Here is a 57,671-nt window from a genome sequence, read left to right as displayed (position 1 = left end):
AAAGCGATGCAGTAGACAAAGCGATCGCTTTTAGTAATTTAAAGGCGATCGCTTTTGAGGAAATTTATCAAAGCAGCTATTATCCAACGTTAAAACTACACATTTGGCTTACAATTGCCATCACAACTGCTGCTCTTCTTCATCCAACCAAATTTCTATCAAAAGACTGAAACCAATTAGCCAACTAAAGCAGAAAACCAACAACCAAATTATTTCCATCATTGGTATTTACTCCTTGAAATTTAGCAAAGAGGTATCTTTAATTTATCAGGAGTTGATGCATTTAAAAGTACTTTGAAACAAAGCGTAAAGTAATAACTTCATTTCCTCACGCTCCTGAGATAATAAAATCGGTATAAAAAAGCTTTATGCAGAAGCAAGAATAAGAAAAAAATTTTAACTTTTTTATTTAATTCTACTAAACCTTAAATTTAGTGGGGTTATTAAACCAAAATTGAGTTGAGCAAAAATTTGAATCATTCAACTTCTGCATTCTGCCCAAGGCGATTATGAATCTGAGAAAACAATGCCATTAAATATAACTTCCGCACCTCAAGGTTTTAGTGCATTTATTACTAACTTGGGAATTCGAGATAACACAGATGATTTTGTTTTTATTAAATCGGAAGTTCCCAGCGTTGCTGATGGAGTATTCACTCAAAGTCTCTTCGCCGGGCCAAGTGTAACTATTAGTCGTCGCAACTTAGCAGGTTCTCAAGCACAAGGTATTGTTGTTATTTCTAAGAATGCAAATGTAGCTAACGGTGCTGTTGGCATTGCTGATGCAGAAGAGATTTTGCAACTAGTAGCCGCTGAAACTGGCATTACCGCCCACAATCTTGTCATAGCTTCTACTGGCGTAATTGGCAGACGCTACCCTATTGAAAAAATTCGGGCAGGTTTATCAGGATTAGGAAAAAAATTAACTCCCGCCGATTTTCATGCCGCAGCCCGTGGAATTATGACTACCGATACAGTCGCAAAGCTGGCTACACGGAAAATTGGCAATGCTACACTGGTAGGAATTGCCAAAGGTGTCGGCATGATTGAGCCTAATATGGCTACTCTCCTCACCTTCTTTTTTACTGATGCGGCGATTCCTGCAAATACGCTTCGCTCTATTTTTCGTCCGACTATAGATAAAACCTTCAACTGCCTAAGCGTAGACACCGACACTTCTACTAGCGATTCTGCTGTAATTTTGGCAAATGGTTTAGCAGGTGAAGTCTCAGAACAAGATTTTGCTCATGCATTGCAAGAAGTTGCACAAGAGTTAGTGCTGAAGATTGCACGAGATGCAGAAGGTGCTACCAAAATTATTGAGGTAACTGTAGATTCTGCTGTTAACTATGCACAAGCTAAAAAAGTAGCTAAAGCAATTGTGAATTCACCATTAGTAAAAACTGCTGTTTATGGAGCAGATCCTAATTGGGGACGAGTGGCTATGGCAATAGGTAAATGTGAAAACGAACAGGAGATAAATCCTGAACAAGTTATTATCAGATTTGATAATGTCAAGGTATATCCTGATACTTTAAATGAGGAAAACTTAGAACAGTTGCGACAAATTATGTCTAAAGATCAAGTAGGCATTCATGTTAGTCTCAATATTGGTGAAGCTGCTGCTACTGTATGGGGTTGTGATCTCTCAGAAGGTTACATCGAGATTAATGGTAAATACTCAACTTGATTAACTACTTTGGGGTAGATTTTATTGTGCTAATCTGACTGAAAAAACTTAATGTCTTGGTGATAAAAATTTTTTACCACCAAGATACTAAGATTCATAATGACTACTTAATTAGTTTCTTATGCTATGTAGTAGTAGCAACATGAAAAGGTTATTTTTATGATTTTCTGCCTCGCTTTAGTCTCCATTCATAAGGACTAAATTACTTGATTCGTCAATAAATTATCAAAAAACTTGACACAATGCTTGGTTTGTAGTACGCTGTAATACATAAAAAGTAAGTAAACTAAAATAACTACTTGTCTTTTGGAGATTGGTACGCAAGTTGTTTATATTACACAAAAACTTTTCAGAATATATATACGTCATAATAAAAAATTAGATTAACGCTACATAAATAAAAATATGAATTTTGATTCTTTCAGAAGTAATGATAGTTCACCAGAAAATAATAACCGTCAAGGCTTACTAGCTAGTGGTTGGCGACCATATCAGCGGGACTTTAATTTGGACTTTTTTGGGCAAATTCTGTTTCATGACACACATGAGTTAACCCAAAAAAGTATTAATTTAGCAAGTTATTATGCTGATGCTTTAGGAAGAAGAGATTACACTTGGTGGGCAAATTTATTAAATGTCGCTTCCGATTACACGCGTGGCGAATTTCAAAAATATTGGAATTACATTACACCTGAACCTTTGATGCCAGATCATCGCTATAAAGATGTTCTGAGTACAGAAACGCCGATTGTTCAATTGGTCAGCCGTAGCAGCATTCCCATTGATTATGTTCTTAACCGACTACAAGAAATTACTGTTTTGCGAGTTTTAAAGCTATTGGGATGTCCTGATATTATTACTCAATATTACTCAGAAAGAGATTTTTATTTTCCTGTAGATAAATTTGTTAGTTGGGAACGCCTAGATGTTGTCAACACGGTTTATGCTTACTGGTCTAAATATGACATTTGGCTACAAATTGATTCCTATGAGCGCGGGCGGCGTCAATATACTTTAATGGCAAGGAATATAGCGCCATTAATTAATAAAGCTACTTATGATTTAGCAGTCATGCTTAGTGGATATCAAAGTCGTGTAGGCAAAGTTCACAGCCAATTTCCGATTCGGACATTTCCGGCGGATATTCAAAGTTTTACTGACACAGTACAGCAAGCAGTTCTTAATCAAAACCAGTTAGCAGTAGTTGTGCATGGAGAACCGGGTACAGGTAAAACTGCATGGACACAGGCAGTTGCAAAAGAAATTCTTGTACCTTTCGGATATGTAATTTTTATTTTAGATCATGATGCGATCGCTAACTTTGTCCCACCAACTTACTTAGAACGTGTTTGCATTGTTATCAACGAAGCTGATAACCTAGCACAAAATCGTGCTTCTGAAGTAGCACAATACAATAACAAAACTGAACACATCTTAAGTTTGCTAGATGGCACTTTATATCAAAGTGTCATTGATGACTCTGGTATTCAGATAGATCAGCGTTTAGTGGTTTTGATGACTTGTAACACCACTGAAAGATTAGATCCAGCAATGTTACGCAAGGGGAGAGTAGATTTAATGTATGAATTTAAGCAACGGTTTGTATAATTTAAATCTCTAGTAAAAGTTTAAATCTTAAAAATAAGACCACAGCTAAACAGATAATTATTTGTCTATCTGTAAATTTCTACTGCTTGCTAATATTACTATGATAAATTTTGTATTTTTAATTGCTGATCTGGAATCTGCTCCAGATGTTTTGTAGATAATTTCAACTTGATGAATTCCCACGCACAACTAACCAAAAAATAAATAAACATGAAAATTCAACAATTAATTACAGAAGCGCTTAGCTTGCCCAATAGTGCTATATCGTATCATGTTAGTCAGGAGTTAGCAGCTATTTATCCTAAAAAAGTACTATTAGAAAGTAACGACGATTCATTCAATTTAGAAAGGTATGGTGAGGCAAACCTCTGTAAAATTGAATATGATGCTCACATCCATAACCAGATGATCACTGGCTGGAATGGCATGGATAACGAGATTTACAAATATACTGAAAATGCTAGCTTTCAAGTTTTATGGCAAGAATACAAACTTGATGTACTCTTAATGAGTTGGCAGGAAGGTTATTGTAAAACCCGCTATTCTTGGATTTTGGCAGATAGTACAGAAATTGCTGAAGAATTTTTTGCCGCAGTTTGTAATTGGAACTCAGAAATCCGCGATGAAGTTTTAGTTTTTGAAGATGGTTACTGGAACAAAAATCCAGACTTGTTTCAATCTATTCAAACTGCAAATTTTGATAATCTCATCTTGCATGGCACTCTTAAACAAGACATTCAAGAAGACCTAGCAAACTTCTTTGCATCTCGCGAAACTTACGCAGCTTATAGCGTCCCTTGGAAGCGCGGTATTTTATTGATTGGCTCACCAGGAAATGGTAAAACGCATACAGTCAAAGCATTGATTAATCAGATGCAGCAGCCCTGCTTGTACGTTAAAAGCTTTAAGTCTGAGTATGCTACTGATAGCGAAAATATTCGTAAAGTATTCAAAGAAGCACGCCAGTCTGCTCCTTGTATTCTGGTATTAGAAGATATCGATTCGCTTTTGAATGACGACAATCGCTCTTTCTTTTTGAATGAACTTGATGGCTTTGCCGCTAATCAAGGAATTGTGACCATTGCAACCACTAATCACCCAGAACGTTTAGATTCAGCAATTAGCGATCGCCCCAGTCGCTTTGACCGCAAATATCATTTTGAACTGCCAGCTATCCCAGAACGACAAGCCTATATTACATTGTGGAATGATAAATTAAAAACTGCAATGCGCTTGTCTGAGGAGGCTGTGAGTCAGATGGTTGCATTAACCGAAGGCTTTTCTTTTGCCTACCTTAAAGAACTGTTTCTCTCGTCAATGATTCGTTGGATGGGAGCAATGGAAATTGGGGCGCTAGAGAAAATCATGATTTCTCAAGTTACAGTTTTGCGAGAACAAATGAGCAGCCCAACTGTTAGCAGCGAAAATTTAGAAAAGTAAAATGAAAGTCCATCAATTTCAAGATATAAGTGAGTTTTACGCACGGGTGAAAGACTACTTGCTCATTCAAGAAGCACAGCATAACCTGCTTCTGGGGATGAGTAACGCCTTGATTCAAAATCCACAATACTTTGACAAAACGCCTTACTTAGCAACTGTTGAAATAGACGATGATATTGTAGCCGTAGCAATCAGGACTCCACCCAGAGGTTTAGTGCTGTCGCAAGTTAGAGATTTAAAGGCTGTAGACGCACTTGCTCAAGACTTACATCTTTCTTCAAAATTGTTGCCAGGAGTTACTGGCCCTACAGATGAGGCACAAGCCTTTGCTCTAGCGTGGTATTCTCTTACTGGTCAATCTTACCAACTGCAAATAGCGCTGCGTATCTTTCAACTACAAAAAGTACAGCAAATAGCCAAAGCAGCAGGCTATTTACGACAGGCTACAGAAGGAGATAAAGAACTTCTCAAAAATTGGAATGAAGCTTTTGCACTCGAAGCCTTGGGCAAAATTGAGATAGATCCGGAACGCTGGGCTGAAAGGGTCTTAGAGCAAGGTTATGCTTACCTTTGGCAGGATGAAGTTCCTGTTTCAATAGCTTGTCGTGGCAGCCTCACACCCAACGGTGTGCGGGTGAATATGGTGTATACGCCACTAGAGTACCGCCGCAGAGGTTACGCTAGTGCTTGCGTTGCAGCTTTAAGTCAGACATTACTAGACCAAGGAAACCAATTCTGCTTTTTATTCACCGACTTGGCAAACCCTACATCTAATCATATTTATCAGGAGATTGGCTACCAGTCAGTGGGTGATTGGCATCAATACGCTTTCGTTTAAGAATAAAAAGCAAGTATATTTAACATTACCGTCGATGCCACAGCATAACTCTGTCGCCGTAACTGATGTACAAGCAGCGCAAGAGCGTCTTTTGGGGATTGCCCATCGCACACCTGTGCTGACTTCCAGAATTATCAATGAACGCACCCATAGCCAAGTATTTTTTAAGTGCGAAAATTTTCAACGCACAGGTGCGTTTAAGTTCAGAGGTGCATACAATGCACTCTCACAGCTATCAGCAGCACAAAAGCAGAAAGGCGTTCTTACTTATTCATCGGGAAATCATGCCCAAGCGATCGCTTTATCTGGAAAACTGCTAAATATTCCCACAACTATTGTTATGCCTGATGATGCTCCCGCTGTGAAGCAAACTGCAACTCGTGGTTACGGCGCAGAGGTAATTCTATACAATCGACAAACTACAAATCGGGAAGAACTAGCTCAAAATTTAGCACGCGATCGCTCTCTTACACTCATACCCCCTTACGATCATCCTCATGTAGTAGCAGGACAGGGTACAACCGCTTTAGAACTAATTCAAGAAGTTGGGAAATTAGACTTGCTATTAGTTTGTTGTGGTGGTGGCGGCTTAATTTCTGGTTGTGCGATCGCTACCAAAGCCCTTTTACCTAATTGTAAAGTCGTTGGAGTAGAACCAGCACAAGCTGACGATGCTACCCGCTCCTTTCACACTAAAACCCTGCAAACAGTCAACAATCCTGATACTATTGCCGATGGCGCTCGTACTCCTAGCTTGGGTAAGATTACCTTTCCCCTGATGCTCAATTATGTCGATGATATGGCCACAGTATCTGAAGCAGCAATTCTTCGCGCCATGTTTTTCTTGTGGGAACGCCTCAAAATCGTTGTTGAACCGACTGGCGCATTAGCAGCCGCAGCTTTATTAGAAGGTGTAGTAACATCACCTGGGGCAAGGATTGGTGTGATTATTAGTGGTGGCAATGTTGATTTGGCACAAGTTGGTAAATTGTTTGCAGCGAGATTTCAATAGGACAGTGGGGACAAGCAGGATTAATAAATTAATCTGAGCCTGAATTACTAATTTTTTTTTCCAACGATAATCTTACTTCTTCCGTCAGAAAAGGAAAGTTATCAGTTTCTGCATTCCTAACATATCTTCTAATAATTTCTACTTCAGTGAAATAAGTATCTAACTGTTTGTCTTCTGTATCCCCAAAAGACAAGGGTCTGTCGAGTAATCTTCTATATAAATCATAAAACTCTGATTCCCCATGTCGAAACGCCTTTAAATTGCTTTCTACCTTTAATCCTTTGTGAAAACTTAAAAGTATAGCAGTATGAGCAGAAACAATAGTTAAAAATATTTTTGAATAAAAAGTACCGTCTATTAACTGGGTAGCAATAGGTATTAAAGTTGCTGATGGAATAGTCCACCCTAAGCAGTAAAAATGAAATCTTGTATACTTGTTAGCTTCATTTTTCCAAAATCCAAGCGTTCCTTGTATTCTACTATAATGCTGCTCTAATAATTTCTTATTCTCTTCTGAGAAATATGGAGATTCATTAAATGAAGAGCCACCTGGATAAAGTTTTACTTTTTTAAGTATTGCTCTCAAAGTGGGAATAAAAGTTACTAATGCTATAAAAATATATACTATTGATGCTAATAGCCATATATTCATTGATGAATGTTCTATTATTTAATAATTACAATAAAATTGTAAGCCTTGATAGTAATATTAGGCAATACTTGGCCACTTTTTTGTCAATGCGTAAGTTTTATAGATATTACTGCTCTTTTTATTAAAATATCATCCATATCTCAAGCAAAGCTTACTCAAGTATTGCCAAGTTACACCCCTACTATGAAATTTGTATTAATTGTGAAGTGAGTAATCACTCCATTACCCTGAAAAAATAGCCAGAATAAAGGTATATCAAGGGTTTACACTAACTTAGTTTACATATGTTAACATTGTATACTTTGGTTGGGTATGTATCTTTTAGTAAAAACTTTATGACAGCTGTTATTACAAATCAAGAGCAAACAACGCGATTGTTTTCTCATCTTGAATTTGATGGAAATAAGCTTAATCATCAACCGGGTAGTGTATTGGGGAGTACTGCCTTAATTGCGGGAACTACGGTTGGGGCTGGGATTCTTGCTCTACCTGCGGTTACCCTACCATCTGGAATTGTCCCATCCACAGTTTTGCTGATTACTGTTTGGCTCTACGCTTTAGTTTCAGGTTTGTTGATTGCAGAAGTAACTTTGAACGCCATGCGTCTAGAAGGGCGTCCGAGTGTAGGTTTATTGGGAGTAGTTGAGAAAACCCTTGGTAAACTGGGAGCGCGAATTGCTGGTGGTGCATATTTATTCATGCACTATGCCCTCTTAGTAGCATATATCACCCAAGGCGGAGATATTTTAGTATCTGCGATCGCCAAAGTCTGTGGTGTAGAAAATCTTGTGCCTGCGTGGGTGGGAACAACAACTTTCACACTCTTATTTGGCGGTATTATGTACCTTGGAAGAGAAAGGTTTATACAGAAATTAAACAGCGCCTTTGTGGGGATTGTCATTGTTTCCTTCTTCGGACTGTTGTTAATCGGAGGAGGACATATTACAAGCACCCAATTCTTATTTCAGAACTGGACTGCCCTGGGAAGTGCCGTCTCAGTCATATGCGTGACGCTGTTTTACCATAACGTTGTGCCAGTTGTCGTATCGCAACTCGAAGGAGATGTCCGCAAGATACGTAAGTCTATCGTCATTGGTTCTATGATTCCCCTCATCATGTTCTTGGCTTGGAATGTCGTGATTTTGGGAAGTGTTAGTTCTGAGATAGTAGAGGGCATTTCTGCTGGCAAAACTGTTTTTGACCCATTGCAAATTTTACGATCTGGTGGTGCTGGAGAAGTGTTAGGAGTATTAGTATCTGTCTTCTCTGAATTTGCGATCGTCACATCGTTTATTGGATTTGTGTATGGGTTGCTAGATTTTTTCAAAGATGTTTCCCTAATTTCACAGGGCGAATCTTCTAATCGCTTACCCCTCTATTCCCTGGTGCTTTTTCCTCCTATGACTTTTGGCACGCTTAATCCCAGCATCTTCTTTGTTGCCCTAGATTATACAGGAACCTTCAGTATTTCAGTTTTAGGTGGGATTATTCCAGCATTGATGAGTTGGAAGCAACGCCAAGAGCAAGAGAACTTAAATAGTAAGGAACAACAGTTGGTTCCAGGAGGAAAAGTGACACTCATTGTAATGATTGGAGTATCATTAGCGCTGATGGTAAGGCAAATCCTGTCAATTTACTAAAAATTGTGGTGTATTATAGTTAATACACGTTTGTAGTATTAATGATACTAACTACAATCACATGAGTGATTCTCGCCTCGTTAAAATTAGTAGATATCTCAGCAAATATCTGCGACACACACCGGATGCAATTGGAATCAAACTTGCTCCCGGTGGTTGGTTTGCTGTTGATGAACTACTTACTGCTTGTACTAAAAATAAGTTTCCAATCACCCGTCAAGAATTACAGGTAGTAGTTGAACTCAACAACAAAAAACGCTTTTCCTTTGACTCCACAGGCACTCTGATTCGTGCTAACCAAGGTCATAGTGTAGAAGTTGATTTGCAACTAGAACCTGTCGTTCCTCCAGATGTGCTTTATCACGGCACGGGACACAAATCTGTTGAGTCGATTATGCAAGCAGGACTTTGCAAAATGTCTCGGCATCATGTGCATTTATCAAAGGATATTGCCACAGCAGAAACTGTAGGCGCAAGACATGGAAAACCAAAAGTTTTTATTGTAGATGCTGCTGCAATGTCTCAAGCTGGTTACAGCTTCTACTGTTCCGATAATGGTGTTTGGTTAGTAGATAGTGTGCCACCTCAGTATCTACAAAAAATTTGAATATTGAACAAACAATTACTTGTAATTCGTGAGCCAGTCCCGTCTTCTCCCAAAGGGAGAGGCTAGCGCCTTCTCCTATCGAAAAAGGTGGTTTCTCAAAGAAAAACTGCCGTTAGCGTAGCATCTCGTAGAGAGCGTCACCCGAAGGGTAATACCAATTTGAAAAAAGAGTGTGACAAATAGACCATCTGTAGAGACGCGATAAATCGCGTCTTCATCGAAAGATGTGTTGCAATCATTAATTGAATTAGTATAATTTTTAATTCCCAATTAATAGGGTACAGAGCCAATACTTGATCTGATTTCTCATTACCAAGTAAAAACACCAATAATTTTTTCCATCACTTAAGCAAGGTTATAAGTAGCTCAACCTGAAAAATGTAACCAGTTCATAGTAGCGCTTTAGCGCTAAAGCGCCACTACGAGTCTAAAAGCATTTATATGTTTACTTAGTTACTATTTCACGAAAAGCTTAAGCCTAATACAGATACATGAAGCGTACAACTGTACATCTCTACAGCCAATTTATGTCTTGTAAAGATTTTTTAAAATAGTATTAGATTGGCAATGCCGAGCCGACACTACTATATCTGGTTCAGAAAATCACCTATACAAATCTGTATTCAATAATTTAATAAAAAGAACTGCTTTATCTTAGTATTTAATACTTATATCTTACGATAGAAGGAAAACAATATTGTCATTAATACGCTAGTTATAGGTTTTTCATGGATTAAAAATATATGAACATTATTGCTTGGATAATTCTGGGTTTACTTGCTGGAGCTATAGCGAAAGCTATTTATCCTGGTCGTCAGGGTGGTGGAATTCTTAAAACCATGATCTTAGGTATCATCGGTGCTGTAATAGGGGGGACTATAGTGACTCTATTACAGACAGGGAGGCTGCAATTCGCAGCCGCATCTCTGAGTATTCCTGGTGTAATTGTTGCAGTTATTGGTGCAATAGTTGCTATTTTTCTATGGAACCTATTCACTGAGCGTAGTAGTTATTAGTTGAATTACCAGAACATTCATGATTGAAGCCGAGTTATTAAAAACTACACCTTTTTCAACTTTAAACACATACGAAAACTCCACTTTCTATAAGATAGTGGAGTAGTCATTTTTATTAGACTATTAAACCCTAGTTATTACTGAAGTTGTAAAAGCAAAATTATTCTAAGCTCTCGTTAACTGCATCTTTGATGTTTTCCTTAGTGTGAATAACTTGGGCTTCAGTTTGCTTAGCTTGACCCTCAGCTTTATCTTTTGGATTGCCAGTTACTTCACCAACAAATTCTTGAACCTTGCCTTCAATATTTTTAGCGGTAGCTTCTACTCTTTTCTCATCACTCATAATTTTTAACCTTAGTAGCTGTTCAAGATATTAACTTAGTAAAAAATATAACATTACTACTATACTTTTACTTCTATCAAGAGTTCTATCAAAGTTTTAAATTTATATAACTTTAGATAGATGCAAAACAAATAAAAAACTAGTTTTCATCAACAATGTAAATTTTTATAAAAAATCTATTAACCTAAAAAGAATAATTTATGCTAAAAAATTATATTAAGCATCTAAAGAAAGAGAAAAATAGTTTGAAAATATTATTTTGTATTACTTTTTAGATTTGAAACATTACAAAGTTTAGTCTTTATTTTTAGCTACTTGTAAAAAATGTGTATGTTATTTATTAATTTAGCTGAATATAAAAAATAACATTTATACAGCAGAATTGAGAATACATTCGTCAGAATTGGGAAGGGAAACAGGCTTTATACTTGACTGTGAGTCCTCTGTTGTGTGCTTCATCAACTTTAAATCTGCTATATATTATTTTTAAATAAATGAATTGAAATAAATCTTCAATATGAGGAAAGTCAAAGAGTGAGAAAAAAGCATCAGAAGAATGTGTGGAATAGTGAGATTAATGACATTATTCGAGGTGCTTGTGGAGGCTTTTTATTTGGCATCCCATTGTTATATACAATGGAAGTTTGGTGGATTGGGTCACTGGCAAAACCACAATTAATGATGATGGCGATCGCATTATTATTTATTGTAGTTTTTATACTCAACCAGACAGAAGGCTTTCGGAAACGCAGATATAACTGGTTAGGTTATCAAGCCGCAATAGATACTGTAGAAGCAATAGCGATCGGAATAGTTTGCTGTGCCTTTGTATTACTGCTATTGCGAGAACTCACACTTGAAACCTCGCTCAAAGAAGCTTTAGGTAAAACCATTTATGAGAGTGTACCTTTTGCCCTTGGTGTAGCATTAGCTAACCAGTTTTTGGGAGATACTCGTAATAGTGAGCAAGAAAATGGGAAAGCGCCAAACAAAGGAGGTGAGTTACACGCCACCTTTGCTGATGTTGGTGCAACAGTGATAGGTGCAACCGTAATTGCATTTAACATTGCTCCAACAGATGAAGTTGCCATGTTAGCAGCCGCAACTTCACCACCTTGGGAATTAGCAATGATCGCCGCATCTTTGTTGATTTCTTATGGCATTGTATTTCAGGCAGGTTTTTCAGACCAGCAAAAGCGCAGACAGCAACAAGGAATTTTCCAACGACCATCAAGTGAAACCATTATGTCCTACTTAGTTTCACTGCTAGCAGGTGCGGTAATGCTGTGGTTCTTTCAGAAGTTAACTTTTAGCGACCCTTGGACAATGTGGTTAGATCACACTTTAGTGCTGGGATTACCTGCAACTATTGGCGGTGCTGCGGGAAGGTTAGCGATATGACTCAAACAGAACAACAGCAACCAGAGCGATCGCCTGCTGAATGGATAACATTCACTGTCGCCTCATTCATCCTAGCAGTAATTGTTGGTTTGGTCGGCTACACTTGGCTCAACGACAACAATCAGCCTCCTATCCTTTCTGTCAGTAACAAAGAGACAATTAAGGAAATTAATGGACAATTTTACGTTCCCTTTGAAGTGGTAAACACTGGAGGAGACACTGCTGAGTCAGTTCAAATTATGGCTGAATTAGTCATTAATGGTGAGGTTGCAGAAACAGGAGAGCAACAAATTGACTTTTTATCCAGTGGGGAAACAGAAGAAGGCGCATTTATATTTCGTCAAAATCCAGGCCAAGGCAAATTAACGCTACGTGTCGCTAGCTACAAATTGCCCTAATGCAAAGTCCTGAGTATTTTTAACTTGACTCAGGACTCACTACTAGGTTTAGTTAATATTTTGAACCGCTGTTTTTTGTAGGGAAACACAGCAATCCTAACTGTGCCTTTTCTACTTAAACATTCGCTTTAGCTTTTGACCAAACACCATTTTCATCTTCATCAAATTGCTGATGAACCGCTTCCCAAGCAGCTTGTTCAGCTACCAATTCATCATTTTTCTCCTTGAATGCAGCATTATAGCGCTCAATGAATGTGCGCTGAGCTTCCTCAGAAAGATGTGAACGAACCTCTGGTGATAAATCTTCCGGGCTGTTGCACTCTCCAAGACAAGGACGAGCCAAAGTTTTTTCAAGTGTATGAATTTCTTCAGCACCAGCACTTTCAAGCAGCAATTGAAATTCGCCGGCGCGATCGCTTGGTACTTCTGCTAGCAATAAGAACTCACCAGCTTGTAGACGAGTTTGGTAAATAGCAGCTTTATCTTCTGGCATTCCCAAAGTAGTCAGAACTGATACCAGTCCTGCACCTGCACTACCTGCGATCGCACCACTTGCAGCTCCAAGCAATATTGCACTAATGGGGCCTGCTGCCACAATTGAACCGATAAAAGGAATAAATAATACCCCTACACCTGTGAGCAAACTAAGGAAAGAACCAAATAAGGAACCAAAAATTGCTCCTGTTCTCAATCCTCCCAAAATCACATCTTTTTTAGTAATAAAACCAGCAATTCGAGTCTCAGATTGGAAGTTTCTGCCCATGACCGAAATATGATCTCTAGGCACACCCCTATCTAGTAACCGACGAATTACATCATCAATTTGCTTTTGTTCTTTAAATACAGCAGATATGGTACGTTCTGCTTTATATGCTTCTGACATTTTAATACTCTTTGTACTATGTCGTTTTTTTAGTTGACACCAAGAGGCAAATACAAGAAGATTGATCCCTCTATCCTAGTTAAGGCTTATACCATTTGGCTTTAATCAAGCTATAGATTCAGGCAATAAGGACGCACAAATGTACGCCCCTACAATTTCATCTCTACTTCAAGCTCGGCCAATTGGTATTACGCAGGAGATTCTAAAACCCGATTTCTTAGGTATTTACCAAGCTTACAGAAAAGCTATTTCTCATAGAAACCGGGTTTTTTACGAGTCTCGCCAGTATGAGGGAAGAATCAATCTTCCCTCAATCGGTTGTGCAGAGTGTCATTTTCAACTTAATATCTTTAGCTAAACCGCTAATAGCCTACACACCAACGGGGGTTTTAGTTTCTGCTGCTGGCTGTTTACCGTCTGCTTCCAATGCTTCCCCTTCAATAAATGAGCGCAGCATCCAAGCTATCTGTTCATGCGCTTCCAGCAGTCCGGTTAGAAAGTCAGCAGTTCCCTCATCATGGAATTCTTCGCTAGACTGGTCTATATGTTGTCTTAAGTTACGAATCACCTGTTCGTGATCATTTACCAAGTTAGACACCATCCCTGTTGCTGTTGGAACTCGACCAGCATCTTCTTTGAGGGTAGCAATCTTGAGAAATCCTTCCAATGAACCAACGGGGTAACCGCCCAAAGTACGAACCCGCTCTGCTATTGCATCGATACTTAATGTCAGTTTTTCGTAGTGTTCTTCCCAAAGCTGGTGCAGAGTGCGGAACTGAGGGCCAATGACATCCCAATGGTACTTTTTGGTTTTCACTAATAGTACATAAGAATCTGCTAAATCCTGATTTAACAGATTAATCACACCTTGACGCTGTTCTTGTGTCAAACCAATGTTTATAGGAGTCATTATTTTCTATCCCTAATCGAACTTATTTACTAACTTCTCAAATTTTAGGCACAATACACATCAACCCAAGGAAATATTGTGAAGTTAAATTAAGTGCATTATTAATAAATATGCCTATACCTTAATAGGTAGTAGTATAAAAAACCCAAAGAAGGTTTTATAATTGATTGGATTTATCTATTTTAAATCCAAATATTTGTACTGAGTAGGTTAATCAACTTTTATAAAACAATCCTTTTATAAAATTAAAATAAATAAGTATAAAAATAGATTTTTATATTCCCTATTTCCAGCTAAGTAGGTGAACACAAAAAATAATACTGTCACTGTGAGTTAAACACATGCACGCTAGAAATTACACAATTTCTTTACGTCTAGAACTTACGCAAGAGTTGCCTAAAATTCTTATTTCTACCCTGCGGTAACCCCTTCGGGTATCTTCTTCGGAGATGCTACGCTAACTTCAGTAGCTCATTTTGTAAACCAAAAAAACTGCTTTGATTCGCCGCTGTGCGTCTACGTGTCATTTGCTGTTCTTTTTTCATAACTTTGCCTAAGCCCTAACGTCTTCTTACGTCGTTCAAGTCAAGATAGTTTTATATTTCGTTGAGTCTTGAAGAAAACCTTGCTAAATATAATAAAATTTGAATTCTAGAACTTTAAAAGTAAAAACATCCAGCTTATTTAAAAAGTCGAGTATCTTGTTTTTATGAATAATTTATGACTGTTACAGCAATGGGTAATTGTTTTTGCACAATTACCCATTACTACTGACATATTACAAAAGAAAAGTATTAATTATCTTACTCCTTACCTGTCACTTTATCCAAAAAACTCTTTACATTATCTTCAACAGAAGTTGAACTCTGCGAATTATCAGGACGTTTTTGCTTTTCGATGTCAGCAGCTCCCTGAACTTCGTTAAGCCCTTCGTTTGAATTCTTTTGAACCTCTTTCAAACCAGCAGGTGGTGATTTAGCTGCTTCATCTGTTTTGCGTTGAGTTTCCAGAAGTTGGTCAGTGGCTTCAGTTGGATCACTTTGATAGCTTTCGATCGCAAAAGCAGGAAAAGCACTAGATAACAATAGTAAAGCACAGGTAAAAGCCACAACTAAAAAACGCACTGGACGTAAATTAGATAAAACAGAAGCAATAATTTTCATTTGAAATCCTCGGTAACAGCGTTCACAACGCAGAACTTGCAATGTTGACAGAGAAGCAACTAGCATATCTTGAGTCAATTTGATCAATCAAATTCTTAAGCTAGCTTCCGTCTTTTAGTTCTTGAGCAATTAACCTTATGAAGAAACTGTCTTTGCATCACCTCATCGACTCAAGAATCGGCGTTGAGTAACTGTTCCATTGATTATTCAATGAATACATTACCTTTGACGTTATTCTTCATTCAAGGTTCGTCTGATCTATTTCTACTGTGAAGACGTTAAAGTTTGAATCGGCCTGAAGAATGAAGTTATTACCATCTATATATATAACAAGATACAACAAAATCACTCTCTAGGTAGATCAACTTAGTACAGTTGTGACAGGTAAATACTTCTACATTTATTTACTTTTATTTCTTAATTCATTACTATATATGAATCTATAAATGAAAGAATATAGCACGCGTTAAAATACTTGCGTTCTTTAGAGTCACAAAACGATGGTAGCAAGTATAATCTATACTTACACGATGCTAACGGCAACAATGATAATGATGGCATCATAGACACTATTATCAGTTATTGAAATTACTGATTTAGCTGGTAATTTAGCGATGATTTCTGTTATTTAGCTTGAGTTAGTTCAGTTTAATTGGAATTCGTGCTGATAAAATAGAATACTAAAGATGCAAGATGCGATCGCTCGAATCAAAAAGTAGCGATCGCATCTTAATACTGTTTATTTCAAGAATGGGCGGTATAGGAGTCGAACCTATATCTGCGAGTTAAAAGCCCTTATACACAGCCGCTATGCCAACCACCCAAGTAAATCGACCTCTGCGCTCGCCTATGGACATAGCAAATGTTGTGTATTATCTATGCCAAATATAAATCCACCAGGGAGGTACTGCCCCTCCTATCTCTGTGTTATCAGCACAGCGCCTCGCTTCTCGGCTTCAGGTGGATAGGCGGAAGATGGAGGAATTGTAGCTTGCTTCCCGTAGGGTACTCACGATATCGGTTTTGCAGACCAATGCCTTTGACCACTTGGCTACTCAGTCATTTGGAAGTCCCGATGAGATTTGCACTCGCAATATTCAGTGTGAGAAACTGACGGCTTGAACTATTTGCCTACAGAACTATCACGGGAGTAACGAGACTTGAACTCGTAACCTATCGCTCGACAGGCGATCGCTCCAGCCACTTGAGCTATGCCCCCATGTTTCTGCACTACTTGGATATAGAATATGATTTTTACCTTTGAGAAGCAGTGTCTTTTACCTCACTACATAAATAATACAAAAGGTGTCAAGGGGTTTGGAAAAATTCTTTGGAAATTGTTTAAAACTGCATTACTACTTGGCTTTGAACTCACTAACCTCTGTAGACAGAAAAACTACAGCTTATGATATGGGTGAGTTTTTGGAAATCTAATGTGACAGACAACAATCTCAAACGACAACAGATAATTAGTGTTGTGGCGATCGCCTTTTCTGTAGGAGCTTGTAGTACTAGTCCAAGTACGCCCCCCAAATTAGGGTTTAACCAGATGACCAGCAAACTAGCTGATCAGGCAAACACCCAAGCTAAAGCTCATTTACAACTACCACCTGTAATAAAAAATCCTACTTTTAACGTTCCTGCTAAATATCAAAGCAAAATAGTTTACAAGGTAAAACCTAGTAATAATGAGAAAGTTATTGCCTTGACTATAGATGATGGGCCTTGGCAAAACACAACATTACAAATGCTAGATATTTTGAAAGCAAATAACGTCAAAGCAACATTCTTTTGGGTAGGACAAGCCTTACAAGCAAATCCTAACCTTGCTAAGCGAGAGGTAGCCGAGGGACACGCTATTGGCAACCATACTTGGCATCATTGGTATAAGCAAATGAATCAAGCCACAGCTCAGTATGAAATTGAACACACCGCTGACTTGATATACAAAACTACAGGTGTCAAAACTACTCTGTTTCGTCCTCCTGGAGGCTTTTTAAACAATGGATTAGCTGCTTACGCCAAAAGCCAAAAAGAAACTGTAATTATGTGGTCGCTAACTTCAGCTGATACTGATCCTCATGCCAAACCACAAGCATTTGTTAACAATGTACTTAAAGGTGCAAAACCAGGTTCGATTGTTTTGATGCATGATGGTGGCGGCGATCGCCAAAGAACTGTACAAGCATTACCAGAAATTATTAATGGACTTAAACAGCAAGGCTATCGATTTGTGACAGTTCCCGAATTATTAAAAATGCAATCATAGGGCTTATACAAGTGTCATATTTCTCTCGTAGAGATTGTCCTTTATTCAAAAGTCAAGAGTCCAAAAAACCCGCACTTATGACTGGATGCGGAGCGTTTTCATCTCTGCTCTGGACTCTTGACCAAATAATTACCAATTGCGTTAGTGCAGCAGGGCGTAGCCCATTATCAATTACGAATTATTCTGATTCACCCTTTGATTGTGTTCATTCACTAATTACAGAAGCACTAATCTTTTGAGCTTCCTGCCATAATTTATGCAAAAAGAACTCTGTGCGTGAAGCGAAGCTATCGTAGTTAGGCGAATCGCTCATAGTTGTGACAAACACACCCTCAGCATCCTCAGAACTATGTGATAGCCAAGAACCTCGCAGAGTCACTTCTATATACTCGCTGTCGCAAGTACATAGAGCAATAATTTCTCTGTCATCGCGTTTCACCTCAGCTTTCAATACCTCTAGTCCCGGCAAATCAGCAGGAAGCAAAAAAGAAGCCGTGCTGGGTTCAACGGACAAATATTGACCAACTCGCAGCGCCAAAATCACTCGTTGCGCTACCCATTCCTCCAGCGATGAACTCAAACACTCTAAATAAAAGCTGTTTTGCGTGTAAGTTAATTTCAGCATTCCTTCCTTATGCTCTCCTGTTATTCCAGGTTTGCTTGCACATCTATCCAGAACTGTTCTGCAAAAGAAATCGCTGGATGGGCTGGTGCTTTTGGCTTAATACGCAGTTGCATACCAGCCTCGAACAGGGTGCGATCGCCTTTACGGGAGTTACATCTGTCACAAGCTGTGACTACGTTATCCCAAGTGTGTGAACCGCCTTTAGAGCGTGGCATCACATGGTCTAGTGTTAGACGCTTGCTGCTACCGCAATACTGGCAACTGTGATGATCTCGTCGCAACACTTCCCGCCGATTGACTGGCGGCACTTTCCACATCCGCTCCCTAGAAGCTATTTTTAAACGAATGTGTTTTGGCACATCAATTACCATGCTGGGTGAGTGAACTTGCCATCCCTTTTCTGCCGTCAGTCCTAGCGGTTCGGCTTTATTTGTGACTAAAAGCACAATCGCCCGCTTAATATTGACTCGACACAGTGGCAAGTAATTTTGCGAAAACACGACTATGGATTGCTCTAACACTTGCATTGCGATTCCGGAGCGTATGAAAGATATCGTCACAACTTCACTCCTTATTAAAAAACCCCCGCTTCTTTTTTCGGTGAAGCGGGGGTTAGAAATTGACCTACTTATCTTTCGGTCTTATATCGGTACAGTATTTCTTTGCCTGTACCTCCCGCGTTCTTCACTTAGTTGTGGTTTGGCATTCAGTGCGCCAATGCTAATAAATCTAAAATCATAATTACCCTCTGTGATTTGCCCATGATTTTGGCTACCATCGCCCATAAATAAATACTCCACTCCCGCCGCGACTAATTCCCAACTGGCTCGGCAGTTGGTAGGACGCGAAGAAGTGGAGATGGGATAAATGGATTTCACAGAAAATTTCACCTATTGAACATTCCTTTAAACATACTACACTTGTATTACTATCCTGTCTATACCTTTAAGGAGAAAAGTCATGCATACAATCGCTCGCACTCCAACCACTGATATGGAAGTTACCAGCATCCGCTTAGAGCGGGAACTTAAAGATAAATTGAAAGAAATAGCTGGCAATCAGGGATATCAAGCTCTGATTCGAGATATTCTTTGGAATTATGTGCAGCAAAAATCAGGTGAGTGGAAACCTCGATTTTCGCGAACCGATATTCGAGCTAGTATAGCTGCGACAGCCCAGCAAGAAGAACGGTGTGTACTTACAGGTCAACTCATTCAACCCCAACAACCCATGTTGCTAGGACTAACGAGGAATGGCGATATGGTTCCCCTAAGTGTCGAGAGTTTAGCTGGATAGCCCAGGATTCAGTCAGGCGAATATAGCCTAGTTAACTTTTTTAGTTAACTAGGCTGCATTCAGAATTTAGCCTCATGCCCTACTATCGTACTTTTAACTAATTTTCCTTTTTAAAATAAAAAATTATATAGCCATCAAGTTGTCAAAGCTACGAATTTGAGCAAGAAAAAGAACTAATCTAACAAGTTCAAAGAGTTTAATAAAATTTATATAAATAAAAATCAGAGTTTAATCAGTAAATAATTGTAAAGAACTATAGCTTAGACAAAAATATTTTACTAGTTTTTAACAGTTTAAAAACTGTCAATTTTCTACTTTTTGCCTTAACAATACTTCATATATAGTTAAGTGAATAGGAGCATGATAGCTTATTCAGCAAAAAAAAAGAACAAATTTTACAGATTTTTGAGTATTTTTAGGTGTTAATGCGGAGAATATTATAAGGATTTTATCTTAATTATAGAGAAATTACGGTTTATGTATACTTATAGACAGGATATGCTTGGCCAAAGTTAGTGAATTACCTCAGAATACAGAAGGCGAATGTAATCTGAGTCAGCTATTCTACGATATTGTATGTAATTTCTTACCTATGTAGAAATTTGTTTAATACATTGGGAACTTGGTCATCTGACATAGAAAAGGGCTATAACAGGTGAATGAAAGTATTCATACAAAATTCGTAAATCATCATGGTGTAACAACATCATTATCGGTGAAGAATATGCCAAGAGGGTGGGTAAAACAACAATGGGGTCATTATCCAAGAGCGTGCCAAGAATGAAAAAGCCTTTATCGCCGCCACAGAGCTTAAATGACATAGAACGACAACCATACCAAGTCAAGCTGATGCCGCATCAGGAAGAAACTGCCCATGTGTTGGTACACAAAATTAACCAAATTATTGCCAGTAGCTCAACTACGGCATTGATGCTGCAAGAGATAGCCAAATTGTTAGGAGTTGTTTTCCAAGTAGATTGCTGCTGCCTAGTGCCAGTATATTGTGAGGCTGCTACTGAACCAATTACGGCGAATTGGTGTGCTGATGATTACTTAGGTTTGCCACACCCAAACGAGTTGTTCTCGATGGAACAGTTGCTAATGGACTCACCAGTAGTGCAATGTGCTGCTGAACCACTGACAATTGAAGGTATTTCAACCATTCAGAACAGTCTAGTGATTGGGTGTCAATATTTACCATTACCGATAAAAGCGGTTTTGGCAATTCCTACGCAATTTAGTGGCAGCAACAACGGCGTAATCAGTCTGATAAAATTCCAACCTTATGATTGGAGTGAATCAGAAAAACAACTCCTCAAAGCAGTAGAGTCGGCTTGTGCGATCGCTTTTTCTCGTGTGACACAGGCTCAGTTAATTGCCCAGCAACAGCAGCACCTGGAAACAGGCCACCAGCATCAAAACTTGATTAAGCAATTAACTATACTGAGCCGCAGCAACTTGGAGTTGAATCAGATGCTCCAGTTAATTACCGCGTCTACTGCCGAATCTTTACAGGCAGATCGCGGCTTGCTCATACTATTAAAATATACAGATCCACTATTTAGGACTCGACCCAAAAACCAAATTCCCGGAGCAAAAGCTACTGTAATTGGTGAATGGAATAGAGCAAAAGAAATTTCCGAAACTGGTAAACCAGATACATTAAATCAATCGTTTTTGATCTCAGAATGTGGTTTATGCCAACGTGTGTTTACAGAATCAGGTAGACCAGTAATCATTGATGACTATACAGCCCAAAACGATATCTGGACAGCAGCACCATTATTTGCGATAGAAGAATTGCCTGCGGCGTTGTTAATGCCATTAGAGAGCCAGGGTAAAGTTTTAGGATTTTTAATGTTACAGCAAGCGGTTGCTCGCAGTTGGCAAGCAGCAGAATTAAATCTGGTGGAAATGGTTTGCGCCCAAGTCAGCAATGCGATCATTCAGTCACAGACATTGCGCCAAGTACAAACTTTGGTAGATGAACGGACGGCGAAACTACAAAGCAGTCTGGAATTGCAAGCAAAATTGCATGAAAGAACACGGCAATATGTTGAGCAGTTGCGGCAACTCAACGAACTCAAAGATGAGTTTATGAGTAATATGAGCGATCGCTTACGCTACCCCTTGACAAATATGCTAATGTCAATCAAAAATTTGCGTTTGCCGGGGATAGCACCAGAGCGTCAGCTTAAATACTTGGATATTCTAGAGCAAGAATGTACTAAAGAAATTAACTTGATTAATGACTTGCTAACACTACAAAAATTAGAGTCTGATCAAGAGGCCCCCCAGTTAGAGACTATTGATTTAAATGCCAAAATCCAAACTGTAGCAACATCTTTTGAGAAAAAACTTGCAAATAGCGGATTGAGCATTACTGTGGATTTACCCGAGGAACCGCTCAAACTGCAAACTGAACTAGAGAGTTTTGACCGTATTCTCCAAGAATTATTAACTAATGCTTGTAAATACTCAGAGCATGAGAGCATAGTCCAGTTACAAGCCTTTCACCAAGTTGCTCAACAGATTGATCAAGTTATTATTAAAGTGACGAATATAGGACGTGCCATTTCTGAAGAAGAAGCGACTTATATCTTTGACAAGTTCCGTCGTGGTAAAGGGCGCTGGATTCCAGGGACTGGCTTGGGACTTGCTTTAGTCAAGTCATTAGTACAGCATTTAGATGGGGTGATCGCTATTGAGAGTCGGCAAATCTCTGATTCTCAACTGAGTGAAATTTGCTTCACTCTGACTTTGCCTCAATTTTCTGACGAAAGCCAACCATATTCTGAAAGTGACTAAAGAACATAACACAACACAGGATCTTGATTTCCAGTCCTCTAGTGATCACAGCAACATAGAAGAGGATTTACCCGCTGGTTCAGCTGCTTTGCTAGCTAATGTAGAAGTTCAAATTCAGAAGATAGCAGAGCGACAAAGGCAAATCAGCGCTAAGATTCAAATCCCCAAACCAGTAGAACAAATCTGGAAGGTTCTCACAGATTATGAAGCCTTAGCTGACTTCATTCCCAACCTTGCCAAGAGTCGTCTGCTTGAACATCCCAACGGTGGTATTCGACTGGAGCAAATAGGCTCTCAACGCTTACTAAATTTAAAATTTTGTGCGCGTGTAGTTCTGGATTTGGAAGAATACTTCCCTAAAGAAATTAACTTCCGCATGGTGGAGGGAGATTTTAAAGGCTTTTCTGGTAGCTGGTCTTTAGAACCTTGTTCCATCGGTGAGTATGTGGGAACAAGTCTTTGTTACACAATCCAAATTTGGCCTAAACTCACTATGCCAGTGGCAATCATTGAAAATCGTCTCAGCAAGGATTTGCAACTAAATCTGCTAGCGATTCACAAGCGTGTAGAAGAGTTAGACCGTAGAAAAGTTTAAGTTATCTTAGTCTGGCATTTACATCTACTACACAAATGCCAGATTAACTAGTAAGCAGTAATACAAAAGTGTTTTTCACTTTGATTCTGCTTTGAAGTACCCCCAGGGGAATTCGAATCCCCGTTACCTCCGTGAAAGGGAGGTGTCCTAGGCCTCTAGACGATGGGGGCATCGGACTCAGACCTTTTATAAATTAACGAATTTTCCGAGCTTTGTCAACAGCTTTTGCTAAAAAAATTTGGCAGCCGCTATTGGGTGTAAGTAAAAGCCTTCACTGAGTACTAATTAGACAAACATCGGCCTCTGAGCGGAACATAGATTAAAGAACAAACATCGTTGAGTAAGAACACTCAATTAAGGTGGTTGACTAGAGCTTTTATGTGTTTATTACTCAAACAGTGTCCTGCTTGATTGCCAAGAAGTTATAAATGGTGTGTCACAAAAAACTGAGTCGGATAAAATTCTCTGACTTTTGCAAGGGATAAAGGGTACGATATTGTACCCTGTAAAGTTAATATTTGCGATTCTTTTCAAAAGATTTTGAAATATATCGCTGAAAATCTACAACATGGAAGCATCTTTTGAAATCACCTTACAGATGGCGATCGCTGTCTTTGCAGGCATTAGCGCCCAAGTGCTAGCTGCATACTTTCGGTTTCCTAGCATCGTTTTGTTATTGTTGTTAGGGATCTTGCTTGGCTCTGATGGTATGGGGCTATTGCACCCGCAGTTGTTAGGCACAGGGCTGGAAGTTATTGTTGCTCTGGCTACGGCAATAATTTTGTTTGAAGGTGGACTTAACTTGGATCTGCGAGAAATGGGCAGAGTCTCAGTTAGCCTGCAACTCCTCGTCACTCTAGGAACACTAATCACGCTGCTGGGCGGTAGCATGGCAGCTCACTGGTTGGGTGAATTTCCTTGGAATATAGCTTTTCTCTACGCTTCTATAGTTGTGGTGACAGGGCCAACGGTAATTAGCCCCTTGCTCAAACAAATCAACGTAGATCGGCAAGTAGCAACCCTCTTAGAAGGGGAAGGGGTTTTAATTGACCCAGTAGGAGCGATACTCGCCTTCGTTGTCCTCGACACCATTTTGAACGGCGATGCTGACCCAATCAATGCGATCGTCGGTTTACTGATGCGTCTCAGTGTTGGTGGGGCAATTGGTGCTGCTGGTGGTTACTTAATGAGTTTGATTTTCAAACGCGCCCATTTTATGTCATTCGAGCTAAAAAACTTAGTAGTTTTGGCGGTACTGTGGAGTCTGTTTACTCTGGCGCAGATGATCCGTACTGAGTCTGGAGTAATGACAACAGTAGTGGCAGGAGCAGTATTTGCCAATTCCTCTGTACCAGAAGAACGCTTGCTGCGAAGCTTTAAAGGTCAACTGACTATTCTTAGCGTATCAGTGCTATTTATCCTCTTAGCAGCTGACCTATCAATCGCGAGTGTCTTTGCTTTGGGTTGGGGTAGTTTATTCACTGTTTTGGTACTGATGTTCGTTGTTCGCCCGATTAACATCCTATTGTGTACCTGGAATAGTGACCTCAACTGGCGACAGAAGCTATTTTTAAGCTGGGTTGCTCCTAGAGGGATTGTTTCCGCTTCTGTGGCTTCCTTGTTTGCGATTTTACTCACACAACGCGGCATTAACGGCGGAGATTCGATTAAAGCTTTAGTTTTTCTCACAATCATCATGACAGTTGTTTGCCAAGGGTTAACAGCTGGCAAAGTGGCGAAGTGGTTGCAAATTACTTCCAAAGAGGCAACTGGGGCAGTGATTGTAGGTTGTAACCCCTTGAGTCTTTTGATTGCCCGATTCTTTCAAGAGCGGGGCGAAAACGTAGTAATGATTGATACTGATCCGGACTGTCTTGTCCAAGCTGAAGCCCAGAATCTCCGGGTTCTTGCCAGCAGTGCGCTAGATGCTGCTGTTTTAGAAGAGGCGGGACTTGCCTCAATGGGTACTTTTTTGGCAATGACTAGTAACGGTGAGGTGAATTATGTCTTGGCTCAACGTGCAGCTGAGGAGTTCAAGCCACCGCGAGTCTTAGCGGTTTTTCCTCGTGATCCGGCTAATACCTCGGTGAATAATAAAGTTAACCAAGCTTTTATCCCAGATTTAGCGATTAAGACTTGGAATGAATATTTGAATGATGGACGAGTCAAGCTAGGAACAACTACTCTTGATGAGTCGGAATTTTCAACTCAACTAGAACGCATACAGGAAAAGATTCGGACTGGGATATTGATACCGTTATTGGTAGAACGAGAAGAAAAGCTACAGGTAATCCCAGCAAACGAAGAGTGGGAAGTTGGCGATCGCATTATCTACCTTTTATTTGACCCCAGACCAAATCTTTTAAAACGTCTATCTGGTGCTACCCAGTCTACTCCTCTCTCTCTGGAAAAGTTACCAGAGGTTGAAGAAGTTCCCCTCGCGCAATAAGCGTAGATTTTGACGGAGGCAGGGGCAAGGGAGCAGGGAGAGAATAATAACTCCTAACTCCTAACTCTTAACTCAGGACTCAGCACTCAGAACTTTTTACTAGCCTTCTGATGCTTGCAAATTACTCAACTCAGAATTATGCTCTTCTGCATACATTTGCTGTTCCTGCCAGAGTAAAGCAGATATATGTACCACTGCAAAAGTTATGGCAGCCACTGAAATAATATAGCTGTGTATTGTGTAAAGGTGTTGGACAGTCACGCTGCTAATCGCTCCACCCCCAGTTAGGATATCGCGCAGCTGCCCACCGATTAAAGGAATAGCTTCGATAGTTCCTAGCTCAATGTTAAAACGCCAGTATCCTTCTTGATCCCAAGTTAAAATCATGGCTGTCCAATCAAGCCCGATCGCACTGAGAGTAAACAAAATTCCGCTAACCCAAGCAATCAGCCAACTTTTACGATATTGCCTACCTAAAAACATCACCACAATTTGAATCAGGGCGATTGCAATTAGCGCATTACCAGCAATATCGTGCGCTCTATAGAACAACCAACCGTATGGTACTTCTGTATTGATCCTTCTCAAAGACTCATAAGCGCCGCCTGCTATCGGTTGGTAATAAAAAGAAAGTAAAACTCCGGTAGTGATGTAAATCAAGCACAGAGTGAGAATCACGACTGATAATGTCGTCGCCAATCGCCGCAAAATCCTATCAAACTTGGTGCTTTGCATAGCTGACACCTTCTATATTTTGCTAAGTATTTATTCCTATTACTATTTTAGCTAAGAAAAATTAAGATATATGACTTTTTTAAGAGTAAGATAAATTTTTTTAAACTAAACACTCTACCCAAACTTTTAATGCTTCTGGTGAACCATACCAAATTCCTTGGCTCCTGGGAGAATGCTTGACGCCTTCAATGACAATATTTTCCGCACCTTCCAAATGGGCTGCTTCTATGGGTGTAATCCCGTCTCCCCAAGTGTCACCCTTACCACAAGTTAATTGGTAACTACTGTAAGCTAACCAGCTACCGCGCCGTCTTTCGCCAAAGATGGTTTTACCAGCTACACAAACGTAATGAACGTTTTTATAAAAGGCTCCTGGGTAGTTATTGGTGACAAAATCTAGATTCCAGCGCGTCCAACGTTCTTGGCTAATATGGGGTGTACCCAATGTTACTAGAGTAGCAACTAGAGAAGAAGCTCCCCAAAGGGATGGTTTTAGGTCTCTACGTTTTGCAAAATAAGGCTTTTCTCCTATATAAATCCGGGATATCCAACCTCCGGCTGAGTGACCAATCAAGTTGATTTGGCTAACATTATGTTGTTGCAACATCTGCTTCACTGTGCGATCTAGTTGCCAAAGAATAGGCGTTACAGGTCTTCCTCCCAGAGTAGGTAGCCAATCACGCCGTCTAAGTGGCACTGTGACTGTAGGAAAACCCAAATTTTGTAGTGATTGTTCTAGTGAGCGGTAAGCGATCGCGCTCTCTAAATATCCAGGTAAAATAACTGTCGGTAATGGCATTTGAGATTGAGAGATGAGGGTTGTGCAAAAAGTAGAGCTACTAGTTACGTACAAAAATAATTCTTCAGACACGTTGCTTCCTTCAACAGCAAACTTTCTCAGACGGATTTAAGATTTTTTACAAAAAGCTAAATACTTATGGCGGGGTTTTTGACTCAAATGTCTCATAAATTGGCAAGTTTGAAACAGTTTTAGAGTCTGCTGATGTGGTAGCATTATCAGAAATACTCCTAGTCTAGAACTCCCTGCCTGCCATCTTTAACTCCAAGCATTGCTAACTGAAAGGTATTAGTATAAATCGAAGCAATTGGAGCAAATTTAGTTATATATATAACAGAACGCTTCTAATGCGATCGCCTAAGTGCCTTACTATCTAAGCTTTCAGTTTGAAATGCACAATTCATAAAAATTCAGAAGTAGTAATTTTTTAAACATCTCGTTAGTAAACGCAACTTTAAAGTGAAGTGCTGAACCTCCAAAAAATTAAAAACTTGCAAAAATGGCAGTCTAGCCTTGTTAGAACGCCAGAATAGAGAGTTATTATTTTTAAAGGGACGCATTTATTTTAATAGAGTTCTGAAAAGATTCAGAATAGCTAGTCAACCGCAACTGAGCCGAGTGAACGATAACAGCTATGTCTTACGTCTCCCTGCTGAAAAATATACCGGACATCTTAAGCCAGCCAATTGGGATAGCAGCTATAGCCTCTCTTGGCATCCACGGTGCTATTGCAATGATTGTGCCGTTGATGCCTGTAGACTCTTCTAGTAAACCCAAAGAAACATCCGCAAAAACAGTTGGACTGTTGGAATTAACCCCAACTGATCAAAGCCGTCTGCCGCAAAATCCCAACACACCCCAAGTTGCCCTACAACCGCAACTTCCTTTACAAGGGCAAATTTCTTCTCCGAATTTTAACTCCCAGAGTGTATTGCCCCCATTACCACCAACTACTGCTAATCAGTTCTCGTTGCCTCCACTGCCTCAATCATCTAGCAACTATCGTGTCTCCTCACTACCGACAAGGCAGTCTTTACGGATGATTCCTAGAGGGGATTTAGGCTTTAACACCTCTGGTTTCAAGACCAGTGAAAAATTCTCTTCATCAGTAGTTCCTCGTTTGAATGATAGTGATATTAAATATGAGGCAAGCAAGCCACTGCCTGTAAGCGAGTTACCCGAATTGCAGCCACAGAAACTACCTGATGACGTGCTACGAGATGCTCAACCTCCCGCAGTTCCTCAAACTAATCCTGTAATAACAGCACAGGAAAATACAACTCCCCAAACCCCGCAGCCAAGTAACGATGCATCTCAAGTTGCCGAAAGCCAGCCGCAACTAGCACCCATCGGGCAACCTCTACAAGGTGCAGATAAGTTAGCTTTAGCAGGACAAAGCTTGCCGCCATTTCAGGCAGCAACAACACGCAATATTCCAGAGTTACCCTCTCAAGTAAACGAATCAGCGATCGCTCAGGTAAATGCCTACACAGATTTAAGAAAAATAGTCCGGCAGGAATACCCAAATGTAGCGGAGAAAGCAGTAATTCGTGATACAATCTCCACGGATAAGCCAACTCTGCAAGGTACTGTTTTGGGTGTATTAGTAGTAGATCCTGACGGTAAAGTTTTAGATATCAAGTTTCAGAATAAGTCAGTCTCTCCTGAACTGCAATTAAAAGCAAGGCAGTATTTCAACACACAACCCCCGAAGAAAGATAAGCAAACTAGCTCTTACCCATTTAGCTTACGTTTCCAAAACAGCGACAGTAATACTAACGCAGTAACGCAAGAGAAAAATCCTTCGTTTCAAGCTACTCCTAAACCATTCTCCATACCACAAATCAGGAATAATAGTCAGCCTCTACCCTCAGCAGCCACTATCAAACCATTACCTGAGCTGCGAATCAGAAGTAATCAGCCAGCGCCCTCATTGACTGCTACTCCTGAACCATTATCCCTGCCAAGAGTGAATAATCAGTCTGCGACTTCTAGCGACTCTGGTCAAAAACTTATAGAACAGTTGCGCCAAGTCAAAGAAAAAAGACAAAAGTCAGAATAAGACAAATAAAAACTTGTTGGTAATTTTGGATTAGAGATAAGCAGAATTATTTAGGCTATAAAGTCTGAAGTAGGAATGTATTAAATTGTTTAATACCTGCCCCCTCTTGGGGGTAGGTTTAGCTGTATAAATATAGAAAAATCCAGCTTTCTAAACAGAAGTGTACGCTCCAGCACAGAAAAAATAAAACAAGGTTATGCTTTAAAGCATGGGATTGATTGCATCCCACGCTATATTGTTTGGAATCTTTTATAAGCAAAAAACCCTCTAAGTATACCAAAGGGCTTTTATTCATTGCAGATGAATCTCTCAGCTACTTACCAGCCTTGTTCTGCTTGCTGGAAAACGTAAGCGGCTACCTCTATAATCTCTTCATTGCTCAACTTGCCTTTAAAGGCAGGCATAGCATTTTTACCATTCTGTACCTGAGAGATAATCGCCTGAATTGAGTCACTATTATAATCTGCCAAGTATTTTGACAATGCTTCTTTTTTTAGGGTTTTTTGATTAATAAGAATGTTACCTCCACCTATATGGCAAGAGGCACAGTTAGAATCAAAAATTTTAGCACCATTGGATATTTCGGCGGCTAGTGCTGGACGAATGAATGTTAATTTAAACAAGGCGATCGCCAACAGAAACATTAATAAAAATATTCTCAAGAAATTCTCCTCGCAACAAGCCTCAAGCAACTGAAAAAATTCTTTAGTGAATATTTTATGTCTACTAGAAGCCATACAAGCTCTAGTTGGGTCTACAGTTGCCATCCGCTATGTGTACTCTACCTCATGATGCTCTAGTCTCTGTAGAGTATAAACGCGATTAATCCTTTTAGACAATTTAATTAAAATTGACGGTAACTAAGTTCATTTCTTCCATTGCCTCGCTGCCTTGGGCATCTTTTGGAGAGATAGCACTTGTTACCGTCTTCTACTTATGATGTGCGCCACCATAAGAATATGGCCTGTTGCTCTTTGATAATATCGCTAACGAGCAATGACAATGAGCTGCTGTTAAAAACGCTATTTCTAGCCTTCAACGGTGATTTTGCCAACCATGCCAGCACCACGGTGTGGTTCGCAGTAGAAGGTGTAATCACCAGCAGGTGCGTCCGCAGGAAAGGTTGTTGTTTGCTTTTGACCAGGAGTCATCAGTAACTGCTTATGAGACAGAGATTTAGCTAAATCGGCGCTCTTCGCAGGGTTTTTGTCCTTATCAAACACAATATTATGGGGAGGAACTTTGTTATTTACCCATTCAATTGTGTCGCCTGGTTTAATTGACAACTTTTTCGGTTCAAATGCTAGTAGTCCTTTGTCGCTACCTAGTTTGACTTGGTATGTTTCAGCCGCAGCACTGGGAGTAAAAACAGCAAAACTGCTAACAACTAAAAGAATTGTCAAAACAGCTAAACTAAAGCGTCTCCAGCTTGTCGCCATTAATTTCATGGCTCTCTCCTAATAAATAGTTTTATTTTCCTTTCTTATTTTAAATAAAATCAACACCAAATATGACAATCTGTCGTAGATAGAATTTTTTTTTCCAAAATAGGAGCAATCAATAGCAAAAACCTATGCAACCAGTAACAATTATGAGGCTGCAATACATCAAAATGTCTATGAGTCAAGTTAAAAGCGAAAGAATTTATTTTGTTTTTTCTATAGTAAGGCTTCCTTGCTTTTCAAAAATTTTCTGTACCCCAACCAGGGGCTTTTTGTGCCGCTGTTAAAACGAAAGCTGCCAAACTTTCCACTTCCTGTTGGGATAGTAAACTAGGAGGCATTTGACGGCACCAATAGGTCTCTTGGCTACCGTCATAGGTCATAGGCTGGCGGATAAAGCTAGCAAGAGCATTAATGCGATCGCGCGGTGGACTGGCATCTTGAAGTTTTTTTAGAGACAAAGATACTTGGGGGTCTGGTAAATTTGCTCCACCGACATGGCAATTAATGCAGTTATTTGCAAAGAGTTGTTTACCAACAGACAATTCTTCTGGCGAAAACAGACGAGTATTGCCTTGCGTATCAACTTCTAAAGCAATTGGCTCGGTGATATGCAAATATCTGATTATATATGGGTCAATCTTAGCAGCTTGGGCAGGTAAACTAGGGCTGAAAGAGACCAATAAGGCAAAGACTAAAACTAGAAAACGAACGAAAAATTGAGACAGCATCCAAAGCTTCTGAGTTGATTGTGAGCGATCGCTGTAAGTGTCTGCTTAAGTAGCATCGAGTAGTCTTAACAAAAGTTTTGAGGGCTAAGTTCTGAAGGACTAGGAACTGGGGACTAGAAACTAGAAACTAGAGAAGAGTTTTCCCAATCCCTAGTACCCAGTACCCAATCCCCAATGATTCAGCACTCAGCTAAGGATTTAGTAATAGATTTTGCCGCCTCCCCACTTAGTACCTACAATCTTCGGTTGTAGGAGAATATGACCAGCGATCGCTTCCAAGTCATCATCAGTCAGATTTCGCATTTCTGTGAAAATATCTGCACTCTTGATACTGGGGTGTATTTCAGAAATCTCTTCTTCGCCGTCGTAAGTAGTCGGATTTTTCAGGTAATCTACCAAGCCTTCAATGTTATTACGGTTTGGTGTTGCCAGTGCCAGAGATTCTGGTTCAAGTCCCACGTTCTGGTTTGTCTTGGTAACTCCCCCAGCATGACATTGGGCGCAAGCGTAATTAAATAAGCGTTTGCCTTCTTTGACTTGTTTAAGGCTAAGTACAACGGTATCACCCTGTTCGTTTAATGGCACTGTTCGGATAGCTTCATCCAGTTCCAAGGCTGTCGCGCTACCGACAACCAACTGAAACGTGAGTAAAACAGTAGCCACAACAACGCCAATTAGTCTTCTAAACATGTTTCCCCTTAAAGATTTTGACGCTCAACACAGCTAAGAAAGCGATTCTCAATCTCCACGCTGCTAATGGCTAATGGCTGATTATTCTTGGTCATTAGCTATTAGCTTTAGCTAAAAACCAGATATAGCCCCTCAGATGACTCCGGCATCATTTACCGAGTCGCTAGTACCTTTTGGGTATATTTCACACAATATTTGCGAAATGATTGCCTTTGCATCCTCTAACGCCAAACGGGTCTTTTGGTGTTTGTAGGCAATTCCTAGTTGGTCGCACAGAGAAAACACTTTTTCCACAGGAACACTGTAGTCTGCTGCTATCTCTGCGATCGATAGGTTTGCAAAACCCATAATGTTTGTTAAGTGATCAGATAGAGATTGAGTCGCTGTAATACCAATATCATGTTAGGAGTGCAATTTGTCGCCCAAAATACGGTTGGCGCTTCAGGTGGGGATCAGGGAAGAGGGGCAAGAGGGCAGGGGAGCAGGGGACACAAGCTAAATAACTAATGACAAATGCCCGATGCCCAATGCTTATTAACCTTTTCCTCCAGTAAAGGTGACGCTTTGAATAAAGTAGCGGTTGAAAAAGGCGTAAATACCTAAAGCTGGTAGGGTGAATACCATAGAAGCCGCCATAATGTAGTTCCAATAGCTGATGTATTGACCTTTGAAAGTGTTTAGCCCTAAAGGTAAAGTAAACATTTCTGGGTCGAACAGGATAACTATAGGAAGCAAAAAATTATTCCAACTCCCCATGAACACAAATACCGCTTGTGCTGCTAGCGCTGGTTTTGCTAGGGGCAAAATAATATGGCGGAAAATTCCAAAAGTATTTAAGCCATCAAGTTGAGCTGCTTCCTCTAATTCTTTAGGAAAATTCACGAAAAACTGCCGCATCATGAAAATAAAAGTGGCATTAACCATGCTAGGAACAATCATTCCCTGATAAGAATTCAGCCAACCGATCGCTTTTAAAATCAAAAATGTTGGAATTAGGGTGATTTGCGTCGGTACTGCCAGTACTGCCAAAATCAGGAAGAACCAGAAGTTTTTCCCTACAAAGCGTAATCTTGCTAAGGCATAACCTGCCATTGAATTTAACAACAGGTTTAAAATAGTGACGCTGACAGCTATTACCACGCTGTTGAACAGCCAGCGCCAAAATAGTGGTTCTTGTAAAAATATTTGCTTATAGTTCTCAAGGGTAAAATTCCGTGGTATCAAATTGGGTTCACCACTGACAATCTCAGATAGCGGCTTAAATGATGCGGAAAGCGCCCATAGGAAGGGAATCAGGGTAATGAGGGCATAGAGTGTCAGCAAGACGTATAAAACTACTTTGAGCCAGGATGAACCAGAGATGCTAGTCAAATCCTTTCACCTCCAAAAAGTCGTCGCTGAATTAAAGTAATAGCAATGATTACTGCTGCTAATAAAAAGGCGATCGCAGCTGCATATCCCATCTGTAAATTACGAAACACAGCCTGGTAAATTAGCAGCACCACGGTAAGGGTAGCGTTATTTGGGCCGCCAGTACCACCAGAGAAGATATAAGACTGGTCAAATAGCTGAAACGTGCCAATTACCCCTATCGCTACCACAAAGAAGGTTACAGGCTTGAGCAGAGGAACAGTAATCCGGATAAACTTTTGCCACCCATTTGCCCCATCTAATTCAGCCGCTTCGTACAATGTTTGGGGTATATCCTGCAATGCTGCTAAGTAAATCACCATATAAAATGGTGCAGTTGACCATATATTCATCAGCATAATACCTTTGAGCGCAACTACTGGGTCACCTAACCAGTTATAGGTAGGCAGCCCCACAAAAGCGAGAAAGTCGTTGAGTAGCCCATCGGTGTTATAAATCCACATGAAGATGAGCGTCAAGACTGCTGAAGAAGTGACTGTCGGCAAAAAGTAAAGAATACGCCACCAATTTTTGCCGCGAATCCCAGAATTTAGAGTTACTGCCAGAATTAAAGCCAGGATAGTCTGAGTTGGAACAACAATAGCTACGTATTCTGCTGTATTTTTCAAAGCAATCCAAACTCTCTCATCCTCAACCAACCGCGTAAAATTGTGAAAGCCAATGAATTCGTACTCAATACCGCCGAGAAGTTGGACTTTTTGCAGCGAAAGAAAAACGGCATAAAGAATAGGCAGCACCACAAAAGTTCCCAAAACTAGAATTGTGGGCAGCATAAATATATACCCAGCCAAGTTGTCTGTGATGTTCCATCTGTGGTTTCTGTGCCGTCTGCTAATTTCAGACACAATTACACCTCCGCTTAATCCAGCACTAACCCGACTGTAGCGATAGGTTGTGCATGATTACTTATCGTACTCCTACAGAGAAAGTATAGATGCTCATTTAGTCGAGTAGGTGTGATTCTACTTGAGCACAAGTTTACATAATTGTTAAAGCTAACCCCGCCCTCTTTCTCCATAGGTTGTATTTTTTGAAATTATCTTAGTGGAATTGATAATGCTTTAAAACGTTCTGGAAGGCTGGATTGGAAAATTCCTATCTTTCCTCCTAACCTAGTCGAGAGAGTAGAATTATTGAAATATTATTTATTACAAATAAATATAGATTTACAAATAAATTTAGAAAATATCAATTTTAATTTATTAGCAGAAAAAAGTGCTAAATTTACGGTCTCAGATATTGAGCTAGTATGTAGAGAAGTTAGAAACGCTATTATATTAGAAGAAATAAGTTGCTCTCTAACGACTTCAGACGTCATCACTTACATGAATAACCTTCTCGATAATGGTTTAAGTCTGAATAAAGAACAAGTTAATGACTTTTTGGATGAGTGTAAGCGAATGAGTGTGAGAAATTCAAAATTAGAAACTTTGAAATATGAATGGGGTTTAGATTAGAAATATTGTAAAAATCATAGTAATCGCTACTTTTGAAAATGCAATTTTTTAATCTAGTAAAGTAGGATCTGTAAATAAAAGCGATCGCCTCTTTAGAAATCTGCTTTAAGGAACTTGTAGTTACTACTGGTCATCTTTGACACTACAGCTTTCCTAAAACTCGAATTTATGCCAGCTAAACTATCATCGCCATTATTTATATTTTTATCAGGATTTGCGATCGCTCAAAGCATCGGATGTACTAGTTTTAGCTCCAATCGTAATAGTACTGATTCAGCATTTGCCCAAACTTCACCAAAGCCAGTCCGCCAAGAAATTGTACAAGCAGGGGAAATACGGGCTTTACCTGGCGAGTTGGATACAATACCTGTCTTTAACAGCAATAGCCCAGAATGGATAAAAACTGAGGGGATTTTACTTTCTACCTTTTCCCCAAATGGAAAAAAAGTACCAGCAGCCCACCTTAATTTTCCTTTCCAAGGACGTTTTGATTTATTTGCTCACCATTACACCCACACCCCCAAAGATTTGCAGACGCTTTACTTGGGTGTAATTATCAATAATCCAGGTAAAAAACCTGTAACAGTAGATATCTTGCAAGCAGCGAGTTATTTAATGCAGGATGCACCTTTTGTCACCTTACCTTCTTACGTAGAAAATAATGACGGTAAAGCTTACTCCGGGCCAGGCGATCGCGCTGTTAGCGATGTACTTCGAGGTATTCGACAGGCTGATTTTCCTAGCAAACTGGTAATTCCTCCAGGACAAAGCCGAATGTTGTTAAATCACCCCATTCCTGTACGGAATCTAGAAAAGCCTATAAATGGTCGGTCTAGTTTAATCAGGTTACGTAGTAGTGGTAAAGTTTATACAGCTAGTCTGGCAATGTTTGCTAAAAAAACTTCCGATGGTGGAGAACGCGCACCTACTCTTAAAGAATGGCAAGCTTTATTAAACACTGGCGATTTTGCAGGGCCACGTGATAAAACTCCTACTCCTCCAAATGCCACCAGCGGGAAGCTAATTTATGGTCGCGTAGCAGGTGTTTCCCAAGGTTCGCAATGGCAAGCGATGCTGGTGGACAATCCAAAAAACCAAAATCTCACAATTCCTCAGCAAGGCAAAGCTATTTCTTATGCTTTAAATACTTTACGGGGTGGCCGATTGGGTAGCGAACAAATCCAAACGGCAAAGATGTTAGTACGCTATCCAGATACAGCATATGAAGCCCACGGTAATTATGGGGTGGAATATAATCTCACCTTACCCTTAAGCAACAACACAAACGAAACCCGTATTGTGTCCGTAACTTTAGAAACACCTTTGAAAGAAGATAAGTTATCTCAAGGTGGTGTGCGCTTGAGCAAACCATCCTTAGATTTTCCTTTCTTTCGTGGTACGGTGCGCCTGCGTTATGTTGATGACCAAGGGCAACAACAGACGCGCTACGTACATCTATGGCACAGAACTGGTCAGGTTATAGAACCATTGGTACAACTTGTACTTCCACCCTCAACTCAGCGTCAAGTACAAGTAGATTTGATTTATCCACCAGACTCGACACCACCACAGGTGTTATCTGTTAGAACCTTAGAGAAGTGAGTGGGAGAGTGAGGGATAAGGAGCAGGGGAGACAAGGAAAATAATTATAGATCAATCACTCTTGACTCTTGTACAGACGCGTAGACGCAGGGAGTGCGGCTTCTCGTAAGAGTATAATCGCGTCTCTACTTCTAACTCATTTACCGCTATAGAAGAAGGCAATTTCTTTCTCTTTCAAGGGTGCAAAACCAGCATCTGCAAGTAATTGGTCGAGTTCTGCTTGGGGAATGTGTTTTGCACCAATTCGCACAATGCGCGATCGCATCGTATTAGATACGCCACTGCGCTGTCTATTTGCTTCTAGCGCCATGACTTTAGTATAAAGTTCTAGCTTGGCAGGCGGAATGGGAGAACCATCAAAATCTATTCCCTGTGCGATCGCTTCATCTATGGCATCAGCACCTGTAGTTGTTTGATTCCCTGGATTAGTTTCAGTAGGCATGGCGATTTGCTCTCAAAGCTATAGGTAGATTTTACCAGTCTTGCTGACACCTACTAGACGTAATTACTGTTTTGTTGCCGACTTACTGGTATTTTTTTGTCATTAGGATACTATATACACTGTGTATGCATATACTGTCAGTTTTCTAGATTTTGGTTTAATCTCAAACCAACGGTGGCGCAATAGGTGATGCTATGCCTAATAGTCAAACTCCTGACAACGAAGACCGGAAGCTCGAAAAAGCTCTGACGAATAAAATTATTGATGACTATTTTGACAATTCAGAAAGTTGGCTGAGAGCCATTTTGCGGATGTGTATCTTCTCGCTGACTCACCTGGACGGACAACCAGTTTTTGTCATCGAATGTCCAAACCAAGCAGTAGCCAAGCGGCTGAGCCGTAAAACTTATCCTTTTCGAGGAATTACATATTATTTAACTGACAATTTTGATGGTAGCGATCGCAATCTGTTTTGCTACCAGGAAACCAAAGATAAAACTTGGCGTTGTTTTGATACCAGCACTAATTCTTGGAAAACCTTAAGAAATTTGCAATCACCCACCGCCTCAACTGACCAAAACAGCTCTGAGTGCTGAGTAAGAAAGCAGTTTCGAGTACCCATTCCAAACTCAGCAAAGTTTTTTAGAGTTGGGTTTCGTTTATTAACCCAACTTACTAATACTAATCACACAAAACTTTTCAAATAATATTATTTTGAAAAAATAATTTCACAGATAAATCATTGTAGAAACATTGCAATTTTAATCTTTACCAAAGGATTGGTTGCTGACATTGAGGCTTTTTTAATATGCCTTAATTACGAATTAGAAATTACGAATTACGAATTAAAATTTTGGCGTGTCACTAAACCGCCGACGAACGCCCCCAACACTGTACCTGTCCATAGTCCAGTAGTGCTACCTTGCCACATTGCTCCTGGTGTTTCCCAAGCATTACACATTTGATTTAGCAGCCAAGGTTGGTTTTGACACCTTTGGCTACGCAACATTAATGTGACTTGCCCACTAATATAAGCGCAAAAAAATCCTGATGACAGTGCGAGAAAAGTGCAAATTAAAATTCTGTTTTTGGGCATTGGGGATTGGGGAAGGTGGGGCCCCCTCTGGGGATAAGGGGTAATGGAGCTTGGGCATTGGGGATTGGGGATTGGGCAAGGGCATTGATAAAGTCTTATTCCTATGCCCTATGCCCCATGCTCCTTAACCTGTATTTCTCATTCCCGCAGCAATCCCGTTAATGGTTAACAATGCACCTCGCAATAGCTCACCTTTGCTGTAGCGGGAGTGGATGACTCCAGAAATAGCATTACTATTCATAGATTGCCGCAGGCGCTTGAGCAAGGAAACCTGAATAAATCCCAAGGGGACAATTGTGCCATTGCGTAACTGCACAGATCGCTGCAATATAGGATCACCATCCAAGAGTTGGCTATGGTCGGTGATTTTTAAAACCAAATTCCTGGTGAGATAGAATTCGTTAGCAATTTGCTCAAAAACCTTTTCAAAGCGCTGTATATCTTCCGGTTTTGATAGCTCTTGGACATAATGCTGCGCCATTTGAATGTCTACTTTTGCCAAAGTCATTTCTGCCTTGGAAATTACCATTTTAAAGAAGGGCCACTTAATGTAGAAGTAGCGCAGCAATTTCAAGTGTTCTTCCGGTTCCACGTTCAAAAATTCTTGCAAAGCTGTGCCAACACCATACCAAGAAGGTAGCAAAAAGCGAGTTTGTGTCCAGCTAAATACCCAAGGAATTGCTCGCAGGCTGCTTAAATCTTTCTTGCCAGATGGACGCCGTGCGGGACGGGAACTAATTTGCAGCTGACTAATTTCTTCAATTGGGGTTACTTGGTGGAAGAAATCGATAAAATCAGGCTGCTCGTAAATTAGCGCCCGATAATGTTGACGAGATCGCGCTGCTAATTCTTCCATAATCTCATTCCAGGGTTCGATATCATCAAACCCTGTCCGCAGCAGACTAGCTTGAATCACAGCAGTGGTGATGGTTTCCATATGGTACAAAGCCAAGTCAACCAAGGAGTATTTGGAAGCCAAAACTTCCCCTTGTTCGGTAATCTTGATCCGCCCATTAATACTGTGTCCTGGTTGAGCCAAAATCGCTTCATAAGCTGGGCCACCACCACGTCCGACAGAACCGCCACGTCCGTGAAAAATCCGCAGGTTTAGATTATATTCTTCTGCTATTTGCTGTAATGATTTTTGGGCTTTATGAATTTCCCAATTGCTGCTTAAGAAACCAGAGTCTTTGTTGCTGTCAGAATACCCCAACATCACTTCTTGCAAGTTGGGGGTAAGGGGGGAAGAGGGAAGGGTTTCGTTACTACTATTAATTGCTGTATAACCACCGGCTAATAAAGCTCGATACAAGGGTAGTTCAAACAGCTGACGCATTACGCTTCTTGAGCGTTGCAAATCTTCTACTGTCTCAAATAGGGGAACTACTTGAATTGTCCCTACAGCGATCGCCGGGTCAAAAAGTCTAGCTTCTTTGGCTAATAACAAGACTTCCAGCACATCGCTCACTTCGCGGCACATACTGATAATGTAAGTATGGCAAATGTTAATGCCAAACTCTTGTTGCAGCGATCGCACGATGCGAAATGTTTCAATCACATCGTTGGTTTTGTCAGAAAATGGCAATTCTGCCGGAATTAACGGGCGGCGAGTTTGTAGTTCTCCAGTTAACCAAGCGACTCTTTGTTCCTCAGAGAGTTCGTTATACGGTTGGGGTAAAACTTGCAGGTATTCTAGAATCTCATTGAGTGTATCGGCGTGGCGGGATGATTCTTGGCGGATATCCAGATGTGTGAGGTCAAAGCCAAAAATCTCTACCTGACAGATGAGATTTTCTAATTCTCGACAACTTAAACCTGTTTCTGTGAGGTTACGTTGAATCAGCCGCAGTTCTGCTAAAAACTCGGCTCCCGAACGGTACATTGGGCTGTCTTCATTTTGTGGCGTTTCTCGCTTGTACAAAGCTAAATTGCGATCGCGTGTATTTTCCAGCCGTTTCTGTACATAAGCCAACTTGAGCCGATAGGGTTCTTGCCGATAACGCAATGCTAGTGCATCGTATACCTCGCTCAATTGAGATTGTTCCAGCTCCAGAGACTCTAGTAAGTCTGGTAAGACATCGCTCCAGTGCATTGAAATACTTAATAGTTCAATCAGTTGCTTCACTGAGCGGATATATCTTTCCAACACCATCTTGCGCTGATAACAAGCTGTCTGCCAAGTGATTTCTGGTGTTACTGATGGGTTTCCATCTCTGTCTGCACCTACCCAAGAGCCAAAAGAGCAGAAGTTTTTGCTCGGCGGTTCCAGCCAAGGAAAGGTACTGGCTAGCGAGTATTTAAAGCGTTTATATAGTTGGGGAATGCCATCAAATAACACTTCTTGGAAGTAATGTAAGGCATAGTCTACTTCATCTAGTACTGAAGGTTTAAACTGGTGCAGTTCGTCTGTGCGCCACCACAAACGAATTTCTTCTAGCAATTGTTCGCGTAAATCTGCTACTTCCCAAGGATATCCTCCTGTACTACCAGAGCGGTGTTCCAAGCCATCAAGCTGTTGCAAGAGTTTGACTACCTGACGCTGCTTATCCCGAATCGTATGACGAACAATTTCTGTTGGGTGAGCTGTAAATACTAGGCGCACATCTAATTGTGAAATTAGACGTTGAATTTGTTGGGGTGGTACATTTAGCTTGAATAAATGGGGAAATAAGGCAGCAAAAGTGCCTTTTTGTTTAAATTGCGCTTTTTCCACCCAATTATTTGTGAGCAAGTCTGCTACTAAACCTCTATTAACAGGTGCGTCGTCTTCTCTTTGGTTAGATGAATAGATAATATTGGGTAACGTTTCCTGAGATGTTGATTCTGTTTCCATCTCATAACGACTTAATTGCTGCCGTTGTTCGTATTCCTGCTCTATGATGTTAATCAACTGAAAATACAGAGCAAAAGCACGAGCTGCTCGGATTGCTTCGTTGATATTCAGTTGTTCAATCAATTTCACAGCTGAAGCAGCTTGATCATTTGTTGCTTGTCCTTCTGGGGAACACAAAGCGCGTAACTCCCGCAACAAATCCACCATCTTTTGACCGCATTCTTGCCGCAAAACTGCTTCCCACAACTCTTCTACTACCTGTAGACGATGACGCAGAAATAATTCCGACGCTGGGTATATATTTGCAGACTGAGATAAGTTGTATAAAGCGCTACCCATATTTTCTATTCTTGTAAGCTGATTACTGTTTGCACTTCTAGGTTTTGCACTGAATAGTCATGGGATTTTCTGGTGCAAATAACTTTTGATAGTATGATTTTTAACTATTATCAATTTCGTCGTCATCTGGGAAGTTGAGAATGGGTAGGCGATCGCCACGAAATATCTCTTCACTAGCTTCCCCCAAGGCTTCTAGGGCTTTGACAGTAGCATTCTGTGTAGTGAGCAGCAGTAGTATAGACGCTGTACCCATTTGTAAGAGGAAAAATTGAGGAATGCTGAAGAAAACCAGATTTAATCCGGAATTAGGTGTTGTTTGTTGGTTTAGAGAAGGCATTGCTAACTATTGGTTGTAGGAAGATGAGTAGAATAAACGCAAAACTAAACATCAGTCTGACTTGCAACCGTACAAAACTATCTTTGCCCATTTTGCAAGCTCAAAAGGTAACAAAAATGTTAAAAAAAAGCGTCAAACTGTGGTAGATGTATGGTTCTAGTTTACAAGTGCAGGCACTATCCCCCAATAATCGCTTCCCGTAAAGTTAACTGCCGATGAAAACAGTATTACCAGACCGTCAGCAATCCTTAGTGCAATTGGTCAGCCAAGCAACAGGGATCAACACTTTTGGGGTGAAAGTCCGGTTGCGGGGAAACGACCTTCATATTCTTTGTGAAGGTACAGACTGTCCGCAACGTTGGCAAACTCTGTCTGACTTGCTGCAAGCATTACAACAGGCAGACTTGGATAGCCTCACCAGCAGCGAACAACCCTCAATATACCAAGTATTTGTCTACGGGCGAAAGAAAGAGGAACAGCGCCCCCAATGGTGTCATCGGGTTTACTTGAATCAAATAGAACGGCATTTGGAGCAGGTGAATCAAGCCCTGTTAGTAGACTCGGAAAAATCAAAACAACCTGGCGGGGCGCTGATTGTCTCTAACGAAAGTTTGGCACGCCAAGGATACCCAGATGCTATTGCTCGTTATCTTAGCGAAACTTTGAGTACGTTGGGGGTGGCAGTACAGGTAAAGATTAAGAAATATCAACCCAAACTGAACTCCCAGCCTGAAGAAAATCGCCTGTGGATATTTTGTCAATCGAGCTATAGCCCAGATGCGTCATTACTTGCGGAACCAATAGCTCAGAAATTACGTAATTTAGAGCTTTCGGGCTACCAGGATGCGGTTATTGTTTCGCAAGTGAGTGGCGAAACAGCACCTGATTGGCTGCTGCGGGTGGATCTAACGCCTCCAGAGGTGATGCTCAAGGAATGGGGGCGTTGGGGAGATGTGCAAGCGATCGCCCGCCTGTTGACGGAAGTATTTTCCGCCTTCAAAATTGCTGTCCAGGCTTCTCTGCAAGAATCAACCCTACATATCTTTTGCACAAGAGTTTTTGACCCCTTAGAAACCGCTCCAGCGCCAGATAAAGCGTTGTGCTTGGAGACAATTTCACCACTGCTCGAAGCGCTTGCTCCCCAAGGCATTGTCGCTGCCACGATGTACGGGCAGAAAACAGGTGAGAAGCAACCTGCTTGGATCGATTGGCTTTCATTACCTGCGGCGGCTCATCCAGCTTTAGCAACATCACCGTTAGATTTGGCAACTACTGGCGATGAAGGAGCGATCGTCTTTCTATTGGAACGCTTACTCAATCCTGAGTTGGATTGGCGTCTTTTGACAGGTGGGATACGCGTACTTTTACTAAATAAAGGCGATTTATTGCACATTATGTGCGATGCACCTGTTTGTCCCGCGCGTCAACAAATCGCCAGCAAAGTTGCTCAGTTTGTCCGTCAGTTAAAAATTCCTGGCATTAAAGGGGTACGAGTTTACGGACGCCGTGCTGGTAATAAAGAACCTTTTTGGCATTACGGAGTTGATTTTGAGCATCGCCAACGTTTAGTCCCAGAAGCAACCCCAGAATTCGCTGCGGCTTCTCAATATGTTAGCGATCTGATAACTTCTGACACAAGCGAGCCGATTTTCCGCCCTGATTTAACTACAGAAGAAGTTCAAACTTTTGTTAAGAAAGTGGCACGGGATTGGCTGGTAACGACAAGTGCCACAGCGAAAAAATGGCTGTTAGGAACGCAGCTATTTACCGAAAATCAGCAATCAGCACAGCAAAACCCTGACGCTCAAGGGCTGAAAGTAGCTTTGGTTTGGGGAAGTTTGGGATTATTACTTACCCTGCAAACTGACTGGGTGTTGGGTGAAATCATCACCCGCACTATGCCAGCTACACCAAGTGCTGCTAATATCTCGCCCTCAACTTCAGAGCAAAAAGCATCATTGACATCTCAGAAAAGTCAGACTGAAAGAACGGCATTTTTAACCAATACTCCCAAGGGAAAAACTCCGCAAAATAGTAGTTCTGTGTTTAATGCGTCTGAGTTTACTCAAAGTAATGATAATCAAACAACGAATTTGGCAGCCGCACCATTAAAAGAAAAAGCTACTGCAACCGCTATCCTGTTGGCAGCGCGATCGCAAATGCCAAGTTTCAATGTTAGACAGTTAGATGAGCAACTAGCGTTGTATAAAGAGCGATTGTCTAGAACTGGTAAACCTCCAGATGTTTTAGTTATTGGCTCTTCTCGCGCCCTCAGAGGAGTTGATCCGGCAGCGCTTTCTAAAATTTTGGGGACTCAGGGTTATAAAAATATTGATGTATTTAACTTTGGTATTAACGGAGCCACAGCACAAGTTGTAGACTTTCTTGTCCGTCAAGTTTTAGAACCATCAGAACTACCAAAACTCATTCTGTGGGCAGATGGCGCTCGTGCTTTCAACAGTGGTCGCGAGGATATAACCTTTAAAGCGATCACCTCGTCAAAGGGCTATAAACAGGCTTTGCAGAAAGAATTAACAACCGAGAGTAGTGAAGATGTCATTAAAACTTCTGCAAATTCTTCTAACGAGCAAAAAATAAAAGAAGAAAAACAGGAGATTAACGGCTATCAAGCCGTAGATCAGTGGTTAAATGAAGCTTTAGCTACTGTTTCTGCTACCTACCAAAACCGCGACCAGTTCAAGAGTTTATTACAAAAACAACTAAACTCATTGCCTTTGGTTAGCGATCATGCTCAAACAGTCACATCACAAGCCAAGTCAACAACTGATGGTACAGAAGAAGATACTTCCTTGCAAGCAGTTGACTTTGATGGTTTTCTACCTTTATCTATCCGCTTCAATCCTAGTAGGTATTATCAAAAACATTCCAAAGTCCCAGGAAATTATGACAACGACTATAAATCCTTCCAAGTAGGAGGTCAGCAAGATGCTGCCTTACAATCTTTGCTTGGGTTTACCCAGTCTCATAAAATTCCCTTGGTATTTGTCAATATGCCTCTTACCGCAGAATATTTAGATCCAGTTCGGAAAAAATATGAGCAAGAATTTCAGCAATATATGTTGCGGCTTGCGACTAGTCCTAACTTTATCTATCGCGATTTAAGCCAACAGTGGCCAAAAGCAAACGACTACTTTTCTGACCCCAGCCACCTGAATCGATTTGGTGCATACGAAGTTTCCAAAAAGCTGGCTAATGACCCAATGATTCCTTGGTCAGCTAAGTAGAGCAGAGGAGCAGGGGGCAGGGGAGACAAGGGGAAGAAATACTGAGAAATAACTCTTGACCTTGGTTCTTGTACAGACGCGTAGACGCTCGAAGAGCGGCTTCTCGTAAGGGTATAATCGCGTCTCTACTCCTAACTCAGCACCTCAATGCCCAATGACAAATGACAAATGACAAATGACTAACCAATGAAATTTATCTCAATTTTTTATGGGCTGTTCTTGCTGAGTGTATTAGGAATTTACTGGTCTTTAGCAGAACAAAAATTGCGGTTATGGACGCTGTTAATTGCCAGTCTTGTTTTCTATGCATCTTTAAATGTTCAGTATGTCCCATTGCTATTAGCGCTAACTTTTATTAATTTTCGGGTTGGGCTAGAAATTGGTAAAAATACCTCACCTGGAAAACATTCTCTTGACTGGCAAATCTCGAATGAAGAGTGGCAATTTGCTCAAGGTGATTGGAATCTTAGACGTTTGAAACTTTTATGGTTCGGTATAGTTTTAAATGTTGTATTGTTATTAGGGTTTAAGTATTTATCTCCTTTAGTCAATTTATTAATTCCTTTAGAGAGAAATTCACCAGATAGCCCTTTTAAATTGATTGCTCCTTTAGGAATTTCATTTTTTACTTTTGAGTGTATTGCCTATTTAATAGATGTTTATCGCGGCGCTCCTGCTACTGACCAGTTTCTCAAATTTGCGACATATAAATTATTCTTCGCCAAACTAATTTCAGGGCCAATTACTCGTTACCACAACTTAGCAAGTCAATTAAATACGCTGCACTTTCCGACTGCTAATAGAGTTGCAGAGGCACTGTGGTTGATTGCTAGAGGGGCAGTCAAAAAAGGTATTCTTGCAGACAATTTGGGCATTTTTGTCGATTTATGTTTTGGTAACCTGCAACGGGCAGGTAGTACTGATCTTTGGTTAGCTACATTTGCTTACGGCTTACAGTTATATTTGGATTTCAATGGTTATGTAGACATTGCCCGCGGTACTGCTTTGCTCTTCGGCTTAGTTCTACCTGAAAATTTTGACTTTCCCTACTTCACTACAAGCATTGGAGAATTCTGGCGACGCTGGCACATAACCCTAGGAGATTGGCTGCGTAATTATGTTTACTTTCCTTTGGGTGGTTCTCGCCAAGGTTTAATCCGCACTTGCTGGAATTTGTTCATTGTCATGTTGATTGCTGGAGTCTGGCACGGTTCTGCTTGGGGTTTTGTCGTATGGGGAGCATTCCACGGTTTAGCTTTAGTTGTTCATCGACTTACAAATGCTCTAGGCGATCGCTTTGAAAATCTGGAAAAATTCTGGCACAACCCTCTGGGTATACTTTCAGCTTGGTTTTTGACCCAACTCATGGTTTTTATCTCTTGGATCTGGTTTCGCCTACCAAACCTCCAAGACTCTTCTGTAGTACTGCGGCATCTTTGGGGCTATCCAGCCGATCAACAATTTGCTCAAAAAGTTTATGTAGAAGCCTTGAACATGAGTCAATACCAACTCGCTTGGGTATTGGGAACTTTAGCTGCCCTCATGGCTATAGTCTATACCTTTAGCCGGAAGTTAAAGTTAGATTTTAACTGGCCGCTCAAGCTAGTCTTCGTTCCTCTTTGCCTTTATGCTGTTTGGTTATTTGCTCCAGAAGGCAGTTTGCCTTACATCTACTTTGATTTTTAATTAAAACCTCTCTATATGAACAGGGTAGATAATGCCTATCCTGTTCAACTTTTTCAATAATTCAACAGATTAATTATTAAGTAATGTAAAGATTAAAAAACTACAGCAATGCCTTCCTTCTCCTATCAAAGACACTTTATTTAGCTTGCTTACACGTATCGCTAAAGCGAAAGCTCTGCTAACGCGCAGCGTCCCGCAGGGAAGTGGTACGAGAGGCTACGCTAACGCGATCGCCAACTCCTTCAAGGCTTTTAAACCTTGAATACAGTAATTTTATAATTGATTCTTCTGGAAGGTAAACTTTACATTCATGTGAGTTTAATAAGAAAAAAATATTACAAACTATTAAGCGAAATATTGAGTACAAGTAAGTTAATGTAGACTTGTTTCATCAGGCAGAAAAAAATCCGCCTACTTCATTTTTAATAAACACACAGCACTTATAAAACAATGACCACAACCTTACAACGTCGCGAAAGCGCCAACGTTTGGGAACGGTTTTGCAATTGGATCACCAGCACTGAAAACCGGATTTATGTCGGTTGGTTCGGTGTATTGATGATCCCTACCTTGCTAGCCGCTACCGTCTGCTTCATCATCGCATTCGTCGCTGCTCCTCCAGTAGACATCGATGGTATCCGCGAACCAGTAGCAGGTTCTTTGATATACGGAAACAACATCATCTCTGGTGCAGTTGTTCCTTCTTCAAATGCGATCGGTTTGCACTTCTACCCAATCTGGGAAGCAGCTTCCTTAGATGAATGGTTGTACAACGGTGGCCCTTACCAATTGGTGGTTTTCCACTTCTTAATCGGTTGTGCTTGCTACATGGGCCGTCAGTGGGAATTGTCCTACCGCTTGGGTATGCGTCCTTGGATCTGCGTAGCTTACAGCGCACCTTTGGCTTCCGCAGCGGCAGTATTGTTGATCTACCCAATTGGTCAAGGTTCTTTCTCCGATGGTATGCCTTTGGGTATCTCTGGAACCTTCAACTTCATGATTGTGTTCCAAGCTGAACACAACATCTTGATGCACCCCTTCCATATGTTAGGTGTGGCTGGTGTATTCGGCGGTTCCTTGTTCTCTGCAATGCACGGTTCTTTGGTAACCTCTTCCTTGGTGCGTGAAACCACCGAAACCGAATCTCTAAACTACGGTTACAAGTTCGGTCAAGAAGAAGAAACCTACAACATCGTTGCAGCCCACGGCTACTTCGGTCGTCTAATCTTCCAATACGCTTCTTTCAACAACAGCCGTTCACTCCACTTCTTCTTAGCAGCATGGCCTGTCGTCGGTATCTGGTTCACTGCTTTGGGTGTCAGCACGATGGCATTCAACCTGAATGGTTTCAACTTTAACCAATCAGTAATTGACTCTCAAGGTCGCGTCATCAACACTTGGGCAGACGTAATCAACCGCGCTAACTTGGGTATGGAAGTAATGCACGAGCGTAACGCTCACAACTTCCCCCTAGACTTAGCTGCTGGTGAAGCTGCTCCTGTTGCTCTAACTGCTCCTGCTATCAACGGTTAATACTGAAGATTAGCTAAATAAAAAGCGCCCTGCCGTTTGGCAGGGCGCTTTTTGCTTTGAGGGATGACATATAACTCCTCTTCCTTGCAGCCCTAGTGATTTTATCTCAGTAAAAAATATAAATTTAGATATATTTGGATAAATTGGAAAGAGAAAGACAACAAGTACTATAAAAACAACAAAAACACAAATTAACTTTTGCCAAAACTCTAGTTAAAATACATAAGCCTCATTTTTTTCCTCAATAACATGGGCAATACTTTCGGGCATCTATTTCGCATCACTACTTTTGGTGAGTCTCACGGCGGCGGTGTGGGGGTTGTGATTGATGGTTGTCCTCCACAGCTAGAAATTTCAACTGAAGAAATTCAAGTAGAACTAGATAGAAGGCGTCCAGGACAAAGTAAAATTACGACCCCTCGTAAAGAAGCAGACACCTGCGAGATACTTTCTGGCGTATTTGAGGGGAAAACTCTGGGAACGCCGATATCAATTTTGGTGCGGAATAAAGACACTCGTCCCCAAGACTATGATGAGATGGCCGAAAAGTATCGCCCTTCTCATGCAGATGCGACTTATGATGCCAAATATGGCATTCGCAATTGGCAAGGTGGGGGAAGATCATCAGCACGTGAGACAATTGGAAGAGTAGCAGCAGGTGCGATCGCTAAAAAAATTCTCCGTCAAGTTGCTAATGTAGAAGTTATCGCTTACGTCAAGCGCATTAAAGACTTAGAAGGTGTTGTTGATCCAAATACCGTCACCTTAGAACAAGTGGAAAGCAATATTGTCCGCTGTCCCGATGCTGAAACTGGCGATCGCATGATTGAATTAATCGAGCAAATTGGCAGACAAGGTGATTCCATCGGCGGTGTAGTGGAATGTGTGGCGCGGAATGTGCCGAAAGGTTTGGGTGAACCAGTATTTGATAAATTAGAAGCAGATATCGCTAAAGGTGTCTTGTCTCTCCCTGCTAGCAAAGGGTTTGAAATTGGTTCTGGTTTTGCAGGAACCCTGTTAACAGGAATTGAGCATAACGACGAATTTTATATTGATGAGAATGGTGAAATTCGGACTGTAACTAACCGTTCTGGCGGTATTCAGGGAGGAATTTCCAACGGGGAAAATATTATCTTGCGGGTTGCCTTTAAGCCAACAGCAACAATTAGAAAAGAGCAAAAAACAGTAACTCGTGAGGGCGAAGAAACGCTATTAGCAGCTAAAGGACGGCATGACCCTTGTGTGCTACCGCGTGCAGTTCCAATGGTGGAGGCGATGGTGGCATTGGTGCTGTGTGACCACTTATTGCGGCATCATGCTCAGTGCAAGGTGTTGTAAGACTTTGAGGCGATCAGATTGCTGAAAAATGTCAAAGGTCTAATGCAGCATAGAATTTGCGAAAAATTCGCTAGCAAGAGAAAACCCTCCAGATTTTTGGAATATCCAATCATCTAGAGAGTTTATCTTTTTCGTATTTTGGGAAATTTGATTCTTTCTAGGCAAACCTAACTATTCGTTTCCAATTTGAGAATCTTCGCTATTATCCCCAGACTTTCTTCAAACAGCGACTCGCGACCCCAGCGTTGCACCTGCTGACTTAGTAATGCTTCCGCTTTTTGTTCCGAAAGTGAACTCACTTGTTGAAATAGACCTGCGGCTTGAGCTCCGCCGTGGGTTTCCATCCGCATACAACCACCTGTTTCTGAGCAGATTACTGTACCACAATCAGCTTGCGGATTGGTCGAACTGAGGCGTAAAGCAATCAAGTCACCGCTGATATCACCCGCATCAGCAACTGGGACTCCCGCTAACTCAACTTCCACTTGTCGCTGGTTTTTTGCAATGAAGCGAATGCGAGTGATTTCATAATCTCCGCTTTCCCTTTGATAAGAAACTGGTAACCATTCTAATCGGCTCGCTAGCCAACCCAGGAACAGCAGTCCTTGGGCGGGATTGCCTTTTTCATAATCAATAGTTACTCTATCAATTTCTGCGATCGCAGCACGACGATGGGGTGGGTCGTAGGCTTCAGCTGTCAACTCTTGCCATCCTGAGAGGCGACGCCAGTTGAGGTCAGCTAAGGGAACGCCAACTTCTACCAACTCTTGTAAGCGAAGTAAATCAGTTTCTGCGGCGTTAAAGCGGCACGAATCCACAATTACATTATTGCAAACTGCTGCCAGCCGCTTGAATAAACCGTTGTTGGGGTCTGGTGTTGCTTTCCACCAAAGAAACTTCGGTAAACCGCCAATCAACAACGCTGGAATCATCCCACCCACACGTTCCAAAGCGGCGGCTGTGCCACTAAGAGTGATATATTCGCAGCAAATGAGTGTACTTGATGATTGCTTTTGGATAGGGCAATAAGCAGAAACTTGAGCCTTGACTCCTTCATCTTCTCCAGCAATTGGAAACAGAGCAATGATCCGGCAAGGGTTGCGGAGGGCAATTTCATCAGCAATTGTAGGACTTGTGGCATTATAGCTATAGCTATTACCACCAGAACCATTCTCTCCTGTAGCCCCGTTGCCTTGAAGTTTGGCGAATTCTTCTCGCAAAACGGTTACCGTTTCAGGTGTTGTGGTTCCAGTTTCTGCTAGTCCATATTTTTTCTGTACTTGCCGTAAAGCTGTATCTGTCTGCGGCCCTAAAATTCCATCAATTGGGCCGTTGTAAAATCCTAATGCAGCCAATAGATACTGAGTTTCTTCCGGTTCGTAAACAACTAGCGTAAAAGTAGTGGCCCGAGTGGCAGCAGGAAGTCCACCGTCTTCACCGGTAATGCCGTAGCTTTGCCAAATTTGATTAAGTTCCGCATCTATTTCGGAGAGCGAAATATCCTTCGGTGCCTGAAGTGAAAAAATGGTAGGAGCTTGGGGAGTCATAGCAATCGTTTTGAGTTTTCAGCTTTGTTTTTTGAATAGGTTAGAAGTTAAGAGTTATGAGTAGAGACACGATTAATCGCGTCTGTACAGGAGTGATGAGTTAGGAGTTACGAACTAGCCATAACTCATCACTTGCATAGGAATTAGGAATTAGGAATTATTAACTCATAACTCATAACTCATCACTTTCTACAGTCTGCGCCAGCGACGACCATCCTGGTTAATTAAGAATTCTGCTTCTGCTGGTTCCCAAGTACCAGCTTCGTACTGCGGAATAAAGGTTGGATCTGCGGGTGCATCCCAAACTGAAAGGGCTGGAGTTACTACTTGCCAAGCTGCTTCCACTTCGTCTGCCCGTGTGAACAATGTTTGATCGCCCATCATACAATCGAGAAATAGGCGGTCATAGGCATCGGAAGTTGCTTCGATACCAAAGGAACCATAACTAAAATCCATGTCTACCGAACGAGTACGGAATTCTGCTCCAGGCATTTTGACATCAAAACGTAGAGAAATACCTTCATTTGGCTGAATCCGCATCGCCAAAATATTAGCGTTTGTTTGTCGCGCAGCAGATTGAAACATCCGAGAAGGAACTTCGCGGAAGTGGATCGAAATCTCACTAACTTTTTTCGGCATTCGTTTGCCTGTACGCAAATAGAAGGGAACACCTTGCCAGCGCCAGTTGTCAACCAAAAACTTCATCGCTACATAAGTCGGTGTTGTAGAGTTAGGATCAACCCCTGGTTCTGTACGATATCCTGGTACTGGTTGACCCTTCATCCAACCAGCACTATATTGACCGCGTACTGCTGAACGTGATAGATCGTGAACATTAGCTAAACGAGTAGCTTGCAGTGCCTTAACTTTTTCTGTGCGAATACTGTCGGCATCCATTGAGTTAGGAGCCTCCATTGCAGTTAGGCAGTAAAGTTGCATCAGGTGGTTTTGCAACATATCCCGCAGTGCACCAGCGCTTTCATAGTAACCAGCGCGGTCTTCCACTCCCACGGTTTCTGCTACCGTAATTTGAACGTGGTCAACAAAATGACGATTCCATAACGGTTCAAAAATCGCATTGGCGAAGCGAAACACTAGCAGGTTTTGAACTGTCTCTTTACCTAAATAGTGGTCAATGCGATAAACTTGATTTTCTTTGCAGTATTTCTGCACAACTTGGTTAAGGCTTTGAGCCGATGCCAAGTCTCGACCAAAGGGTTTTTCAATTACTAGACGATGCTTGTAGGGGTCGTCTAGCATCCCAGCTGTTCCTAATTGCCTGATTGCCTCTGGAAAGAATTTCGGAGCAACTGAGAGGTAGAACATTCGGTTCCCGCGTGTACCCCGTTTCTCGTCTAATTCATCCAACAAGTTTTTCAGTTTCTGGTAGCCTTCAGGGTCATCTATATCCCCAGGTGAATAGAACAAACCTTGTGAGAAGTCTTGCCAGAGTTCTTCCGGGTCAACACCACCATGAGCTTCTTCCATGCCCTTCCGCATCTGTTCGCGGAAGTACTCGTGGCTCCACTCTCGACGTGCTACGCCGACAATGGTGGTTTCTGGTGGAATGCGCCTCTCCCGCCGCAATTTGTAGAGTGCTGGGACTAATTTGCGCCAGGTAAGGTCACCAGAAGCGCCAAAAATAACTATAGTTTGGGGTTCGGGCATCCCTTGCTGTTGCAGACCAACGCGCAAGGGATTTTCTAGCAGACTGACCATAACAATTTTGGATTTTAGATTAGGGATTTTGGATTAGGGACTGGGGATTGGGTATTGGGTATTGGGGAAGGTGGAGCCCCCTCTGGGGATAAAAGGTAATGGGTATTGGGGATCGGGAAAAATTAAATTCCTAGTCCCAAGTTCCCAGCTCCTAGTCCCCAGTTCCCTGTCCCCAGCCCCTACACTGGCGACAATACCTTGATTTTGTCTTCTAAAGAGTTCATCAAGGACTGGAAGGGCTGGACAAACTTTTCAATGCCTTCAACTAACAGTTCGTCCATGACTGCATTGATATCGATGTTGATGTCGGGATCTTTGAGGTTTTCGATCAGCGTGTAAGCTTCTTCTACGTGGGTTTCTACGCGACTAGCTACATTGCAGTGGTCAGCGCAAGCTTTAATGGTCGCAGGTGGTAGGGTGTTAACAGTATCTGACCCAATCAACTCATCGACATACATCACGTCGCTATATTCGGGGTCTTTGGTACTGGTGCTTGCCCAAAGTAGCCGTTGTACTTTTGCTCCTTTTGCTGCCAAAGCTTGCCACTGTTCGCTTTGAATAATTTTCTTGTATTCTTGATAGGCAATCTTAGCGTTAGCGATCGCTACTTTTCCTTTGACAGCTTTCAGCTTTGCTTCCACGGCAATATCATCAACGCCTTTCTTCAACTTAGCATCAATTTTGGCGTCAATGTTACTATCAATTCGGCTCAGAAAGAAGCTTGCCACTGAAGCAATTTGGCTGATGTCTTTACCCTCAGCTACCCGTTTTTCTAAGCCACGAATATAAGCCCAAGCTGTGTTTATGTAGCTTTCCACAGAAAACAGCAGCGTAATGTTGACATTCATGCCTTCGGCTATTACCTGTTCGACTGCTGGCAAACCAGCCTCTGTGCCGGGAATTTTAATCATCAGATTTTCCCGTCCAATTTCTTGGAAATAGCGCCGCGCTTCGTTTATTGTTGCTTGAGTATCATGGGCGATGGTTGGCGGTACTTCTATACTCACATAACCATCTAGCTTATTCGAGCTTTCATATACAGGGCGCAGAATATCACAGGCATTGCGAATATCTGCAAAAATTAGCGACTCATAAATTTTGTCTATTGGTAAGCCAGCGCGAACTCCGGCTTCAATATCGGCATCATAAATGACATTACCGATGATCGCTTTTTCAAAGATGGCTGGGTTAGAAGTAATCCCAGTAATTCCTTGATTTTCAACCAAGTCTTTGAGTTCACCTGATTGAACAATGTCACGGCTCAAATTATCCATCCAGATACTTTGACCGTATTGTTTAATCTCTAGTAGATGATTGGTTGCCATAGCTTTAGTTTATTTCACTCCTGTTAATGATGTTTTTAAGTGAAGTTGACAAAACCCATCAAATAAATATTGATGGTGACTTTTGAATTTTGGCGTTGTCAATCACTTATTGCATCGACCAGCTGAGGTAATCTTTAATTCACATTCAAAAAGCGCTATTCTGCATTCCCAATCTCAAAGCTCCTTAATTAAGTTTTAATTACTTGCGTATAATATCTAGTACAGCACGGCGGAATTGACCTCCCTTTCTTTTTACACAGTGTTAAAAGCCTAAGTTACAAAGGTTTTGAAATTTTGGAATTTGAATTCCGTGTAGCGATATTAGTGGCCGTTTTGAATAAAAGACTCCACCTTTGCTACATCTTCTTTGCTACCAATAATTAGAGGCGTACGCTGATGCAATTTTTGCGGCACAACGTCCAAAATATCTAACAGTCCTGTAGTGGCACGACCACCTGCTTGCTCAATCAAAAAGGCTAAGGGAGCAGTTTCATAAAGTAAGCGTAATTTCCCTTCTGGTTTCTGAATGGTACCTGGATAGAGAAACACACCACCTTGAACTAAAATTCTATGAATGTCGCTGACCATTGCCCCACTATAACGAGCGGTATAGCCTTCTGTACGATGGACGTAGCGAATGTATTCTCGAATTGATTCTTCCCACTGCCAAAAATTTCCTTCATTAACGCTGTAAATAGGGCTGTGGTTAGGAATCCTAATATTTTCTTCTGTGAGAATAAACTCACCTAAGCTGGGATCAAGGGTAAAGGAATGAACCCCTGTACCTATAGTATAGACCAGCATTGTACTAGGGCCATACAGTATGTATCCAGCGGCGATTTGCTTACGTCCATTGGTAAGTAAGTCAGTCGCTTGCCCATCGCTATCGTCTCCTTCCTGCTGCCGAATCGCAAAAATAGAACCCAAACTAAGATTGGTATCGGTGTTGGATGAACCATCAATTGGGTCATATAACAGGGTATAGCGACCAATCGGACAGTTTTCAGGTATATAGTAAGGTTTTTCCATTTCCTCAGAAGCTAAGCGACAAACTAAGCCACTTTGCTTAAATACTGAGATAAATACATCGTTGGCATAGACATCCATCTTTTTGACGGATTCTCCCTGCACATTGACTTCCCCAGTAAATCCCAAAACGCCTTCCATTAAGCCAGCACGGCTGAGGCGGCGAGCAACGAGTTTACCTGCAAGGGCGATCCGATTCATCAGCGCACTTAAATCCTGTGCATCTGGTGAAAAACTCTGGAGTTGCTGTAGAACGTGACGAGATAAGGTTGTACAATCACGATCTAAAGCTTTGTCACTAGCATAGTCGATAGACAAATCTAAAGATTCTGGAGCTTGAGCCATTTTTATTTTCTCCCTAACGACTGGCCATTGACTGGTCGTCGTGCGTGACATTTTATGGTTGCTGCCTCTATCTTAGAAAGCTAATACTCTAAGTTAGATGTGATTTTAGATAAACTAAAGAAATGAATTTTTCCTGGCTCCTTTTCTGAGCGCATCTATGTGCAGTGGCTTGCCGAATACATTACCAATACTGAAAAATTGCTTAAGTAAATGTACTTAATATTTTAGGTAACTTAAATTTAGCCGCTAGGCGTTAGCCAAGAGTCAAAACCTTGAAGGTATTTTGATTGTTATTTAAAAATGATAGTAGTAGCTGCTTTTTAGCTTCTTGTACAAATAACCATTAGTTGGTTAGTTGTTAAATAAAGTAAATAAGCCTTGATTTAGTCATTATTTAGTTATGTTAATGACTACTCACCTCAGTACGAACTAAAATGGTGAGGCATCTCAAACAGGTCGTTTTAGAAAAACCGACTAGTCGTGATAAATGGCTGCCGCTCACAACTCGTCGGCCCCAGGTTGATAAAATTTTCTAATGCTTAGTTGTTTCTAGTAAATTTCAGCAGCCTATATCTTGCGTTACTAGAAAACAATCTGTTAAGATTAGCTCCCACCCCGATTAAAAATCTTGCTGTTTACCCCAACTACCACCTCGTCGATTATCCTCTCGTGGTTTAGCTTTATTTACTCTGAGTTGACGCCCCATCCATTCCGCACCATCTAACTCAGTGATAGCTGCATCTTCTTGAGCATCTTCATTCATCTCTACAAAAGCAAAGCCACGCATTCGGCCTGTTTCTTTGTCAGTAGGTAAGACAACTCTTTTAACTTCGCCGTAGTCAGCAAATACGGCTCTTAAGTCGGCTTCAGTAGCCTGGTAAGAGAGGTTTCCAACGTAAATAGTCATGTGGAATTACGTAAGTATCAACGAAGAGCGATTAGTTTAGCTAAACAACATCTAGCTAAATTGTAAATATTGCATAGTCTCCCATACAGAACTTAATTTATGAATCCTATAGGGGGGCATTATTTACAATTAGATGTGCTATACGGCCAAACTTACGCATACGCTCATATAATAGCTGATTGTGACATTTTTCAAAGTATGCGATTTTACAAACGCTTTTATATGCTGTTATGCAGCATATAGGCTAATTTTTATGTATTAAATGTTACTTTACTTGTGCTAATAACGCTTGGGATGGTAAGAAAAATTGAAATACTAGGGATGACAGTTATACCTCACCCTGATTAACTTTCGCTAGATTTTACTATTTTTTGATAGCTATATATATTATTTAACCCCCCACAGCCCTTTATTTCCTCCTTAAGTTAAAGAGTGAAAATAGGGGCTACAGGCGGTATAAGAAGGTTAAGTTTAGGGAAGGATTAATTCCCTCTAAGATGAGCAGAAAATTTATTCAATTGAAATCTGCTGCGGGCCAGTGGCTCTACCATTATGTGCATCAGTGGAGGTAGAAATATAACTGTTTGGTCGAGTTTGTTGATCTAGCCAGCTTTTAACAGGATCATCTGCAAGGCTAAGTCGAAGCACACCAGAGAATAAACCGCCCAGAAATGAGATTGGGTGCTGAGTAAATTCTTTGAATATGGGTGACAATTCATCAATAAACATTAAGAGTCTCCTGGCACTGCCGTAAAAAATTATTACTTCTTAATAGATCGTACCTTGGAGATTAGGGATTGGGGAGCCAGCCGCGTGCGGAGAGAAGTTTGGAGGCTTCCCCCCTTTGAGCAGACTGGCGTGATTGGTAAGACCTATCTCCCTACCTGTAGTCTTTCTGCCATCTCTAGCTCCCAGCGATGCACTGAGTTTCGACACTTCGACAAGCTCAGTGCATCGCTGCGCGGAAATCGAGCGAAGTCGAGATTCAACTACCGCTTGTCGTAAAGCCTGCGCCATAGCTGCGCTTAGGGCGCAGCCTCTCGTAGAGAAGTGTTGTCAGTCCTTAGTCTCTAGCCCCTAGTCCCTTATGATACTGGTTGCTGATCAGGAAACATACACTTATCAGAGTCACAGCCACTAGGGCCAGCTTCTGACAATTCACCTGCATCGTAGCGGCTTAAGGCTGCACAGAAATCATCGGTTTTGCGTCGCGCTTTGACTTCTTGACTCAAACGGTCATAAGTTTGTTTATCTATTGGTTCAAAGGGCAAACGCGGGAATGATTGCAAATCGTCAAAACGGGCTAAAAGCGCCGCTGAAATATAGCCATCATTATTTTGGATGGCTTCGTAAATTTTTTG

Annotated in this window: 53 protein-coding genes and 4 tRNA genes (2 of these 57 cut by a window edge); 25 read left to right on the top strand and 32 right to left on the bottom strand. The window is 41.0% G+C overall.

Annotation, left to right across the window (positions count from 1 at the left end; genetic code table 11):
* The 6 genes from WKK05_RS36215 to WKK05_RS36190 form a co-directional block, all read left to right on the top strand.
* Positions 1–15: the 3' end of an ABC transporter substrate-binding protein gene (locus tag WKK05_RS36215; protein ID WP_341527769.1), read on the top strand. Its footprint begins 1,230 nt before the window's first position; 15 of the gene's 1,245 nt are visible here — the last part of the coding sequence; its start codon lies beyond the left edge, outside the window; the stop codon is at positions 13–15.
* 511 nt (positions 16–526) lie between these two features.
* Positions 527–1,690 (top strand): bifunctional glutamate N-acetyltransferase/amino-acid acetyltransferase ArgJ, encoded by a 1,164-nt coding sequence (gene argJ / locus WKK05_RS36210; RefSeq protein ID WP_341527768.1) that lies wholly within the window; start codon positions 527–529, stop codon positions 1,688–1,690.
* A gap of 405 nt (positions 1,691–2,095) precedes the next feature.
* Positions 2,096–3,298 (top strand): AAA family ATPase, encoded by a 1,203-nt coding sequence (locus WKK05_RS36205; RefSeq protein ID WP_341527767.1) that lies wholly within the window; start codon positions 2,096–2,098, stop codon positions 3,296–3,298.
* A 210-nt stretch (positions 3,299–3,508) separates the two neighbouring features.
* Entirely contained in the window at positions 3,509–4,738 is a 1,230-nt protein-coding gene (locus WKK05_RS36200; RefSeq protein WP_341527766.1) for an ATP-binding protein, read from the top strand.
* Between the two features lies 1 nt (position 4,739).
* Positions 4,740–5,576 carry a GNAT family N-acetyltransferase gene (locus WKK05_RS36195; RefSeq protein ID WP_341527765.1) on the top strand — a complete coding sequence of 279 codons (837 nt, stop codon included), beginning with the start codon at positions 4,740–4,742 and terminating at the stop codon, positions 5,574–5,576.
* A 34-nt stretch (positions 5,577–5,610) separates the two neighbouring features.
* Complete coding sequence (locus WKK05_RS36190) at positions 5,611–6,588, top strand: threo-3-hydroxy-L-aspartate ammonia-lyase (RefSeq protein ID WP_341527764.1); 978 nt, start codon at positions 5,611–5,613, stop codon at positions 6,586–6,588.
* Positions 6,589–6,616: 28 nt separating this feature from the next.
* Here WKK05_RS36190 and WKK05_RS36185 read toward each other — a convergent pair whose 3' ends face one another.
* Positions 6,617–7,240, bottom strand: coding sequence for a hypothetical protein (locus tag WKK05_RS36185; protein WP_341527763.1), 624 nt, complete (start codon positions 7,238–7,240; stop codon positions 6,617–6,619).
* Positions 7,241–7,575: 335 nt separating this feature from the next.
* Between WKK05_RS36185 and WKK05_RS36180 the strand changes: the two genes are divergently transcribed.
* From WKK05_RS36180 to WKK05_RS36170, 3 genes are all read left to right on the top strand, one after another.
* Positions 7,576–8,880, top strand: coding sequence for an aromatic amino acid transport family protein (locus WKK05_RS36180; RefSeq protein ID WP_341527762.1), 1,305 nt, complete (start codon positions 7,576–7,578; stop codon positions 8,878–8,880).
* A gap of 61 nt (positions 8,881–8,941) precedes the next feature.
* Positions 8,942–9,487 carry an RNA 2'-phosphotransferase gene (locus WKK05_RS36175; protein WP_341527761.1) on the top strand — a complete coding sequence of 182 codons (546 nt, stop codon included), beginning with the start codon at positions 8,942–8,944 and terminating at the stop codon, positions 9,485–9,487.
* A gap of 743 nt (positions 9,488–10,230) precedes the next feature.
* Entirely contained in the window at positions 10,231–10,503 is a 273-nt protein-coding gene (locus WKK05_RS36170) for a GlsB/YeaQ/YmgE family stress response membrane protein (protein WP_341527760.1), read from the top strand.
* Between the two features lie 160 nt (positions 10,504–10,663).
* Here the strand turns inward: WKK05_RS36170 and WKK05_RS36165 are convergent, their stop codons facing one another.
* Positions 10,664–10,846, bottom strand: a complete 183-nt coding sequence (locus WKK05_RS36165) for a CsbD family protein (RefSeq protein WP_341527759.1) — start codon at positions 10,844–10,846, stop codon at positions 10,664–10,666.
* Positions 10,847–11,380: 534 nt separating this feature from the next.
* Between WKK05_RS36165 and WKK05_RS36160 the strand changes: the two genes are divergently transcribed.
* Both WKK05_RS36160 and WKK05_RS36155 read left to right on the top strand, forming a co-directional pair.
* The gene (locus tag WKK05_RS36160; RefSeq protein ID WP_341527758.1) at positions 11,381–12,247 is read left to right on the top strand and encodes a TIGR02587 family membrane protein; all 867 of its coding nucleotides are present in this window, start codon (positions 11,381–11,383) and stop codon (positions 12,245–12,247) included.
* Positions 12,244–12,645, top strand: a complete 402-nt coding sequence (locus tag WKK05_RS36155) for a TIGR02588 family protein (RefSeq protein ID WP_341527757.1) — start codon at positions 12,244–12,246, stop codon at positions 12,643–12,645. The genes WKK05_RS36160 and WKK05_RS36155 overlap by 4 nt, the downstream gene beginning before the upstream one ends.
* A gap of 115 nt (positions 12,646–12,760) precedes the next feature.
* On the opposite strand, the gene WKK05_RS36150 is transcribed toward WKK05_RS36155, so the two are convergent.
* Positions 12,761–13,528: a ChaB family protein gene (locus WKK05_RS36150; protein WP_341527756.1), complete on the bottom strand. Its 768-nt coding sequence runs from the start codon at positions 13,526–13,528 to the stop codon at positions 12,761–12,763.
* Positions 13,529–13,667: 139 nt separating this feature from the next.
* Here WKK05_RS36150 and WKK05_RS36145 point away from each other — a divergent pair, with 139 nt between their 5' ends.
* Positions 13,668–13,886 (top strand): hypothetical protein, encoded by a 219-nt coding sequence (locus tag WKK05_RS36145; RefSeq protein ID WP_341527755.1) that lies wholly within the window; start codon positions 13,668–13,670, stop codon positions 13,884–13,886.
* 12 nt (positions 13,887–13,898) lie between these two features.
* On the opposite strand, the gene WKK05_RS36140 is transcribed toward WKK05_RS36145, so the two are convergent.
* From WKK05_RS36140 to WKK05_RS36120, 5 genes are all read right to left on the bottom strand, one after another.
* A complete protein-coding gene (locus WKK05_RS36140; protein WP_341527754.1) occupies positions 13,899–14,438 on the bottom strand; it encodes a Dps family protein in 540 nt (179 codons plus the stop codon).
* 803 nt (positions 14,439–15,241) lie between these two features.
* Complete coding sequence (locus WKK05_RS36135) at positions 15,242–15,601, bottom strand: hypothetical protein (RefSeq protein WP_341531287.1); 360 nt, start codon at positions 15,599–15,601, stop codon at positions 15,242–15,244.
* A 751-nt stretch (positions 15,602–16,352) separates the two neighbouring features.
* A tRNA-Lys gene (locus tag WKK05_RS36130) sits at positions 16,353–16,424 on the bottom strand.
* A 241-nt stretch (positions 16,425–16,665) separates the two neighbouring features.
* A tRNA-Glu gene (locus WKK05_RS36125) sits at positions 16,666–16,742 on the bottom strand.
* Positions 16,743–16,746: 4 nt separating this feature from the next.
* Positions 16,747–16,820, bottom strand: a tRNA-Asp gene (locus tag WKK05_RS36120).
* 216 nt (positions 16,821–17,036) lie between these two features.
* Between WKK05_RS36120 and WKK05_RS36115 the strand changes: the two genes are divergently transcribed.
* Positions 17,037–17,870 carry a polysaccharide deacetylase family protein gene (locus WKK05_RS36115; RefSeq protein WP_341527753.1) on the top strand — a complete coding sequence of 278 codons (834 nt, stop codon included), beginning with the start codon at positions 17,037–17,039 and terminating at the stop codon, positions 17,868–17,870.
* A 205-nt stretch (positions 17,871–18,075) separates the two neighbouring features.
* Here the strand turns inward: WKK05_RS36115 and WKK05_RS36110 are convergent, their stop codons facing one another.
* From WKK05_RS36110 to WKK05_RS36100, 3 genes are all read right to left on the bottom strand, one after another.
* Complete coding sequence (locus tag WKK05_RS36110; RefSeq protein WP_341527752.1) at positions 18,076–18,495, bottom strand: alr0857 family protein; 420 nt, start codon at positions 18,493–18,495, stop codon at positions 18,076–18,078.
* A gap of 20 nt (positions 18,496–18,515) precedes the next feature.
* Positions 18,516–19,022, bottom strand: a complete 507-nt coding sequence (locus WKK05_RS36105; protein WP_341531286.1) for an HNH endonuclease — start codon at positions 19,020–19,022, stop codon at positions 18,516–18,518.
* Positions 19,023–19,136: 114 nt separating this feature from the next.
* Positions 19,137–19,385, bottom strand: coding sequence for a hypothetical protein (locus tag WKK05_RS36100; protein WP_341527751.1), 249 nt, complete (start codon positions 19,383–19,385; stop codon positions 19,137–19,139).
* 70 nt (positions 19,386–19,455) lie between these two features.
* Here WKK05_RS36100 and WKK05_RS36095 point away from each other — a divergent pair, with 70 nt between their 5' ends.
* The 3 genes from WKK05_RS36095 to WKK05_RS36085 all read left to right on the top strand — a co-directional run bounded on the left by WKK05_RS36095 (position 19,456) and on the right by WKK05_RS36085 (position 23,194).
* Complete coding sequence (locus WKK05_RS36095) at positions 19,456–19,791, top strand: hypothetical protein (protein WP_273765967.1); 336 nt, start codon at positions 19,456–19,458, stop codon at positions 19,789–19,791.
* A gap of 780 nt (positions 19,792–20,571) precedes the next feature.
* Entirely contained in the window at positions 20,572–22,599 is a 2,028-nt protein-coding gene (locus WKK05_RS36090; protein ID WP_341527750.1) for a GAF domain-containing protein, read from the top strand.
* Positions 22,592–23,194 (top strand): SRPBCC family protein, encoded by a 603-nt coding sequence (locus WKK05_RS36085; protein WP_341527749.1) that lies wholly within the window; start codon positions 22,592–22,594, stop codon positions 23,192–23,194. Before WKK05_RS36090 ends, WKK05_RS36085 begins: the two co-directional genes overlap by 8 nt.
* 97 nt (positions 23,195–23,291) lie before the next feature.
* On the opposite strand, the gene WKK05_RS36080 is transcribed toward WKK05_RS36085, so the two are convergent.
* Positions 23,292–23,364, bottom strand: a tRNA-Glu gene (locus WKK05_RS36080).
* Positions 23,365–23,762: 398 nt separating this feature from the next.
* Here WKK05_RS36080 and WKK05_RS36075 point away from each other — a divergent pair.
* Positions 23,763–25,643, top strand: coding sequence for a cation:proton antiporter (locus WKK05_RS36075; protein WP_341527748.1), 1,881 nt, complete (start codon positions 23,763–23,765; stop codon positions 25,641–25,643).
* Between the two features lie 99 nt (positions 25,644–25,742).
* Here WKK05_RS36075 and WKK05_RS36070 read toward each other — a convergent pair whose 3' ends face one another.
* Together WKK05_RS36070 and WKK05_RS36065 are read right to left on the bottom strand one after the other, a co-directional pair.
* On the bottom strand, positions 25,743–26,378 hold the full coding sequence (locus WKK05_RS36070) for a cytochrome b N-terminal domain-containing protein (protein WP_341527747.1): 636 nt from the start codon (positions 26,376–26,378) through the stop codon (positions 25,743–25,745).
* A 100-nt stretch (positions 26,379–26,478) separates the two neighbouring features.
* The gene (locus tag WKK05_RS36065; RefSeq protein WP_341531285.1) at positions 26,479–27,177 is read right to left on the bottom strand and encodes a triacylglycerol lipase; all 699 of its coding nucleotides are present in this window, start codon (positions 27,175–27,177) and stop codon (positions 26,479–26,481) included.
* A 634-nt stretch (positions 27,178–27,811) separates the two neighbouring features.
* On the opposite strand from WKK05_RS36065, the gene WKK05_RS36060 reads away from it, so the two are divergent.
* On the top strand, positions 27,812–29,239 hold the full coding sequence (locus WKK05_RS36060) for a hypothetical protein (RefSeq protein ID WP_341527746.1): 1,428 nt from the start codon (positions 27,812–27,814) through the stop codon (positions 29,237–29,239).
* Between the two features lie 317 nt (positions 29,240–29,556).
* Here WKK05_RS36060 and WKK05_RS36055 read toward each other — a convergent pair whose 3' ends face one another.
* The 7 genes from WKK05_RS36055 to WKK05_RS36025 form a co-directional block, all read right to left on the bottom strand.
* Positions 29,557–29,901, bottom strand: coding sequence for a c-type cytochrome (locus WKK05_RS36055; protein ID WP_341531284.1), 345 nt, complete (start codon positions 29,899–29,901; stop codon positions 29,557–29,559).
* 366 nt (positions 29,902–30,267) lie between these two features.
* A complete protein-coding gene (gene petE / locus WKK05_RS36050) occupies positions 30,268–30,687 on the bottom strand; it encodes a plastocyanin (protein WP_341527745.1) in 420 nt (139 codons plus the stop codon).
* 233 nt (positions 30,688–30,920) lie between these two features.
* Positions 30,921–31,412 (bottom strand): photosystem II cytochrome PsbV2, encoded by a 492-nt coding sequence (psbV2, locus tag WKK05_RS36045; protein ID WP_341527744.1) that lies wholly within the window; start codon positions 31,410–31,412, stop codon positions 30,921–30,923.
* 198 nt (positions 31,413–31,610) lie between these two features.
* Entirely contained in the window at positions 31,611–32,102 is a 492-nt protein-coding gene (gene psbV, locus WKK05_RS36040) for a photosystem II cytochrome c-550 (protein ID WP_341527743.1), read from the bottom strand.
* A gap of 132 nt (positions 32,103–32,234) precedes the next feature.
* Entirely contained in the window at positions 32,235–32,450 is a 216-nt protein-coding gene (locus tag WKK05_RS36035; protein WP_341527742.1) for a hypothetical protein, read from the bottom strand.
* 186 nt (positions 32,451–32,636) lie between these two features.
* Positions 32,637–33,473: a carbohydrate ABC transporter permease gene (locus WKK05_RS36030; RefSeq protein WP_341527741.1), complete on the bottom strand. Its 837-nt coding sequence runs from the start codon at positions 33,471–33,473 to the stop codon at positions 32,637–32,639.
* Entirely contained in the window at positions 33,470–34,378 is a 909-nt protein-coding gene (locus WKK05_RS36025; protein WP_341527740.1) for a sugar ABC transporter permease, read from the bottom strand. The genes WKK05_RS36030 and WKK05_RS36025 overlap by 4 nt, the downstream gene beginning before the upstream one ends.
* 288 nt (positions 34,379–34,666) lie before the next feature.
* Here WKK05_RS36025 and WKK05_RS36020 point away from each other — a divergent pair, with 288 nt between their 5' ends.
* Both WKK05_RS36020 and WKK05_RS36015 read left to right on the top strand, forming a co-directional pair.
* Complete coding sequence (locus tag WKK05_RS36020; protein ID WP_341527739.1) at positions 34,667–34,990, top strand: hypothetical protein; 324 nt, start codon at positions 34,667–34,669, stop codon at positions 34,988–34,990.
* 168 nt (positions 34,991–35,158) lie between these two features.
* Entirely contained in the window at positions 35,159–36,592 is a 1,434-nt protein-coding gene (locus WKK05_RS36015) for a DUF3370 domain-containing protein (protein WP_341527738.1), read from the top strand.
* Positions 36,593–36,728: 136 nt separating this feature from the next.
* Here the strand turns inward: WKK05_RS36015 and WKK05_RS36010 are convergent, their stop codons facing one another.
* A complete protein-coding gene (locus WKK05_RS36010) occupies positions 36,729–37,034 on the bottom strand; it encodes a DUF4090 family protein (protein WP_341527737.1) in 306 nt (101 codons plus the stop codon).
* 194 nt (positions 37,035–37,228) lie between these two features.
* Between WKK05_RS36010 and WKK05_RS36005 the strand changes: the two genes are divergently transcribed.
* Complete coding sequence (locus tag WKK05_RS36005) at positions 37,229–37,630, top strand: hypothetical protein (protein ID WP_341527736.1); 402 nt, start codon at positions 37,229–37,231, stop codon at positions 37,628–37,630.
* A 242-nt stretch (positions 37,631–37,872) separates the two neighbouring features.
* Here WKK05_RS36005 and WKK05_RS36000 read toward each other — a convergent pair whose 3' ends face one another.
* From WKK05_RS36000 to WKK05_RS35990, 3 genes are all read right to left on the bottom strand, one after another.
* Positions 37,873–38,130 carry a hypothetical protein gene (locus tag WKK05_RS36000; RefSeq protein WP_341527735.1) on the bottom strand — a complete coding sequence of 86 codons (258 nt, stop codon included), beginning with the start codon at positions 38,128–38,130 and terminating at the stop codon, positions 37,873–37,875.
* A gap of 124 nt (positions 38,131–38,254) precedes the next feature.
* Entirely contained in the window at positions 38,255–41,302 is a 3,048-nt protein-coding gene (gene ppc, locus WKK05_RS35995) for a phosphoenolpyruvate carboxylase (protein ID WP_341527734.1), read from the bottom strand.
* A 100-nt stretch (positions 41,303–41,402) separates the two neighbouring features.
* A complete protein-coding gene (locus tag WKK05_RS35990; protein ID WP_341527733.1) occupies positions 41,403–41,639 on the bottom strand; it encodes a hypothetical protein in 237 nt (78 codons plus the stop codon).
* Between the two features lie 215 nt (positions 41,640–41,854).
* Here WKK05_RS35990 and WKK05_RS35985 point away from each other — a divergent pair, with 215 nt between their 5' ends.
* The 4 genes from WKK05_RS35985 to aroC all read left to right on the top strand — a co-directional run bounded on the left by WKK05_RS35985 (position 41,855) and on the right by aroC (position 49,441).
* Positions 41,855–44,884 carry a DUF1574 family protein gene (locus WKK05_RS35985; RefSeq protein ID WP_341527732.1) on the top strand — a complete coding sequence of 1,010 codons (3,030 nt, stop codon included), beginning with the start codon at positions 41,855–41,857 and terminating at the stop codon, positions 44,882–44,884.
* 186 nt (positions 44,885–45,070) lie between these two features.
* The gene (locus WKK05_RS35980; RefSeq protein ID WP_341527731.1) at positions 45,071–46,570 is read left to right on the top strand and encodes an MBOAT family protein; all 1,500 of its coding nucleotides are present in this window, start codon (positions 45,071–45,073) and stop codon (positions 46,568–46,570) included.
* Positions 46,571–47,020: 450 nt separating this feature from the next.
* Complete coding sequence (gene psbA / locus WKK05_RS35975) at positions 47,021–48,103, top strand: photosystem II q(b) protein (protein WP_341527730.1); 1,083 nt, start codon at positions 47,021–47,023, stop codon at positions 48,101–48,103.
* A gap of 249 nt (positions 48,104–48,352) precedes the next feature.
* A complete protein-coding gene (gene aroC, locus WKK05_RS35970; protein WP_341527729.1) occupies positions 48,353–49,441 on the top strand; it encodes a chorismate synthase in 1,089 nt (362 codons plus the stop codon).
* Between the two features lie 167 nt (positions 49,442–49,608).
* On the opposite strand, the gene opcA is transcribed toward aroC, so the two are convergent.
* The 7 genes from opcA to nrdJ form a co-directional block, all read right to left on the bottom strand.
* Positions 49,609–50,988 carry a glucose-6-phosphate dehydrogenase assembly protein OpcA gene (opcA, locus tag WKK05_RS35965; RefSeq protein WP_341527728.1) on the bottom strand — a complete coding sequence of 460 codons (1,380 nt, stop codon included), beginning with the start codon at positions 50,986–50,988 and terminating at the stop codon, positions 49,609–49,611.
* A gap of 189 nt (positions 50,989–51,177) precedes the next feature.
* The gene (zwf, locus tag WKK05_RS35960) at positions 51,178–52,707 is read right to left on the bottom strand and encodes a glucose-6-phosphate dehydrogenase (protein ID WP_341527727.1); all 1,530 of its coding nucleotides are present in this window, start codon (positions 52,705–52,707) and stop codon (positions 51,178–51,180) included.
* Positions 52,708–52,886: 179 nt separating this feature from the next.
* On the bottom strand, positions 52,887–54,032 hold the full coding sequence (tal, locus tag WKK05_RS35955; RefSeq protein WP_341527726.1) for a transaldolase: 1,146 nt from the start codon (positions 54,030–54,032) through the stop codon (positions 52,887–52,889).
* Positions 54,033–54,353: 321 nt separating this feature from the next.
* Positions 54,354–55,403: a class 1 fructose-bisphosphatase gene (fbp, locus tag WKK05_RS35950; RefSeq protein ID WP_341527725.1), complete on the bottom strand. Its 1,050-nt coding sequence runs from the start codon at positions 55,401–55,403 to the stop codon at positions 54,354–54,356.
* Between the two features lie 619 nt (positions 55,404–56,022).
* Positions 56,023–56,310, bottom strand: coding sequence for an RNA-binding protein (locus WKK05_RS35945; RefSeq protein ID WP_341527724.1), 288 nt, complete (start codon positions 56,308–56,310; stop codon positions 56,023–56,025).
* Between the two features lie 510 nt (positions 56,311–56,820).
* Positions 56,821–57,039, bottom strand: coding sequence for a hypothetical protein (locus tag WKK05_RS35940; RefSeq protein ID WP_341527723.1), 219 nt, complete (start codon positions 57,037–57,039; stop codon positions 56,821–56,823).
* A gap of 356 nt (positions 57,040–57,395) precedes the next feature.
* Positions 57,396–57,671 carry the final stretch of a ribonucleoside-triphosphate reductase, adenosylcobalamin-dependent gene (gene nrdJ, locus WKK05_RS35935; RefSeq protein ID WP_341527722.1) on the bottom strand. 2,025 nt of this gene lie beyond the right edge of the window, so 276 of the gene's 2,301 nt are visible here — the last part of the coding sequence; the start codon falls outside the window, past its right edge — the gene reads right to left on this strand; the stop codon is at positions 57,396–57,398.

The organism is Nostoc sp. UHCC 0302 (genome assembly GCF_038096175.1).
GTDB lineage: Bacteria > Cyanobacteriota > Cyanobacteriia > Cyanobacteriales > Nostocaceae > UHCC-0302.
This window is presented reverse-complemented; position numbering and strand designations above follow the sequence as displayed.

What these genes read in the sequence shown, in the direction of transcription:
- argJ (WP_341527768.1), top strand. Translation starts at nt 527, where the DNA reads ATGCCATTAAATATAACTTCCGCACCTCAAGGTTTTAGTGCATTTATT.
- WKK05_RS36205 (WP_341527767.1), top strand. Translation starts at nt 2,096, where the DNA reads ATGAATTTTGATTCTTTCAGAAGTAATGATAGTTCACCAGAAAATAAT.
- WKK05_RS36200 (WP_341527766.1), top strand. Translation starts at nt 3,509, where the DNA reads ATGAAAATTCAACAATTAATTACAGAAGCGCTTAGCTTGCCCAATAGT.
- WKK05_RS36195 (WP_341527765.1), top strand. Translation starts at nt 4,740, where the DNA reads ATGAAAGTCCATCAATTTCAAGATATAAGTGAGTTTTACGCACGGGTG.
- WKK05_RS36190 (WP_341527764.1), top strand. Translation starts at nt 5,611, where the DNA reads ATGCCACAGCATAACTCTGTCGCCGTAACTGATGTACAAGCAGCGCAA.
- WKK05_RS36185 (WP_341527763.1), bottom strand. Translation starts at nt 7,240, where the DNA reads ATGAATATATGGCTATTAGCATCAATAGTATATATTTTTATAGCATTA.
- WKK05_RS36180 (WP_341527762.1), top strand. Translation starts at nt 7,576, where the DNA reads ATGACAGCTGTTATTACAAATCAAGAGCAAACAACGCGATTGTTTTCT.
- WKK05_RS36175 (WP_341527761.1), top strand. Translation starts at nt 8,942, where the DNA reads ATGAGTGATTCTCGCCTCGTTAAAATTAGTAGATATCTCAGCAAATAT.
- WKK05_RS36170 (WP_341527760.1), top strand. Translation starts at nt 10,231, where the DNA reads ATGAACATTATTGCTTGGATAATTCTGGGTTTACTTGCTGGAGCTATA.
- WKK05_RS36165 (WP_341527759.1), bottom strand. Translation starts at nt 10,846, where the DNA reads ATGAGTGATGAGAAAAGAGTAGAAGCTACCGCTAAAAATATTGAAGGC.
- WKK05_RS36155 (WP_341527757.1), top strand. Translation starts at nt 12,244, where the DNA reads ATGACTCAAACAGAACAACAGCAACCAGAGCGATCGCCTGCTGAATGG.
- WKK05_RS36150 (WP_341527756.1), bottom strand. Translation starts at nt 13,528, where the DNA reads ATGTCAGAAGCATATAAAGCAGAACGTACCATATCTGCTGTATTTAAA.
- WKK05_RS36145 (WP_341527755.1), top strand. Translation starts at nt 13,668, where the DNA reads ATGTACGCCCCTACAATTTCATCTCTACTTCAAGCTCGGCCAATTGGT.
- WKK05_RS36140 (WP_341527754.1), bottom strand. Translation starts at nt 14,438, where the DNA reads ATGACTCCTATAAACATTGGTTTGACACAAGAACAGCGTCAAGGTGTG.
- WKK05_RS36135 (WP_341531287.1), bottom strand. Translation starts at nt 15,601, where the DNA reads ATGAAAATTATTGCTTCTGTTTTATCTAATTTACGTCCAGTGCGTTTT.
- WKK05_RS36110 (WP_341527752.1), bottom strand. Translation starts at nt 18,495, where the DNA reads ATGCTGAAATTAACTTACACGCAAAACAGCTTTTATTTAGAGTGTTTG.
- WKK05_RS36105 (WP_341531286.1), bottom strand. Translation starts at nt 19,022, where the DNA reads ATGCAAGTGTTAGAGCAATCCATAGTCGTGTTTTCGCAAAATTACTTG.
- WKK05_RS36095 (WP_273765967.1), top strand. Translation starts at nt 19,456, where the DNA reads ATGCATACAATCGCTCGCACTCCAACCACTGATATGGAAGTTACCAGC.
- WKK05_RS36090 (WP_341527750.1), top strand. Translation starts at nt 20,572, where the DNA reads ATGAAAAAGCCTTTATCGCCGCCACAGAGCTTAAATGACATAGAACGA.
- WKK05_RS36075 (WP_341527748.1), top strand. Translation starts at nt 23,763, where the DNA reads ATGGAAGCATCTTTTGAAATCACCTTACAGATGGCGATCGCTGTCTTT.
- WKK05_RS36070 (WP_341527747.1), bottom strand. Translation starts at nt 26,378, where the DNA reads ATGCAAAGCACCAAGTTTGATAGGATTTTGCGGCGATTGGCGACGACA.
- WKK05_RS36065 (WP_341531285.1), bottom strand. Translation starts at nt 27,177, where the DNA reads ATGCCATTACCGACAGTTATTTTACCTGGATATTTAGAGAGCGCGATC.
- WKK05_RS36060 (WP_341527746.1), top strand. Translation starts at nt 27,812, where the DNA reads ATGTCTTACGTCTCCCTGCTGAAAAATATACCGGACATCTTAAGCCAG.
- petE (WP_341527745.1), bottom strand. Translation starts at nt 30,687, where the DNA reads ATGAAATTAATGGCGACAAGCTGGAGACGCTTTAGTTTAGCTGTTTTG.
- psbV2 (WP_341527744.1), bottom strand. Translation starts at nt 31,412, where the DNA reads ATGCTGTCTCAATTTTTCGTTCGTTTTCTAGTTTTAGTCTTTGCCTTA.
- psbV (WP_341527743.1), bottom strand. Translation starts at nt 32,102, where the DNA reads ATGTTTAGAAGACTAATTGGCGTTGTTGTGGCTACTGTTTTACTCACG.
- WKK05_RS36035 (WP_341527742.1), bottom strand. Translation starts at nt 32,450, where the DNA reads ATGGGTTTTGCAAACCTATCGATCGCAGAGATAGCAGCAGACTACAGT.
- WKK05_RS36015 (WP_341527738.1), top strand. Translation starts at nt 35,159, where the DNA reads ATGCCAGCTAAACTATCATCGCCATTATTTATATTTTTATCAGGATTT.
- WKK05_RS36010 (WP_341527737.1), bottom strand. Translation starts at nt 37,034, where the DNA reads ATGCCTACTGAAACTAATCCAGGGAATCAAACAACTACAGGTGCTGAT.
- WKK05_RS36005 (WP_341527736.1), top strand. Translation starts at nt 37,229, where the DNA reads ATGCCTAATAGTCAAACTCCTGACAACGAAGACCGGAAGCTCGAAAAA.
- WKK05_RS36000 (WP_341527735.1), bottom strand. Translation starts at nt 38,130, where the DNA reads ATGCCCAAAAACAGAATTTTAATTTGCACTTTTCTCGCACTGTCATCA.
- ppc (WP_341527734.1), bottom strand. Translation starts at nt 41,302, where the DNA reads ATGGGTAGCGCTTTATACAACTTATCTCAGTCTGCAAATATATACCCA.
- WKK05_RS35990 (WP_341527733.1), bottom strand. Translation starts at nt 41,639, where the DNA reads ATGCCTTCTCTAAACCAACAAACAACACCTAATTCCGGATTAAATCTG.
- WKK05_RS35985 (WP_341527732.1), top strand. Translation starts at nt 41,855, where the DNA reads ATGAAAACAGTATTACCAGACCGTCAGCAATCCTTAGTGCAATTGGTC.
- WKK05_RS35980 (WP_341527731.1), top strand. Translation starts at nt 45,071, where the DNA reads ATGAAATTTATCTCAATTTTTTATGGGCTGTTCTTGCTGAGTGTATTA.
- psbA (WP_341527730.1), top strand. Translation starts at nt 47,021, where the DNA reads ATGACCACAACCTTACAACGTCGCGAAAGCGCCAACGTTTGGGAACGG.
- aroC (WP_341527729.1), top strand. Translation starts at nt 48,353, where the DNA reads ATGGGCAATACTTTCGGGCATCTATTTCGCATCACTACTTTTGGTGAG.
- opcA (WP_341527728.1), bottom strand. Translation starts at nt 50,988, where the DNA reads ATGACTCCCCAAGCTCCTACCATTTTTTCACTTCAGGCACCGAAGGAT.
- zwf (WP_341527727.1), bottom strand. Translation starts at nt 52,707, where the DNA reads ATGGTCAGTCTGCTAGAAAATCCCTTGCGCGTTGGTCTGCAACAGCAA.
- tal (WP_341527726.1), bottom strand. Translation starts at nt 54,032, where the DNA reads ATGGCAACCAATCATCTACTAGAGATTAAACAATACGGTCAAAGTATC.
- fbp (WP_341527725.1), bottom strand. Translation starts at nt 55,403, where the DNA reads ATGGCTCAAGCTCCAGAATCTTTAGATTTGTCTATCGACTATGCTAGT.
- WKK05_RS35945 (WP_341527724.1), bottom strand. Translation starts at nt 56,310, where the DNA reads ATGACTATTTACGTTGGAAACCTCTCTTACCAGGCTACTGAAGCCGAC.
- WKK05_RS35940 (WP_341527723.1), bottom strand. Translation starts at nt 57,039, where the DNA reads ATGTTTATTGATGAATTGTCACCCATATTCAAAGAATTTACTCAGCAC.